Genomic DNA, 55,603 nt, shown 5'->3' on the forward strand with positions numbered 1-55,603 from the left:
CTCATGCGTTACTACTGTCGCGCTAACCGTGTGGGCATGCGCTACGAGGAAGTAATCAGCGGCACCTAAGAATTCAAAAACAGCCGCCCTTGTGTACTGGGAGGAGGTGTTCGCCCAAGTGCTGAGCCGCGTAAGTGACGGTGCGCCGATCTCGCTTGCCGGAAGTGTGAAGGATTTGGGCATTTGCTTGATCCATTCGCACAACTCGTCTGCGGTGCCCACCAACTCGTCGTAGACGGCTTCCACCGTGTAAAGCTTGGCGCTTAGGTGGGCCGACTTGAGCCACTCCCAGAATCCAGGCACGATGTCGAAGGGATAATAGCGGTTCTTGGCGTCTATAAAAACGTTTGCGTCAATTAGATACATTAAGCAACCCCGAGGCTCTCGCTGAGCTGCTCGAAGGTTGATGTTTTCTTAAAGCCAAGAAGGCGAAACGCATCCCGGTAGAGAGTTCCACCTTCAAGAGTGTCAGCCACGACTGATCGGGCGAAGCGTCTGCTTACTCGAACAGGGAGAGTGGTGTAGAAGTTCCCGCCACCGGATTGCCTGTTCATCAAGGCGAGCACTCGCTCCAACTCCTCTTCGAAGGCGCGATTGAACTGACGTTCTTGCAAGAATCCAGCGTCGAAGATGCGCCTTAGTGCGACCAGCGTGCTTACCTTGTAGAGGCGTGCTAGTCGCTGTAGCTCCATAGTCAAATTACGGCTTGGGACGAACTCCAGCCGTAGCGAGGCCATTGGAATCAAAAGCTCGGCAGCAACCTCGTTGCACCAACGCTCCGTCCGGTTGTCGTTGGCCATATGGGCAAGATCCTGGTTTGAAATTGCAGAGCCGCCAAGACTAATGTGAGCGAGTTCGTGAGCTAGTGTAAAGATTTGGGCAGCTTTGGTGTCTGCGCCGTTAATGAAGATCAAAGGCGCGATGGGGTCTGCAAGCGAAAATCCGCGGAACTCTCTGGGGTCGAGCTTCCGGTGGGTATTTGAGCCAACGATTCCGCTGGTCATTACCAATATCCCCTGGCGCTCAGCGTGATCCGTCAGCCCGCGAAGTGCCTCCGCCCACGTGGCGAACTCTGAACGGATCTCAAGGCCAAACCCTAGAGAGTCGCGCAGGCTATTTGCTGCCGCCTCTGCAGTTGTTGCAAGCTGCATGCTTCCGACTACTGACACAGGTCGGTAGCCGTGTGACTCGGCGAACTCCCGGTACCACTCCTGTCGTTGCTCGCATGCATAAATCGTGTCTAGCAGATTGGGGGTGGGGTTTCGGTTCCGCTCGTCGCGAAAGGTTCGAAAATCGGGTACAGGTAGCGTCTCTTCCGGCGGACTTGGCAAGAAGAATAGCCCGATGGGAGTGTATGTTGCCTGCGCATAGCTTTCGAGCTGCCGCATTGTTGGCTTTACGGAGCCTGACTCCCACTGAATAAGCATCGGGAAGCCTTTGGCTAAGTCCCCGATAGAAAGACGCGCCCTTTCGCGCGCCCAGCGGAGCATCTCAGGCGCAACATTGACCCGCGTGGGCATGCCTGTTCCTCTCCCGACCGTATTCGAAACGAACCAACAACTTCTTACTCTAGCCGATCTAACCTTCTACGTTAAGTACCCAGGAGGTCACGTTGTGGAACCTAAAGCTCGTAAAACCTGACAGCTCGGTCACTTCGTATCCGCTGGCCAGGTCAAAGGCATGGCAGGGGAACACGTGTGCTGCCGGAGTTGGCCGTGGTCCCAGTTGCGGTCTCATTCAGGGTCGTGCAGCTACGTTCGCCGGAGCCACACGACGACGCTGACCGCAGCTCACGCACCGTGTCGACCTTCCCCGTACAAGCGATCGCAGACCTCGAAAGCATGAGAGTGCCTTACGCCCTCCCGCCCGCCTCAACGTCTTGTGGCCGGTCCTCTCGGGAGAGGTCTGGGAGAAAATCTTGAGAGAAGTGGCGTCGGAGCGGCATGTAGACCAACGACCGCCGACACGCTGGCCTGCGCGTATGTCGAAAGCGCAAGGCCACTCAAGTAGCCGGACGTAATTCGGGACGAAGAGGTCGTCGGTTCAAATCCGGCCACCCCGACCAGAGGTAAAAGCAGGTCAAGGCCCCTCAGACGAGGGGCCTTGATTCGTTTCGGGCGATCACCGCCCGCCCCCCGGTGCGATGACGGCTTCCGGATCCGGAATGCCCCCTTGGGCGGTTCTTCGGTTCGCGACGGAGATCAGGCCGTCTGTGCCCGGCTCGAAAGGACTGCCGGGATCAGGTCACGGACGGTGCCGCCGCAGGTGAAGCCGCAACGGGCACTGGGCGCCGAGGATCGGGTGATCCTCAGCGCCCAGTCCGAGAGCTGCTCGGCGATCCGGGACGGCTACACGCAGCCCAGGGCCTCTTCGTACCCGGTCGGGGGCTTTCCGGCGGCCATCTTGTCGGCGGTCTCCCAGAACACCTCCGACCAGCCACCCTGGTCCTTCATCTGGTGTAGCACCTTCCAGTTGTGGCTACCGCGCAACGCGTCCGTGGCCCGCCGGAGGGCGGCGTCGTCGCCGGCCTCCTTCGCCCGGAGCCATTCGGCGATCCATCCGCAGCCGATCCGGCTGGTCACCTTGGCGCCGAACTGGTAGGGGTCGTTGGTGCCGAGGCCGCTCAGCGCGGCGGTGTCGAAGCCTGGAGGGAGCGGCACGTCGGCGAGTACCTTCGCCGCCTGCTCGTTCACCCGCTCCGGTGTGATGATCTCGGCCGGAAGCGCGGCCAGCCAGGTGCGGGCGTCGACGCGGACCACGTCGGCGATGACCCGGTCGAACTCGCTACGCGTCCAGGCGCTCCCGGTACGCAGTTCGACGAAGGAACCGTCGCGGGGCCGGAGCATGACGGCGAAGTCGCTCGCGCTGTAGCGGAACAGGTCGGCCGGCCAGCCGTCGACCTTCACCGGTTCCGGCTTGCTGACGTGGAGCCGATCCCTGTGGTAGCCGTCGTACTGGGCCGCCGGATACCAGTTCATCTCCAGTTGCCGTCCGCCGTTGCTGAACGCGATGGTGCCCTCCTTCTCGGCGAACCCGTAGACGGTGGTCGCCTTCCAGCCAGGCTGGTCGATCAGCAGCCGCGGGTTCTCCTCGGCCGCCTTGAGCACCATCGCCGAATACGCGGCCGGGTCCGTCGCTTCGGACGTGATCGGCGGGGTCGCGGGGCGCCCTTCCGGCTGGTCACCTTTGATGGTCGAGACGGCCAGGACACCGGCGAGAAGGGTGGCCGCGACGCCTGCGCCGGCGAGGCCGCTCATGATGCCGCGCCGGGCCCGGGGGCGCTTGTCGGGCGGCTCGGCGACGGATTCGAGGGTCGGCACGGACATGATCTCCTCCAGGAGGTTCTGTGCGGCCTCGTCGAGGTGCCCGATGACGTCTGGTCGGTACGGGTCGGCGTCTCGGACCATCCGGTCGAGGTGCTCGTCGGTCATCTGCCCCCCTCTGAGGTGCGTGCGGCCATGACGTCGAGTACATGTCCGGGCGGCCCAAGGTCGTCACCGACGAGTTCTCGCAATCGGGCCCGGGCGCGTGACAGCCGGGTACGGACCGCAGCCGGGTTCACGTGGAGAACCGCAGCGGCCTCGCGCGGCTCCAGGCCCTCCCAGAAGGTCAGCATCAACACCTCCCGATCCAACTCACCCAGCCGGGCCAGCGCGGCCTGGACCGTGAGTCGTTCGGGCACCTCGCTGCCCGGGTCGACGGCGACGGCGACCCTCAGTCGTTGCCGCAACCGATCGCCCAGCCGTTCCCGGCGCACTCCGCCGCGGTGGTGGTTGGCCAGCACCCGTCGGGCCACCCCATACAGCCACAGCCGGACCTCGGCGTCCGGCGGCATGTCACGGCTGCGCCGCCACGCGACGAGGAAGGTCTCGGCGACCACGTCGGCCGCGTCTTCGGGCTGCTCGACGCGCCGCATCGCGTACGCCAGCAGCGGCTCGAAGTTCAGCGCGTAGACGCGTCGGAAGCGGTCCTCGTGCTCAGCCCCGGAACTCACGTCTGTTCCATGTCCGGTGGAGCACCGATCGTGACAGGACTCGTCGGGCCGATCACCGAAATCTCAAGGCACCGCCGGCGCTTCGATGATCGAGTCGTCCGTGTCGCGGTGTTGCCGCCCGTCGGCGAAGCGGTCGCGGTGGGCGGGCCACTCCTCGGCGAGCATGGCGAAGTCGAGTTCGGTGCTCCATTCACCCTTGAAGAGTTCGTTCTGGACCAGACGGGCCTCCTGTCGCATCCCGAGGCGGCGCGCCACCTTCACCGAGGCATCGTTACGCTCGTCGATCCGGGCGACGATGCGGTGCAGGCCCAACTCGTCGAAGCCGAGTCGAAGTAGCGCGTGTGCCGCTTCGGTGGCGTAGCCATGACCGGCGACGTCGGGGTTAAGGACGTACCCGATCTCCCCGCCGCGATGCTCCCGGCTGTGCCAGAACAGGACCACGTCGCCGACGAGTTCGCCGGTTCGGGCGAGCTCGATGCCGAGCGTCAAGCCCTGACCCTCGTCGGTGAGCGCGACGGTCGCCCAGTGTCCCGCGAGTCGTTCGCTGATCAACTGACGGTCCATCGGGTCGAACGGTACGTAGCGGCAGACGTCGGGCCGGCTTCGGTAGGCCAGCAGAGCGTCGACGTCGCCGACGGTCAACGGACGCAGCAACAGGCGCTCGGTCCGGATCGGATAGGCGGGACGCAACTCGGGCTGTTGGTTGGGTGACACGTCGAGCATCGTGTCACCGACTCGTTCACCGGGCGAGGGCCCGGCCACCGAACAGGGCCAGCGTCTCACCGGTGACGTAGCTGCTGTCCGCGTTGCCGGCGAAGAAGAGGAAGGCGGGGGCGATCTCCTCGGGCTGCGCCGGTGCGTGGTCGAGCGTTCATGGCAGTGGGCCGTCGGTGTCCGCGGTCGCCCTGATGCGATCCCGGATCAGCGCGATCACGGTGTCGGCGGTCCGGTCGAGGTGACAGTGATCTTGGCGAGGTGGCGCAGGTGATCTCGCTCGGCGGCGTTTCAAGGGTGGCGAATCGCGCCCGGCCGGCCCTGCGCGCTGCGACACTCGGTCGGTGGGCGGCAAGCGGTGGGCGGAGCGGCTCGGCCCGGCCGTCGCGGTGGCCCCCGGCACCCGCGTGGACCGGTTCGAGATCTTCTTCGACCTGGTCTTCGTCTTCTCGTTCTTCATCATCACCCGCGCCACCGCGATGAACATCACCGGCGACAGCCTGCTGCACGGCCTGCTGGTTCTCGCCGTCCTCTGGTGGTGCTGGGTGGTGCACACCGTCGTCGCGACCCGGGTCCGGCTCGGCGTGGGCTTCGTCCCGGCGCTGATGGTCGTCGGCATGGCCGCGCTGTTCTGCTTCTCCCTGTCCCTGCCACAGGCGTTCGGCGACCCGGCGCACTGGGCGGTCGGACCGATCGTGGTCGCGGTGAGCTACCTGGTGCTGCGCTGCGTACACCTGCTGCTGTACTGGCACGTCGCTCAGGAGAGGCCCGGCGAACGTCGCCTGCTGCTCAAGTACTCCCCCGAACTGGCGACGAGCACCCTCCTGCTGCTGTCCGCCGCGCTGATCCCACCGCAGATCGACGACCTGCGGCTGGCCGACCTGGTGCGCGACGGGCTCTGGATCGCCGTCGTGCTGTTGCAGTACAGCGCCGGCCTCGTCTCCACCGCCTGGGGCTGGGTGCTGACCTCCGCCGAGCACTGGACCGAACGGTACGACCTCATCCTCATCATCGCCCTCGGTGAGTCGATCATCTCCGTCGGCGTGGGCGGCGGCCTGCTCGGCGAACCGGTCAGCTGGCGGGGGGTCACCGCCGCGGTGCTCGGCATCTTCTTCACCGCCGCCCTGTGGTGGACGCATTTCGACGTCATCGCCCCGGCCGCCCGGATCGCGCAGCACGCGGCACAGGGCCGCGCCCGCGTCGCCATGGCGCGGGACGCCTACGCCTACTGCCAGCTCGTCATGATCGCCGGGATCATCCTCTTCGCCCTCGGAGCGGAGGAGATCGTGCGGCAGGTCGCGGACGACGAGGTCAGCCTCGCCGAGCCGACCCACGGCCCGGGCGCACCGCTGCTGTTCGGCGGGGTGATCTGCTACCTCTTCGGCGGGATGCTGTTCCAGCTGCGCACTCTCCACACGCTGTCCTGGACCCGGGTCGGCACGGTGCTCGTACTCGCGGTCGCCATACCCGTCGCCACACACCTCCCCGCGCTGGCGGCACTCGGCCTGCTGACGGCCATCTGCATCGGGTTGGTGGTGACCGAGGTGGTCGTCATGGCGGACGCCCGCCGAGCGCTGCACGAGGCAGTCTTCGAGGAGAAGACCACCTACGAGAAGCACGAGGCCGGGTGGCGGGCCCGCTGGCACGACGGAGCGCCGGACGAGGAACCCCGCTGAGTCGGGTCGACGAGGGAATCGCGGGAACCGTCCGGGCGGCCCAGCCGTCCCACGTTCAGGACGTATCGGACGGAGGACGGATGCACCAGGACAGGTACGTGATCGGGTCGGTCGCTCTCGCCGTGCTGCTGCTCGCCGGCTGCGCGGGCACCGACTCCCCGGGCACGCCCGCGCCGCCGTCACCGGCCGCCACCACGCCGGCCGTTCCGCAGGAGCCGACCGGGCTGGTCGGGGCGTGGGCGGTGAGCGGGCGAGAGGTGCCGGCGGACACCGTGCTGCGGCTCGCGGACGACGGCCTCCTGGTGTTCCGCGGATGCGAGATGCTGCTCGGGGAGTGGCGGGCCGATCAGAGCGGGCTCTTCCTCGCCGGCGTCCACACTTCCTCGACGACCGACGACCGACGGTGCGACCCGGCTCCCCGGCCAGAGGCACCGGACTGGCTGGCGCGGGCCGCCGGTTTCCGGGCCGAGGGCGAAAGCCGCGTACTCCTCGACGCCGACGGCGGCGAACTGGCCCGGCTGCGGCCGGGGGCCCGGCCGCGGGGCGGCCCCAACGTGTACCGGCCCTGGCTGGAGCCTCCGACCGTGACCGACGAGATGCGACGCCGGCTCGCGCCGGTGCCGGCGCTCCCCGGCAATCTGGCCGCGCCCACGCGGGACGACCTCGTCGGCCGGTGGCTGCCGGTTGCCGGACCCGACGGCCGGACGCCGACCCCCGGGTCCGGTAACTGGCCGACGCCGCCGTTCGCCGAGCTGGCGGCCGACGGCACGTGGCGCGCGTCCGACGGCTGCAACAGCTCGAACGGGCAGTGGGCGGCGGGGCCGGGCGGCGCCTTCGGCGCGACCGGTGGTGGGAGCACGCTGATCGGCTGCAACAACGTGCCGGTCAACGGGTGGCTCAGCGCCGCCCGGCAGGCCGGTCTCGACGGCGACGTGCTCGTGCTGCGGGACGCGCAGGGCAAGGAGACCGGCCGGCTGCGGCGCGGCTGACGGCGGCCTCGCGACCGGTACGCCGGAGCCGGCCACCGCCCACACCACCGGCCGGTCCCCTACCCGGCCCGGAGGATCAGCGCTTCGGGTGCGCCGCGAAGAAGTCCCAGATCAGGTCGGTGGCGTTGACGGCCGTGTCGGGTGCTCCGAGCCCCACCTTGGCGCCACCCGGCCACCGGTGCCCCATCCCGTTGACCGTGTACCCGACGACCTCCATGCCGTCCGGGCAGGCGGACGTGGTGCGGTTCACCGTCTTCCCCCGGTCGACCCAGGTCGGCGCGGCGTCCCGGCATCCGTACTCGCGACGCCACTGGCCCAGGCGGATCTCCAGGGCGTCGGCGGCGCGGTCGTCCGCGCCGATGATCGACAGGACCGAGACGGCCCGGGCCGGCCGCCCCGCGGTGGTCTCCGGCTTCTGGCCGCTGGTGAGGCCGCCGCTGACCGGGGCGACCGCCGCGAACAGGTCGGGTGCCTCGGCCGCGAGCCGGTACGTCATCGTGGCGCCCGCCGACATGCCGGTGGCGTAGACCCGGGCGGGATCGGCGCCCCAGGTCTCGACCAGGTGCTCCACCATCGCGCGGATGAAGCCGACGTCCTCGTTGCCGCCGCAGCACGGGTACGCGACCAGGAAGTCTCCGCGTCGGCCTTGGCGTTGAGCCGGGTCATCCGCCGCATCATCGCCGGGTCGGCGCCCCGGTAGTGGACGGCCACCACCAGCGGGAGCTTCCGCCCCGGCTGGTAGCCGGGTGGCGCGTGCAGCTCGTAGCCGCCCGGCCGGCCGTCGACGGTCAGCGTGTGGTCGCCCGGCGCGGGCTGCACCGGTGCCGCCGGACTGCTGCTGCTCGCCGAGGCCGTAACCTGGCCGGCGTCGGGCTCGGTGTCACCGCCGCAGCCGGCGACGCCGAGCAGGACGACGGCCACGAGTGCAGCCGCGAGCGATCTGTTTCCCATCTCTACTCCCCCGTGGTCGATTTCCGGGAACGTAACCCCGGGAGGAGGAAGGGCGCTGTCCCGATCGGCAACGATCCGGGCACAGCTTCCACAGTGCTCAGTCGTGCAGCTCGGAGCGCCGGATGTCGGTGAAGGCGGCGGCCAGGTGCGCGTCGAGCGTCGCCCCCGTGGCGGCCAGCAGGTCCGCGACGAGCAGCGGGGCGTGCCGCGCGTACGCCTCCGGGACCGGCGGGGCCTCGTCGGCCTCCGGGTCGTACAGGCCGAGCGCGCCGGCCAGCAGCACCAGCACCACGTGCGGGTCGACCTCCGACCGCCAGGTGGCGGCGCCACGGACGCAGCGCTCCAGCACATTCCGGACGTCGTCGCCGGCCAGCCCGTCCGGATGACCCAGCTCCAGCAGGGACCGGACCACCGCCCCGAGGACCAGCCCGGACCGGTCGGCCGCCGCGAGGCGCGCGGTCGCCAGGTCGTACGCCTCGACGTCGCGGCCCTGCGCCGCGGTGACCGCGTCGGTCGCCGCCACCGCGATCTCACGTGCAAGTGCGGGCAGGTGGCGCCAGGTGGTGGTCATCGGGCCAGGGCCCGCGTCGACGTGCCGGCCCGGGCCGCGGCGGGGCCCGGGCGGCGATCCGGCGGAGCGGAGACGGGTCCGGTGCGGTGGGGGTGTGACCTCGACACAGGCCCGAGCATGACAGACCCCTCCGACGGCGGGGTTCCGGTCACCGTCGGGCGCTCGGCGGCGGGTAATCCGTTCGCGTCGTGTCACAGCCGGCCCCCAGAATCACGGCATGCTGCACCGCGCCCTTCCCCGCCGCCCGGAGGCCCGACGGATCCTCCTCGGCACCCTGCTCTCCGCCGTCGGGCGCGGACTGACCCTGCCGTTCCTGTTCATCTACTTCACCGACGTGCGAGGGCTGACCGACGCCCGCGCCGGCCTGGTGATCGGGTGGTACGGCGCGGTGACCCTCGCGCTGTCGCCGCTGGGCGGCACGCTGATCGACCGGTTCGGCGCCCGACGGGTGGTGCTGCCCTGCCTGGTGATCGAGGCGATCGGCACCGGCTCGCTGGCGCTGGTCGACTCGACGGCGTCCGCCTTCGCGGTGATGACGCTGGTCGCCGTCGGCAGCTCCGCCATCTGGTCGGGGCAGACCACGATCCTCGCCTCGCTCACCGACGACGGCGAGCGGCAGCGGGTGTTCGGGCTGAACTTCGCCCTGCTAAACCTGGGCATCGGCATCGGCGGCCTGACCTCGGGTGCGATCGTCGACACCGCTCGGCCGGCCACCTTCCAGCTCATCTACGTGCTCGACGCGATCAGCTACCTGATGCCGGCGCTGATCCTGCTGAGCCTGCCGGCGGTCGGTCACCGGCTCGCCGGGGCGGGGCGGGCGACCGGTCGGGGTTCGGCGGGCGGCTACCTGGCCGTCCTGCGGGACCGCCCGTTCCGCCGCCTGGTGATCTTCGGTCTGGTGCTCACCACCTGCGGGTACGCGCAGATCGAGGTGGGCTTCACCGCGTACGCGGTGCGGGTGGCCGAGGTGACCCCGCGGATCGTGGCGTGGGCGCTGGCGGGCAACACGGTCATGATCGTGCTCGCCCAGCTGGTGGTCCTCCGCCGCCTCGAGGGCCGCAGCCGCACCGGCTCCCTGGCCGTGGTGGGCGCCGTCTTCGCGTCCGCCTGGCTGGTCCTCGGCGCGGCCGGGCTGGTCGGCCCGGGCCACGCGCTCCTCGGTGCGCTCGGTGTGGTGGCGTGCGCGGCCATCTTCGGTTTCGGCGAGACCATGCTCTCGCCGGTGCTGCCCGCGCTCACGAACGCGCTGGCCACCGACGAGCTGCGCGGCCGCTACAACGCGATCAGCTCGATGATCTTCGGGGTCAGCGGGGTGATCGGTCCGGTGACGGCAGGCCCGCTGATCGGCATGGCCGACGGCCGGGTCTGGGTGGTCTGCGTCGTCGGCGGCTGCCTGACCGCGTCGGTGGTCGCCCTGTCCCTGCGCCGCCTGCTCACCCCGCTCCAGGACGGCCGGCCGGCGGCTGCGTCCCGCGTCGCCGAGCCGGTCCCCGCCGCCGCCTGAGCGACCGGCCGGGCGCCGTCCGCGCAAGGTCGTGCTCGATCCAAGAAGTAGTGGTGTCGCCGTCAATGGGACACCACCACTTCCGAGATCGAGCAAGCACCGGACGGAAACGGGCCCCGGAGCCGATGCTCCGGGGCCCGTCCGGGTGCGGGTCGACCGCCATCAGGCGGCGGGCGCCTCGGTGGTGAGGCGGATCCGGTCCAGCGCCGGGCCGGACACCGGCGAGTTCGCGGTCAGGTACGCCACGAACGCGTCCAGGTCGATCTGGCCGGTGACCAGGTTCCTCCCGCCGGTCAGGACGCTGAAGCCGTCACCGCCGCCGGCCAGGAAGTTGTTCACCGTGATCCGGTAGGTGGCGCCGGTCTCGACCGGCACGCCGCCGAAGGCGAGGCTGCCCCGGACCACGCGGGTGCCGGCGCACGGGTCGGTGGCCGGCGCGGTGGTGCCGGCCGGGTCGACCACGTAGCGGACGGTCGACGACGGATACAGCACCCGGCCGGTGACGAACTGCTGCTCCAGCATGCAGAACAGCTGCGCGCCGGTGAGGTCGAGCGTCACCAGGTTGTTGGCGAACGGCTGCACCGTGAACGCCTCCTCGTAGGTGACCGGGCCGGCGTCGAGGTCGGCGCGGACACCGCCGGGGTTCATGAAGGCGGCGACGGCGCCCTGCTCGTCGTCGGTGGCCCAGAGCTGGGCGTCCCCGATCAGGTTGCCCAGCGGGGACTCGCCCCGGGTCGTACCGAAGAGGGTCTCCTGCGTCCGGGTGATCGCCTCGGTGGTCGTGCCCACCTGCCGGCCGGCCACCGGGCCGAGGACGCCCTTGTAGCGGTTGATCAGCTCGGTCTGGGCCGGGTCCTTGGCGACCGTCCGGGTCACCACGACGTTCTCGGCGGTCGCGGTGAGCACGTCACCGGTACGCGGGTCGATCTTCAGGTCGATGTCGGTGACCAGGCGGCCGAACGAGCTGGCGCTGGTGACCAGCTTGTTGTTGATCTCGCAGTTGTACGCCTGGTGGGTGTGCCCGCTGACGATGACGTCGATCGACGGGTCCATCCGGTTGGCGATGTCGACGACCGGGCCGGTGAAGCCGACGCAGTCGTTGATGCCGCCGGCACCGGCCTGGGTACCGCCCTCGTGCAGCAGCACGACGATGGTCTCCACGCCCTTGCGGCGCAGCTCGCGGGCGTACCGGTTGGCGGTCTCCGCCTCGTCGGTGAACTGGAGGCCGGCGACACCCTGCGGGCTGACGATCTCCGGCGTGCCCTCCAGGGTCATGCCGATGAAGCCGATCTTGACGTCGTCGTCGGCCTTGTGGATGGCGTACGGCGGCAGCAGCGGCGCGCCCGTCTGCGTGACGAAGGCGTTGGCGGAGAGGTACTGGAAGCCGGCGCCCTCGTACGGGGTTCCGTCGGCGCAGCCGTCGACCGGGTGGCAGCCGCCGTTCTGGATGCGCAGCAGCTCGTCGGAGCCCTCGTCGAACTCGTGGTTGCCGACGCTCGCGTAGTCCAGGCCGGCCATGCTGAGCGCCTCGATGGTCGGCTCGTCGTGGAACGCGGCGGACAGCAGCGGGGAGGCGCCGATCAGGTCACCCGCGGCGACCGTGATGACGTTCTTCTTCTGAACGGTCCGGCGCAGCTCGGCGAGGTGGGTCGCGAGGTACTCGGCACCACCCGCCGGCTGACCGGCGATGGAGCCGCTGGAGCCGGTCGGCGGCTCGAGGTTGCCGTGGAAGTCGTTCAGGGCGAGCAGGGTGACGTCGACCGGCTTCGGTCCGGCGTCCGCCTGGTCGGGGGTGGTCGCGACCGCGCCGAACGCGGTCACGGCGAGCGCGGTCAGGCCGATGGCGGCCCGACGCATCCCGGGGATGGACATGGAACTCCTTGTGGGAATCCGGCGCGACCGCCCGGGCGATGGGTCGCACCGGGCAGTGTCGCGCCGTCGGCAGGGGTCGGTCGCGGTGGCGGCGGGTGCGGGACCACCACCGGCGTCGGTGACACCCTCTCACCGAAGACCGCAGTTAGTCGACCTGGGGCAAGCATCCAGAGCTGCAGGTAGGGGCGAATTCAACGGACGTACGAGTCGGGCATGACCGATCCGCCACGGCGGGTCCACTTCAGAAGCTGCACGTTATCCCTGCGGCGTGGCTGACCTGCACGAGATGCGTGACGCAGGCGGCACCGTCGAGCCGGTGCAGCAGCAGGGCGGTGGGCTCGGTGACCCAGCCGATCTGCTCGTCCGGGCTGAGGGTGAGCGAGCTCTGCCGCCAGGTGCTCGGCGCGGTGGTGAGCACCGTGCCGGCGAAGCCGGCCGTCACCGGCCGGTGCAGGTGGCCGGTGGCGACGCGGACCACGTGGGGGTGCCGGCCGATCACCTCGGCGAGCGCGTCCGCGTCGGCCAGCCCGACCGCGTCGGCGGCTGGGATGCCGACGGCCACCGGCGGGTGGTGGAGGCAGACCACGGCCGGCACCTCGGGCCGCCCGGCGAGCACGCCGTCCAGCCAGCCGAGCTGTTCCGGGCCGATCCGGCCGCCGCCCGACCCGGGGACGAGCGAGTCCAGCACCACGACGGTCACCTCCGGGTGGTCGACGTGGTAGTACGCGGAGAAGCCGCCGCCCAGCCACGGCGTGCCGCCGAACGCGTCGAGCAGGGACTCCCGGTCGTCGTGGTTGCCAGCGACGAGATGCACCGGGAGCGGGAACCGCCCGATGATCTCGCGCAGGGCCGCGTACTCGTCGGGGCGGCCCCGGTCCACCAGGTCTCCGGTGATGACCACGCAGTCCGGCCGGGGATTCAGCGCGAGCACCCGGCCGAGGGCCCGGTGCAGCCCGGCGGCCGGCTCGGAGGCGAGCACGCCGGTGGTCAGGTGCGGGTCACTGAGCTGGGCGATGAGCATCGGGCCTCCACTCGACCGGGATCCCCACGCTATCGCCACCGCGCACCGCGCGGGGCCGGCCCGCGGGGACCCACAGGCTCCGTCCACATCCTGTGGATAGCACGTGTGTACGAAGAATCTCGCGCGCCATCACGCCGTGGTTACGCTTGATCGCGTGACCCGGCGCCGGCCGGGCCCGCTGCCGACCTGGGACGACGTACGAGTGGATCACCAGCGAGTCATCCGTGACGTCACGGTCCGCCTGCCGATGGCGTCGACCGCGGCCGAGGCGTGCCAGTGGACCGTCACCGCACTGGCCCGGTACGCGCCGGCCACCATCTCGGTGCTCCTCCAGGTCCACGACCGGCTCCGCTGCGTCGCGGCGACCGGTTCCTGGCAGGTCTACTCGACGGTCCCGCCGGACACCGGCATCGTCGGGCGGGTCTACGCGTCCGGCCGTACCTCCGTCGTGCCGGACGTCGCGGCGGACCCGGACTACATCCCGGTACGCCCCGACGTCTCCAGCGAGGTCTGCGTACCGGTCCTGGATCCGGCGGGTCGCCCGATCGGCGTCCTCGACCTGCAGTGGAGCGGGCCGGCGGACCTGGCGGCCTGGCGGGACACCGCCGAACGCCTGGCGGCCCGGCTCGGCGCGCGGATCGTCGCGCTCGGCGGCCCACCGGCGGAGAGCCGCAGCGAGAAGCTGCTCCGGCACGCCGCCGCGCTGACCTCGGCGCCCACTGAGTGGGACCTGATGCACGCCGCGATCACCGCCGCCCGGGACGTGTCCACCCTCTCCGCCGCCGTCCTGGTGCTGGTCGGCCGGGAGGGACCCCGGCTCGGCGCGCCGACCGCCGCACCGGGCGACCTGGAGTCCCGCATCCGGGCGGAGCTGGCGGAGGCCGGCCCGGAGGCGCTCGGCCGCATGATCAGTCTCGCCCACCGGTACGGCGCCGGCTACACCCTCGGCGAGGCCGGGCACCCGCCGACCGACGACCATGCCCCGCTGACCCGCGCCGGAGCGCGCACCCTGGTGGCGGTGCCGGTCGGCCCGCCCGCCGGCGGCGGGCTGCTGCTGATCGCCGACGAACGGCTGCTGCGCCCCGACCCGACGACCGTGAACCTGATGGAGCTGCTCGCCGGCCAGGCCTGGAACGCCCTGGACCGGCTGCGCACCCTGGCCCGGCTGCGCGAGCAGGCGAGCTCCGACCCGCTGACCGGTTTGCGGCACACCGGGCCGTTCGGCCAGCGCATCGCCGCGGCGACCCCCGGGCGTACGGCCCTGCTGGCGATCGACGTGGACGGCTTCAAGAACGTCAACGACACGTACGGCCACCAGGCCGGCGACCGCGTGCTGGTCGGACTGGCGCGGGCCCTGGAGGGGGCGCTGCGGCACGGCGACGAGCTGTACCGGATCGGCGGCGACGAGTTCGTGGCGGTGATCGAGGTGAACCGCCCGGAGGAGGCCGTCCGGATCGCCGAGCGGCTCACCGAGGCGGCCCGGCGCATCGGCCGGACGATCAGCGTCGGCGTCGCCCTGCCCCGCCCCGGCGAATCCCCCGACCTGACGCTCCGCCGGGCCGACCAGGCCCTCTACCGCGTCAAGCGCGAGGGCCGCGACGGCGTCCACCTAGCCGCCGCCTGACCACCCCCCCCCCCCCACCCCCCACCCCCACGCCCTCACCTCTGCTCCGCGATCTTGCACTTTCGGCCCCTCTTATGCGCCTTATGACCGTTTTTCCCGGGCAGAAAGTGCAAGATCGCCGGGGTGGTGGGGCGCGTGGAGCCCGGGAGGGGTCGTCGGCGTGACGTTGGGGCGAGTTAGGGGCGAGTTAGTTCCTGGGCCAGGAGTTCGGCGATCTGGGCCGTGTTCAGGGCCGCACCCTTGCGGAGGTTGTCGCCCGTGACGAAGAAGTCGAGGGCGCGGGGGTCGTCGAGGGCGCGGCGGATGCGGCCGACCCAGGACGGGTCGGTGCCGACCGCGTCGATCGGCATCGGGAACTCACCGGCGGCGGGATCGTCGACCAGGATCACGCCCGGCGCGTTGCGCAGCACCTCCCGGGCGCCCTCCGCGTCCACCTCGGTGGCGAAGACCGCGTGCACGGCCACCGAGTGCCCGGTCACCACGGGTACGCGGACCGAGGTGGCGGACACCTTGAGGTCGGGCAGGCCGAGGATCTTGCGCGACTCGTTGCGCAGCTTCATCTCCTCCGACGACCAGCCGCCGTCGGCCACCGAGCCGGCCCAGGGCACCACGTTCAGCGCGAGCGGCGCCGGGAACGGGCCCAGCTCGTCGCCGACCGCCTGCCGGACGTCGCCGGGGCGGGAGCCGAGCACCCGGTCGCCGGCGATCTTGGTGAGCTGGGTGTGCAGGGCGTCCACGCCGGCCTGGCCGGCTCCGGACACCGCCTGGTACGACGACAGCACCAGCTCGCGCAGGCCGTACTCGCGGTGCAGCGGCGCGACCGCGACGATCATGGCGAGCGTCGTGCAGTTCGCGTTGGCGATGATCCCCTTCGGCCGGTTGCGGACCTGCTCGGGGTTGATCTCGGGTACGACCAGCGGCACGTCGCGGTCCATCCGGAACGCGCCCGAGTTGTCGACCGCGACCGCGCCCCGGCTCACGGCGACCGGGGCCCACTCGGCCGACACCTCGTCCGGTACGTCGAACATCGCGACGTCGACGCCGTCGAACGCCTCCGGGGTCAGGGCCTGGACGGTCAGGTCCTCGCCCCGGCACCGGATCACCCGCCCGACGGAGCGGGCGGAGGCGATGAGCCGGATCTCCCCCCAGACGTTCCTACGCCCGGTGAGCAGCTCGCACATCACCGTGCCGACGGCACCCGTCGCCCCGACCACGGCCAGGGTGGGCAGCGACGTCACGGGGCTACCGCCCGGTCCCCGCGTACACGACCGCCTCGGTGTCGCCGCCGAGGTCGAAGGCTTCGTGGATGGCACGCACCGCGGCGTCCAGGTCGGTGTCGCGGCAGACCACGGACACCCGGATCTCCGACGTGGAGATCATCTCGATGTTCACGCCGGCCTGGCCGAGGGCCGCGAAGAACCCGGCGGCCACACCGGGGTGCGAGCGCATGCCGGCACCGATCAGCGAGACCTTGCCGACGTGGTCGTCGTAGAGCAGGCCCTTGAACTTCACCACGTCCTGGATCTTGCTGAGGGCGGCCATGGCGGTGGGACCGTCGGTCTTGGGCAACGTGAACGAGATGTCCGTGCGGCCGGTGCCCTCGGTGGAGACGTTCTGCACGATCATGTCGATGTTGATCTCCGCCGCAGCGACGGTGTCGAAGATCCGCGCGGCCGCACCCGGCTCGTCGGGCACGCCGACGATCGTGATCTTGGCTTCGCTGCGGTCGTGGGCGACCCCGGTGATCAGCGCCTGTTCCACGGGAAGGTCCTCCATCGATCCGGTGACCATCGTGCCGGTGTTGGTCGAGTATGACGAACGGACGTGGATCGGCAACCCCGCCCGGCGGGCGTACTCCACGCTCCGCAGGTGCAGCACCTTGGCGCCGCAGGCGGCCAGCTCCAGCATCTCCTCGTACGTGATCTGCTTGATGTGCCGCGCGTTCGACACGATCCGCGGGTCGGCGGTGAAGACGCCGTCGACGTCGGTGTAGATCTCGCAGACGTCCGCGTGGAGCGCGGCGGCCAGCGCGACGGCCGTGGTGTCCGAACCGCCGCGGCCCAGCGTGGTGACATCCTTGGTGTCCTGCGAGACGCCCTGGAAGCCGGCGACGATGACCACGGCGCCCTCGTCGAGCGCTCCCTTGAGGCGCCCCGGCGTGACGTCGATAATCCGTGCCCGGCCGTGGACCGACGTGGTGATCACACCGGCCTGCGAGCCGGTGAACGAGCGGGCCTCGTACCCCAGGTTGTGGATCGCCATGGCGAGCAGCGCCATGGAGATGCGCTCCCCGGCGGTGAGCAGCATGTCCAGCTCGCGGCCCGGCGGTAGCGGGCTGACCTGGTTGGCCAGGTCGAGCAGCTCGTCGGTGGTGTCACCCATCGCGGAGACCACCACCACGACGTCGTCGCCGGCCTTGCGGGCCGCGACGATCCGCTCGGCCACCCGCTTGATCCGCTCGGCGTTGGCGACGGAGGATCCGCCGTACTTCTGCACCACGAGTGCCACGACGGTGCACTCCCTCCCAGTGACCCTGAGCGTGCCGACGCCGCCGGATGAGGGCCGGCGGCGCATGTCAGACGCCCTCAGCCTATCGGGCGGTCGGATCGGCCGGGTCCGGTGATCCCACCATCCGGCCCGGGCGACGGGGCCCGGTGGCGTACGACACGCCGGTCCGCGCCCGGGCGGCGGGGCACCGGACACGGGCGGCGCACCCGAGAATGGGCGGGTGCCCGCCCACCTTCGTCCGGCCGTACCCGCCCGGCGCCCGGCGGTGCCGCCGGCCCGGCGGCTCACCGGCCCGCTCGCGCTGGCCCTGCCGGCGCTCCTGGTCTCCTGCACCGCCGACCAGCCGGCCGCCGGCCCGCCGACACCGACGGCCCCGCCGTCGGCGGCGGCCGGCGCGGACGCGGCCCGGGACGAGCTGGCCGCCCTCGCGGCGGCGGCGCAGGACCGGCACCTGGTGGCCAGCTACACGCTGCGCGGCACGGACGGCCCGGACCGCACGGTCCTGGTCACCACCGCCGGCGACGGCAGTTGGCGGGTCGACGTGCCGGGCGGCGCGCTGGGCGGCGGAGTGGACGTCTCGCTCGCCGCGACCGCCGACGGGCTGTTCCAGTGCGCCCTGCCGCCCGCCACGAGGCCCGAGGCGGCGAGCTGCGTACGCGTCGGCGACACCGACGACGCCCTGCCGCGCCGCCTGGACCCGCGGGTCCAGCACCCCTTCACCGACTGGCTGGACGTGCTGACCGACCGCCGGTCGCCGCTGTCCGTGTCCCCGGCGCAGCCGCCGCCCGGCGTCGCCGGGGCGTGCTACTCGGTCGAGACGACGTCCGCGTCGATCAACGCCCCGCTGGACGCCGGGATCTACTGCTACGACGCCGACGGGACGCCCACCGCCGTCCACACCGCCGCCGGCACGCTGACGCTGGCCGGCCCGCCCGCGCCCGGCCCGGCCACCGTGCAACTCGCGGGGCCGGTGACCGAGGGGGAGCCACTGGGCACGGCCGCGCCCGAGCCGACCACCGGAACGGCGTAACTGGCAATCCGTTACGGGTGCGTTTGCCCACATTCAGACCCCACCGGCCTCGCCCCTGAAACGGCCATACGGGACTCTTACTCCCATGCCCGACCTCACACCGCTGCTCGCGTTCCGCTGGAGCCCCCGGTCGTTCGACCCCTCCGCCGACCTCGGCCCGGCCGAGGTCGGCGTCCTCCTGGAGGCCGCCCGGTGGGCGCCGTCGGCGGCCAACCGGCAGCCCTGGCGCTTCGCCGTCGGCCAGCGCGACGACGAGACCTGGAAACGGATCATGGTCAACCTGCCGGCGCGTGACCAGCGGTGGGCCGGCCGGGCGTCGGCCCTGCTGCTGGCGGCGCACCTCACGCCGGCGGCCGACCCGCACGGGTGCGCGCCCTACGACCTCGGTCACGCGGTCGCGCACCTGACCGTGCAGGCGACCGCGCTCGGGCTGCACGTCTGCCAACTACGCGACCTGGACCGGGCCGGCCTCGCCGCCGACCTAGACCTGCCCGACGACGTGCACCCCGCCGTGGTGGTCGCCGTCGGCCGGCTCGGCGACCCGCTCAGCCTCCCCGCCGACCTGCTGGACTCGGAGACCGGCCTGCGCCGCCGCCACCCGGTCGCCGACCTGCTGCTGACCGACGCGACTGCGAACTCCGTCTCATAGAGCGGACCAGCCTTCCCACTGACCGTCCCACCACGTAGGGTGGCCCTGTCATGTGGCAGGCGCACCTCCTCCTTGGTCGCCGCGACGAGGCCTGACGGCCGGCACCTCGTCGCGGAGTCGAACCGCGCCGCCCAGCACTCTCCGAACTTTCTTCTCGGCATCGTCGCCGACCTCTGACTGCTGACGTCACATGACCACGGGAGCACTCCGCCATGGCTCACCCAGCCGGCACCACCGACGCTGAAACCGATCCGATCGCCCGGCAGCGGCCCAGCCGCATGCCGTACCGGCGCTACCAGCCGTACCAGCAGCAGTTCCGCATCGACCTGCCGGACCGCACCTGGCCGACCCGGCACGTCGAGACCGCGCCGCGCTGGTGCGCCGTCGACCTGCGGGACGGCAACCAGGCACTGATCGACCCGATGTCGCCGGAGCGCAAGCGGCGGATGTTCCAGCTCCTGGTGCAGATGGGCTACAAGGAGATCGAGGTCGGCTTCCCCTCGGCGAGCCAGACCGACTACGACTTCGTGCGGCAGCTCATCGAGCAGGACCTGATCCCCGAGGACGTCACCATCCAGGTGCTGACGCAGTGCCGGGAGCACCTGATCGACCGCACCTTCGAGTCGCTGCGCGGCGCGAAGCGGGCGATCGTGCACTTCTACAACTCGACCTCCACGCTCCAGCGTCGGGTGGTGTTCGGGCTGGACCGCGACGGCATCACCGACATCGCCACCACCGGCGCCCGGCTCTGCCAGAAGTACGCGGAGATCCACACGCCCGACACGGAGATCCACTACGAGTACTCGCCGGAGTCGTACACCGGCACCGAGCTGGACTACGCGCTGGAGGTCTGCGCGAAGGTCATCGAGGTCGTCGACCCGACGCCGGACCGCAAGCTGATCGTCAACCTGCCGGCGACGGTCGAGATGGCCATGCCCAACGTGTACGCCGACTCGATCGAGTGGATGCACCGGCACCTGCCCCGCCGGGACAGCGTGGTGCTGAGCCTGCACCCGCACAACGACCGCGGCACCGGCGTGGCCGCCGCCGAGCTGGGCCTGCTGGCCGGCGCCGACCGGATCGAGGGCTGCCTGTTCGGCAACGGCGAGCGCACCGGCAACGTGGACCTGGTCACGCTGGGGTTGAACCTGTTCTCCCAGGGCATCGACCCGATGATCGACTTCTCGAACATCGACGAGATCAAGCGCGCCGTCGAGTACTGCAACCAGCTGCCGGTGCACGAGCGCCACCCGTACGCGGGCGACCTGGTCTACACCGCCTTCTCCGGCTCCCACCAGGACGCGATCAAGAAGGGCTTCGACGCCCTGGCGGTGGACGCGGCGGCGGCCGGCGTGCCGGTCGACGAGCACCCGTGGGCGGTGCCGTACCTGCCGATCGACCCGAAGGACCTGGGCCGCACCTACGAGGCGGTCATCCGGGTCAACTCGCAGTCCGGCAAGGGCGGCGTCGCGTACATCATGAAGAGCGAGCACCAGCTCGACCTGCCGCGCCGGCTCCAGATCGAGTTCTCCGGGGTGGTCCAGCAGGTCACCGACAACGACGGTGGCGAGGTCGACCCGCAGGCCATGTGGGAGATCTTCGCCGGGCAGTACCTGGTCGACCACCAGACCGACCCGGCCGTCGCGCTGGTCGACTACGCGATCGGCACCGTCGAGGGCAAGGTCGAGATCGAGGCCCGCGTCGGCCACGGCGGCGAGCAGCGCGCCATCACCGCCGTGGGCAACGGCCCGGTCGACGCGTACGTCAACGCGCTCCAGGCGCTCGGTGTCGGCGTCCGCGTGCTCGACTACCACGAGCACGCCCTCTCCTCCGGCGGCGACGCCCAGGCGGCGGCGTACGTGGAGTGCGAGGTCGACGGCCGTACGGTCTGGGGCGTCGGCGTGGACGCCAACATCGTCACCGCGACCATCAAGGCGGTGACCAGCGCCGTCAACCGCGCCCGCTGACGGGGTGACGACGAACGGGCCGGCTGCCTCCGGCCCGTTCGTCGTCTACCGCTTCGGTGGGGTGGACGCCGGGAGGGATTGGCACGGCTGGGACGGAGGTGCCTCGCGCGGCGGCCGGTGGACGAGCAGGGCGGCCAGCGCGGCGCCGGCGAGCAGCAGCCCCGCGCACCAGAGCATCGCGCCCCGGTAGGCGCCGGTCAGCTCGGCCGATTGCTCGTACCCGGTGCCGGAGAGGCCGACCAGCAGCGGCAGCGCGGCGACCGCGAGCAGCCCGCCGGCCCGGGAGGCGGCGTTGTTGAAGCCGCTCGCCACCCCCGCGAAGCGGTCCTCGACGGCGGCCAGCACCGAGGCGGTCAGGGGTGCCACCACCAGGGTCAGCCCCAGCCCGAAGAGCGCCACGCCAGGCAGGACGTCCCGCCAGTACGACGCGCCCGGCCCGACCCCCCGCAGCAGCAGCAACCCGGCGGCGGCGACCGCCGGCCCGACGGACAGCGGCAGCCGCGGCCCGATCCGCGCCGACAGGGCACCGGCGCGTGGTGACCCGACCAGCAGCAGGACCGTCATCGGCAGCAGCGCGACCCCGGTGAGGAGCGCCGACCAGCCGACCACGTTCTGGAGGTAGACGGCGAGGAAGAAGGTGAACCCGCTGAGTGCCGCGTAGACCACCACGGTGAAGACGTTCAACGCCGAGAAGAGCCGGCTGGTGAACAGCCCGGTCGGCAGCATCGCGGTGTCGCCCCTACGCCGTTCCACCAGGACGAAGGCGATCGCGCCGAGCACTCCGACGGCAGCCGCCACCAGCACCGGGGCGGAGTCGAAGCCCCGGGCGGGCGCGTCGATCAGGGCGTACGTGACGCCGGCCAGGGCGACGGCACCGAGCAGCGCACCGAGCACGTCGAAGTGGCGACGTCGCCGGCCCGCCTCCTCCGTACGCGAGGCGTCCTCGTCCCGGCTCTCCGGCACCCAGCGCATCGCGGCCAGCACCACCAACACCGCCAGCGGCACGTTCAGGAAGAAGATCCACCGCCAGGAGAGCGTGTCGATCAGCCAGCCGCCGACGAACGGGCCGAGCGCGGTGGAGACGCCGGAGAGCCCCGACCACGCACCGATCGCCTTCCCCCGGTCGTCCGGGTGGAAGCTGGCCTGGAGCACCGACAGCGAGCCCGGGGTGAGCAGCGCCCCGCCGGCGCCCTGGAGGAACCGGGCCGCGACCAGTTGCCCGGTGTCCTGGGCCAGCCCGCACAGGAGGGAGGCGACGGTGAACCACACCACCCCGAGCAGGAAGATCCGCCGCCGGCCGAAGCGGTCGCCGAGCGCGCCGCCGAGCAGGACGAAGGCGGCGAGCATCAGAGCGTAGCCGTTGATCGTCCACTGGAGACCGGACACGGCGGCGTCGAGTTCCGCGCCGAGCCGGGGCAGCGCCACGTTGACCACGGTGCTGTCCAGGAAGACCATGCCGGAGGCGAGGACCGCCGCGAGCAGCGCGCCACGCCCGGAGGCGGTGCCGATCCGGAGGGCGGGTGCAGTCATGGGTCCCAATCTGCCTGCCGCCATGTGCGAGACGCCACGAAACGCCGAAACCTTCCCCGGGTACTGTGCGGGATCGCCGGGAGCCCCCAAGCTGGAGAGGTGTCGTCTGTGCGTACCAGATCAGGACCGCGCGCCGCCGCGGCGCTCGCGGCGGCGCTGGCGCTCGGCGTGACCGGCTGCGTCCCGGTCGCGGAGCCCGACACGCCGCCGACCAGCGACGGCGGGACCGCGGTGCAGAAGCTGGCCGAACTGACGGTGGCCGGCGCCGGCTCGATGCGGGGCTACAGCCGCGACCACTTCCCGCACTGGCGGGAGACCGGCAAGAACTGTGACGTCCGGGACACCGTGCTCAAGCGCGACGGTGAGGACATCAAGCTCTCCGGCTGCAACGTCGTCGCCGGGCGCTGGGAGAGCGCGTACGACGGCCGCGTCCTCACCGATCCGTCCGACGTGGACGTCGACCACATGGTGCCGCTCGCCAACGCCTGGCGCTCCGGCGCCGACGAGTGGACCGACGCGAAGCGGGGCGACTTCGCCAACGACACGGAACTGCCGCAGCTCATCGCGGTTTCGCGCACCTCCAACCGGGCAAAGGGTGATCAGGACCCGTCCCAGTGGAAGCCGGCGAACCGGTCGTACTGGTGCCGCTACGCGGAGAGCTGGGTCGTGGTCAAGCACCACTGGCGGCTCACGGTGACCAGCGCCGAGAAGGCCGCCCTGGCCGAGATGTTGGAGGGCTGCACATGGGCGAGCAAGCCGTGACCGGGGCCGGAGCGACCCCGGCCACCGCCGGCATGACGGCGGACGGCAGCGCCGGCACCGCGGTGCCCGGGGCCGGCATGAGCGCGGACACCACCGGCGCTCCGGGCGAAGGCACGCCGGGCGCCGGGATGAGCGCCGACGCCGGCAGTCCGGCCGCCGGGCCGCAGTCCCGGACGGCCGACATCGTCCCCGGCCCGGGCGGGGTGATGACGGACGAGGTCGGCGTGGTCACCGGCGACCTGACGCTCCGCACGGAGTACGCCGACGGCCAGGTCACCGTCCGGGTGCAGTATCGGGAGGCCGACGAGTGGTATGCGGTGACCGGCGGGCGGGCCGCCCTGGCCGACCCGGCCGGGCTGGACGCCGTGCACACGATCGCGGTCGCCCTGCTGCACCGTCCCGAAGGCTGACACAGGTGTTAAGAAGGGCCCCTTCCTATACGCCAGGCGTTAAGAAGGGGCCCTTCCTTTCACTCAGACGTACGAGCCGGGTTCGCTCGGCGCGGAAACGGCGTGCGGGTCCTCGCCCTCGTCGAGCGGGCGGGTGATCTGCACCTCGACCTTGTGCGGGCGGAGTTCCCCGCTGGCGATCTGCTCGGCCCAGTGGCAGGCCACCCGGCTGCCACCGATCTCGCGCAGCGCCGGCCGCTCGTCGGCGCAGCGGGTCGGCTGCGCCCACGGGCAGCGGGTGTGGAACCGGCAGCCCGCCGGCGGGTTGGCCGGCGAGGGCAGGTCACCGGCGAGCAGGATCCGCTCCCGGCGGTCCTCGACGTCCGGGTCCGGCACCGGCACCGCCGACATGAGCGCCCGCGTGTACGGGTGCAGCGGCTCGCTGTAGAGCCGGTCGCTCGGCGCCTCCTCGACCAGCGCCCCCAGGTACATCACGCCGACGGTGTCGGAGATGTGCCGGACGACGGCCAGGTCGTGGGCGATCACCAGGTAGGTCAGGCCGAGGCTCTCCTGGAGTTCGTCGAGGAGGTTGACCACCTGGGCCTGGATCGACACGTCGAGCGCGGAGACCGGCTCGTCGGCGACGATCAGGTCGGGGCCGAGCACCAGCGCCCGGGCGATGCCGATGCGCTGCCGCTGGCCGCCGGAGAACTCGTGCGGGTAGCGGGAGAGCGCCCAGCGGGGCAGGCCCACCTTGTCGAGCGTCTCGCCGATGATCTTCCGCCGCTCGTCCCGGTTGCCGCCGATCCCGTGGGTCTGGAGGCCCTCGGTGAGGATCGACTCGACGTTCTGCCGGGGGTCCAGGCTGGACATCGGATCCTGGAAGATCATCTGCATGCGCCGGCGCATCGACCGCAGCCGGCCCGCCGGCAGCGTCGTCAGCTCGACGCCGTCGAAGACCACCTCGCCGTCGGTGGGCGGGGTCAGTTGGAGCAGCGCCCGGCCGAGCGTGGACTTGCCGCATCCGGACTCGCCCACCAGGCCGTACGTCTTCCCGCGCGGGATCCGAAGGTCGACCCCGTCGACCGCCTTGACGTGGCCGACCGTCCGGTCGAAGAGCACGCCCCGCTTGATCGGGAAGTGCACCTTCAGGTCGCGTACCTCGACGAGGATCTCGTTCTCAGTCACGTGCGTCCTCCTCGCGCGGGGCGGGACCGAGGCCGGGCACCGCGGGCGGGTCGTTCGGGACGGCCTGCGCCGGCACCGAGCCGGGCGTGGCATCGGTGGGCACCGCGCCGCGGATCTCCTCGGCCGGCGTCATCCCGGGCAGCGGCGCCGGGTTCACGCACCGGTAGCTGCGGCCGTCGTGGGCGAGCACCAGCGCCGGCGGCTCGCCGACGCAGGCGTCGACGCGCCGGGAGCAGCGCGGGGCGAACGCGCAGCCGTCCGGCCAGGGCAGCACGTCGCGCACCGAGCCGGGGATCGGGGTCAGGCGCTCGCCGCGCCCCGCATCCAGGCGGGGCACCGAGCCGAGCAGACCCACGGTGTACGGGTGCCGTGGCTCCCGGAACAGCGGACGCCGACGCGCCGTCTCCACCACCCGGCCCGCGTAGAGCACGTTGATGGTGTCGCACATGCCGGCCACCACGCCCAGGTCATGCGTGATCATCACGAGAGCGGTGCCCGAGTCCCGCACCAACTCCTTGAGCAGCTCCAGGATCTGCGCCTGGATGGTGACGTCCAGGGCGGTGGTCGGCTCGTCCGCGATCAGCAGCCGGGGCCGGCACGCCACCGCCATGGCGATCAGGGCGCGCTGCCGCATACCGCCGGAGAGCTGGTGCGGGTACTCCTTCAGGCGGCGCGTCGGGTCCGGGATGCCGACCCGGTCCAGCAGCGCGGCCGCCTCCTTCTCCGCCGCCGCGCCCTTCATCCCGCGGTGCCGGGCCAGCACCTCGGTCACCTGCAGCCCGATCGGGATGACCGGGTTCAGCGACGAGAGCGGGTCCTGGAAGATCATCGCGACGTCGCGACCGCGGATATCCCGGCGGGAGCGGTCGTCGAGCTGGAGCAGGTCGGTGCCGTCGAAGACGGCCTTGCCGCCGACGCGGGTGCCGGGCTGCTTGGGGAGCAGGCCCATGATCGCCAGCGAGGTGACGCTCTTGCCGCAGCCGGACTCGCCGACCAGGCCGACGACCTCACCGGCGTCGACGGAGAACGAGACCCCGTCGACCGCGTGCACGGTCCGCTGACCGCGCCGGGCGAAGGTGACGGAGAGGTCGTCCACATCGAGCAGTGCCATGGCAGACCTACTTCCGCAGCTTCGGGTCGAGGGCCTCGCGCATCGCCTCACCGAGCAGGGTGAAGCCGAGCGCGGTGATGATGATGGCGACCGCCGGGTAGATGGCCAGGCCGGGGCGGATGCCGAGGTACTGCTGCGCGTCGGCGAGCATCACGCCCCACTCGGGCACGGCCGTGTCGGGGTTGCCGAGGCCGAGGAACGAGAGCGCGGCGGCCTCGATGATCGCGGTGGCCAGGGTGAGCGTGGCCTGCACGATCACCGGGGCGAGCGAGTTCGGCACCACGTGACTCAGCGCGATCTTCGGCTTCTTGACGCCGAGCGAGGTGGCGGCGAGGACGTAGTCGCTGTTGGCCTGGGAGATCATCGAGCCGCGCAGCAGCCGGGCGAAGACCGGCACCGACACCACGCCGACCGCGATCATCACCGTGGTCAGGCTGGCCCCGAGCAGGGCGGCGATGCTCACCGCGAGCAGCAGGCTGGGCAGGGCGAGCATCATGTCGATGACGCGCATGAGGGCGTTGTCGATCGCCCGGCCCCACCGGCCGCCGAGGCCGGCGGCGGCACCGGCGACGCCGCCGATCACCGCGCCGACGGCCAGACCGATCAACGTGGAGACCACGCCGACCAGCAGCGTCTGCCGGGCACCGACGATCAACCGGCTGAACTCGTCCCGGCCCTGGTGGTCGTAGCCGAGCCAGTGGTCGCCGTCGGCACCGGGAATGGTGCCGGGCCGGATCAGACCCTCCCGGATGCCGATCGTGTCGGTCGGGCTGTACGGGACCAGGAACGGCCCGATCAGCGCGACCAGGACGAAGATCGCCAGGATGACGGCGCCGATGATGGCGGCGGGGTTGCGACGCAGCCGCCGGAACGCCTCCTTCCAGAGGCTGACACCGCGCTCGTCGTCCCGGCCGGCCAGTTCGGCGAGCCGGTCCAGCTTTTCCTTCTTCTTGCCGGCGGTGATCGTCATCGGACCCTCACCCTCGGGTCGATCAGGCTGTAGGAGAGGTCGACCAGGAGGTTCACCAGCACGTACACCACCGCGATGATCAGGATGAAGCCCATCAGCACCGGGTAGTCGCGCTGGTTGATCGCGTCGTAGATGAACGCCCCGATGCCGGTGAACGCGAAGACGGTCTCGGTCAGCACCGCGCCGGAGAGCAGGCCACCGGTGAGCAGGCCGATCGAGGTGACCACCGGGAGCAGCGAGTTGCGCAGCACGTGGCGGCGCCGGACGGTGCGCTCGGTCAGGCCCTTGGCCTCGGCGGTGCGGACGAAGTCCTCGTTGAGCACCTCCAGCACGCTGGCCCGGGTGATCCGGACGATGATCGCGAGCGGGATGCTGGCCAGCGCGAGGCCCGGCAACACGAGGTGCCAGATGGCGTCGGCGGCCGCGTCCCACTCCCGGGTCATGATCCCGTCGAGGACGAAGAAGTTGGTGATCCGGGTGGCGTCGATGGTCGGGTCCTGCCGGCCGCTGGACGGGAACCAGCCGAGGTTCTCCGAGAAGATCGCCTTCAACACGTACGCGAGGAAGAAGACCGGGATGCAGATCCCGATCAGCGACCCGCCGACCGACAGGTGGTCCAGCAGCCGGCCACGGCGACGGGCGGCCAGGTAGCCCAGCGGGATGCCGACCCCGATCGCGATCACCAGCGCCGTGACGGTCAGCTCGACGGTGCCGGGGAAGCGCTCCAGGAACTCGCTGACCACCGAGCGCTTGGTCGAGGTCGAGGTGCCGAGGTCGAGCCGGATCAACCGCCGGACGAACCGGCCGTACTGCACCAGGATCGGCTCGTCGAGACCCATGCTGCGACGGATCGCGGCGCGCATCTCGGGCGTGCCGCGCTCGCCGAGGATGGCGGTCTCGGGACCGCCGGGTAGGCGGCGGAGCCAGATGAAGAGCAGGAGGGAGAGCCCGAAGAGCGTCGGTATCAGCTGCAGCAGGCGCCTGACGATGAACCGGAACACGGTGGCCTCGAAATGGGTGGGGAGGGGCGCGGGCGGACGCTGTCGAAACAGCGCCCGCCCGCGGTCCTTGCGTCAGATCAGGACTTGAACTCGGCGGTGGCGTACCGCTCGTCGGTGAGCGGGCTGGCCTTGATGCCGGTCACGTCCTTGCCGAACACGATCGCCGGCGGGGAGTGCGACACCGGGACACCCGGCAGGAAGTCCATGATGGCCTTGTTCAGGGCCTTGTACTTCTCCACCCGGGCCGCCTGGTCGGCGGTGCTGTCGGCGTCCTTGAACTGCTCGAAGAGGGCGGGGTTGTTGTAGCCCCACTCGTCCTTCTGCCGGTCGAAGAAGGTGCCGATGAAGTTGTAGCCGTCGCCGTAGTCGCCGGTCCACCCGAGGAAGTGCAGGTCGTGCTTGTTGCCGGAGGTGGTGGCGTTCAGGTAGTCCGGGCTCCACTTCAGCGGGATCGGCTGAATCTTGATGCCGGCCGCCTGGAGGTCCGCCGAGAGCAGCTCGAACAGGTCCTTCGGGTTCGGCATGTACGGCCGGGTGACCTCGGTCGGGTAGTGGAACCGCAGGGTCAGACCCTCGGCGCCAGCCTCCTTGAGGAGCTGCTTGGCCTTGTTGACGTCGTACTCGTACTTGGTGACGTCGCCGTTCCAGCCCTCGACGGTGTCCGGCATGAAGTTGACCGCGACCTTGGCGCCCGGGGGCAGCTTCGAGTCGACCAGGGCCTGGCGGTTGAGCGCGTGCGCGATCGCCTGCCGGACCTTCAGGTCCTTCAGCTTCGGGTTCCCGTTCTGGTTGATCGCCAGGTAGAGGATGTTGAACGCCGGACGGGTCAGGACGTTGAAGCCCTCGCCCTTCAGCGGCTCGACGTCGGCCGGGCCGACCAGGTCGTAGCCCTGGATGTCACCCGAGCGCAGCGCCTGCTTGCGGGCGTTCTCGTCCGAGATGGTCTTGAAGATGAGGGTCTTCAGCTTGGCCTTCTGGCCCCAGTAGTCGTCGTTGCGCTCGATGGTGAGCGTCTTGTTGGCGACGTCCCAGGACTTGAACTTGAACGGGCCGGTGCCGGTCGGGTGCTCCGTCGCGTACGCCGGGTACTTGATGTCCTCGGCGGTGCCACCGACGTTGCTGGCGTCGTACTGCTCCAGCGCCTTCGGGCTGTGGATGGAGAACGACGGCAGCATCAGGGCGGCCGGGATCTTGCTGGAGACCCGGGTGAAGCTCAGGTCGACCGTGGTGGCGTCCTTGGCGGTGCAGGACTTGAAGAGGCTCGGCGGGAGCGTCTCGTCCTCGTTCTTGGCGAAGCCGCCCATGATGTCCTGCCAGTACGCGGTCACGTCCGGGCTCTGCATGAGGCCCTTGGCGTTGTACCAGCGGTTGAAGTTGACGCAGACGGCCTCGGCGTTGAAGTCGGTGCCGTCGTGGAACTTCACGCCCGAGCGGAGCTTGAAGGTCCACGTGGTGCCGGTGGCGTCCGGGGTCCAGGACTCGGCCAGGCCGGGGGTGACCTTGGTGCCACCCTCCTCCGGACGGACCAGCGTCTCGAAGACCTGACGTGCCACACGGAGCGACTCACCGTCGCTGGCGAAGCTCGGGTCGAGCACCTTCGGGTCTCCGGCTACGCCGAAGACGAGGGTGTCCTTCTTGCTACCGCCGGAAGAATCGTCGCGGTCGCTCTCGGCGCAGCCGGCTACCGCGAGGGCCGCGACCGCGACAGCCGCGATAGCGGCCTTCGGCCTGGATGCACGCATCGTGCTTCACCTCGTCCTTGGGGGTACGGACAACGCGGTGACCGGGGCCACCGATGGGCGGAACCTTAGCTCCCGGGCCGACGCTGCGGAAACCGCCCGATGGACGGTTGGTATCGGATCGTGTCTTTGCCGCGACATGGCCGACGAATCGTAGGCGCAGAGGCGCTTTCACCTAACGATCCGTCCACACGATGCCAAACTGTTACGTCGATCTGACCCTTCCGACCTCTCAGTGTCAGACCCGTCGGGCCTGCTCAGAGACGCCTCAGACCGCCCGGCGCCCCTCGAAGGCACGGCCCAGCGTGATCTCGTCGGCGTACTCCAGGTCGCCACCGACCGGCAGACCGCTGGCCAGCCGGGTCACGGAGATCCCCATCGGCTTGACCATCAGCGCCAGGTACGTGGCGGTCGCCTCGCCCTCGGTGTTCGGGTCGGTGGCCAGGATCAGCTCCTTCACCACGCCGCTGCCCAGCCGGGTCATCAGCTCCCGGATGCGCAGGTTGTCGGGACCGATCCCCTCCAGCGGATTGATCGCGCCGCCGAGCACGTGGTAGCGGCCACGGAACTCGCCGGTCCGCTCGATGGCCACCACGTCCTTCGGCTCCTCGACCACGCAGAGCACCTCGTCGGTGCGGCGCGGGTCGCGGCAGATCCGGCACTGCTCGGACTCGGCCACGTTGTAACAACTGGTGCAGAAGCGCACCAGCTCCTTGACCTTGCGCAGCGCACCGGCCAGCCGGTTCACGTCGGCCGGGTCCGCGGACAGGACGTGGAAGGCGATCCGCTGGGCGCTCTTCGGGCCCACACCCGGCAGCCGGCCCAGCTCGTCGATCAGGTCCTGGATGGCGCCCTCGTACATCGGCGGCTCAGAAACCGGGCAGGCCGAGGCCGCCCATCCCGCCCGCGACCGGGCCCATCTTCTTCTCGGTCAGCTCCCGGGCCGCCTCCGCCGCGTTGTGCACGGCCGCGACCACCAGGTCCTCCAGGGTCTCCACGTCCTCCGGGTCGACCACCTTCGGGTCGATCTTGATGGACTTGAGCTCCCCGGTGCCGGCGACGGTCGCGGTGACCAGGCCGCCGCCCGCGGTGCCGGTCAGCTCCGCCTCGGCGAGCTCGGCCTGCGCCTTGGCGATCTGCTGCTGCATCTTCTGCGCCTGCTTCAGCATCTGCTGCATGTTCGGCTGTCCACCTGGGCGCACGGATGGCTCCTTCTCGCACTCGTCTGCTCGGCCGCCGCCCAGCCTAGTCGCTGTGACCGACTCCTCCCGCGCCCCGCGTCCCGGCACGCGTCGCCCGGGGTGCGGCGGACTTCCTCCGCGCGGTCGAGCCGCGGCCGGGGACTGTCACCGTCGTCCGGCACTCGGTGATGCAAGGGCGGTTTGAGATCCACTCGGCTTCATTGAAGTCGGGTGTGCGCGTCCACCAGACAGCCCGACCTCAGGCAAGTCGAGTCGATCATCCCCGGGCTAGCGGGCGTCGACCTCGTTGATCTTCTCGGCGCCGAACGCTTCGCGGAGCAGCCGTACCGCCTGCTCCTCGCTGGACTGGCGGGCGGTCCGCTCGTCGATCACCTCGTCCAACGGCTCGTCACCGGGGTCGAACCCCTCGTACACCGGCGCGGCCGGCGGGGTGCCGCCACCGCGCACCGGACCGTCGAAGTCCGGGTCGTACGGCGGCTCCCCGGCCCAGTCCGGGTCGGCTGTCTTCCGCGCCACCGGGGTGGGACGCGGCCCCTTGCCGGCCCCGGCCGCCGCCGCGCGGGCGGCCGCGATCGCGCTGCTCACCGGCGCGCCGCCGGCCGGGGGCGTCGCCGGCCCGGCCGGCTTGGGTACGGCGGCCGACGGGGCCGGAACCGGCGGCCCGGAGTGCGGACCCGTGTCCTGTGGGGCGGAGCCGACGTCCGACGGCGCGGCCGGCTCGGGGTCAGCCGAGGCTCCGGCGCCGCCCGGGCGCGCCGCCTGCGGCCAGTCCTCCACCGCGTCGGCGGGCGCGGCGACCGACGAGGGAGAGGCACCACCGGGTCGGGCCGGTTCGGGCCAGTCCTCGTCCTCGCCGTCGGAGATTCCGGCCCCACTCCCGCCGGCCGCCGGCCGGCTGTCCGGGCGGGTCGGCGCGGGCGTCGGTGACGGGCTCGGGGCGGCCGGGGTGGCGGCAGCCGGTCGGGCCGGGGCGGCCGGTCGGGAGGGGCCGCCGAGGGACACCCCGCCGCGCTCACCGGCCACCTCGCAGCGGATCTGCCAGCGCCCGCCCAGCTCCTCGTAGAGCGCGTCGGTGAGTACCGCGGCGTGGTCGGACATCATCCGGGCCAGCACCGACGACTTCACCGTCAGCACGAGGGTGTCGCCGTCGAGGTCGCGAACGACCGCGTCCCGCATCAGGGCCGCGATCCGCTTGTTGGCGCGGTTGACCTTGCCGACGACCTCGGGCCACACCCGGCGCACCGCGACCGCGTCCAGGGCACCCGGGGTGGGTGCGCCGGGGCGGGGCGGGGCGGGGGTCGCCGGGTCGGGCATCACGGCGGACGGCGGAACACGGCGGGTCGGGCTCGCCGGGTCACCGGCACCGGCACGACTCCGGGCAGCGGCGCCGGCGTCAGCCGTTCTCGACCCGGCGGTGCCGGCCTGCGCGGCCTCGGCATCCGGACCGGAGTGCCCGCGGGCCGGGGCGTCGTGGGCGGGGGACGACTCCACAGGGGCACCCGCCCCGGGTGCGGCGGTCGCCCCGGAGGCACCGAGCTGAACGGTCCCGCCGGCACCGACACCGGCACTGGCATTGGCGCCGGCACCCGGCTGGGCGGTCACCCCGGCACGGGCACCGGCATTCGCGGCGGCGGCACGGGCGGCGGCCACCCCGGACGGGGCGCCGGGAGCCGCCGGCGGGCCGGCGGGGTCGGTCGTGATCGCGGCGGCAGCCGCGGGCGAGGCGGGAGCCGCCGGGCGTACCCCTTCGGGGTCGGGGACGGGCGCGGAGCCGGCGGCGGCCGGCGGCGCGTCGGTGCCGCTGAGGGTGAGCCGGCGCTCCATGCGCTCCAGGCGCTGGAGGAGCCCGCCGGTCGTGTCGTCGGCGCCGGGCAGCAGCATGCGGGCGCAGATCAGCTCCAGCAGCAGGCGGGGAGCGGTGGTGCCACGCATCTCGACCAGGCCGTTGTGCACGATGTCGGCGCACCGGGACAGGGTGCCCGGGCCGAGCCGCTGGGCCTGGGCGGTCATCCGGTCGATCTGGTCGTCCGGGCCGTCGATGAGGCCCTTGGCCACGGCGTCCGGGACCTGCTGGAGGACGATCAGGTCACGCAGCCGCTCCAGCAGGTCGGAGGCGAACCGGCGCGGGTCGTGGCCGGCCTCGGCCACCCGGTCGACGGTGGCGTACGCGGCCGCACCGTCCCCGGCGGCGAGCGCGTCACACATCTCGTCGATCAACGCGGAGTCGGTGACGCCGAGCAGCGCGGCGGCCCGGGCGTAGGTGACGCCCCCGGGGCCGGCACCGGCGATGAGCTGGTCGAGCACGGAGAGGCTGTCCCGGGCGCTGCCCCCGCCGGCCCGCACCACCAGAGGGAAGACCGCCGGCTCCACCTGGACGCCCTCGGCCTGGGTGAGCTGCTCCAGGTACGGCCGGAGGACCTTCGGCGGGATCAGCCGGAACGGGTAGTGGTGGGTCCGCGACTTGATCGTGCCGAGGACCTTCTCCGGCTCGGTGGTGGCGAAGATGAACTTGACGTACTCCGGCGGCTCCTCGACCAGCTTGAGCAGGGCGTTGAAGCCGGCTGACGAGACCATGTGCGCCTCGTCGATGACGTAGATCTTGAAGCGGCTCTGGGCCGGCGCGAAGAACGCCTTCTCGCGCAGCTCGCGGGCGTCGTCGACGCCGCCGTGGCTGGCCGCGTCGATCTCGATGACATCGATCGAGCCGGCGCCGTCGGTGGCGAGCGCCCGGCACGAGTCGCAGGTGCCGCACGGCTCGGGGGTGGGACCGTGCTCACAGTTGAGCGAGCGGGCCAGGATGCGGGCGCTGGAGGTCTTGCCACAGCCGCGCGGGCCGGAGAAGAGGTACGCGTGGTTGAGCCGCCCACTGCGCAGCGCCTGCGACAGCGGCTCGGTGACGTGCTCCTGCCCGATGACCTCGGCGAAGGTACGCGGCCGGTACTTGCGGTAGAGCGCCAGCGCCACGGCGTCCCGCCTCCTCTCGACCGAGCCATTCTGCGCCGGTCCGGCGTGGGTGACCACCCACCACCCCGGTGGGACCGTACCGGGACCCGGAGACAGAAAGGCCCCCCGTGCACCCGTCAGAGCCCGCTTATCCTTGCTGCCTTCCGGCCCTGGGGAGGTTCACGAGATGCACGCCGCACGGGGGGTACGGCAAGCTTACCCGACCCGTGGCCGATCGTCCGGGGGTGGTGGGGTGGGCGATCCCGGGGAGACCTGTATCCTGTTCGGCGGAGGATTCGCCTAGAGGCCTAGGGCGCACGCTTGGAAAGCGTGTTGGGTTAACACCCTCACGAGTTCGAATCTCGTATCCTCCGCACCCTGATCGACGGGCCGGCTCCGGTGGAGCCGGCCCGTCGTCGTACGCGGGCAAGATCGTGCCGGGGACCGGCCGAGGCAGGGTCACGGGTCAGCGAGCCGGGGGACGTCACGGCGATACTGACCGGGTGGGAAACGTCCGTGGCGAGGCTCCGGCAGCCGGTCCGCCCGATCCGGACTCCGTCGTACACATGTTCCATCCACAGGCTGTGGACGCCGGATGAGTTACGAGCTCAGCGCGGTCCTCGCGGACGTCGAGCTGCTCCGCGAGGTGACCCGAGAGCTGGATCACGCCGTCCTCGGCGGGCTGCGCCAGGACTTCGCGCTGCTGCCGGTGACCCCACAACTGGTGGCGGAGCTGACCGGCGCACCGCCGGACTACGCGGCCGGCGAACCCGACCCGGAGCACCCGTTCACGCTGGTGCTCTCCCCCGCGCTGATCGAGGTGCTGGCCCGCTGGTCCCGGGGCGGGCCGGTGGCGTACGTCGAGGCGGAGTTCGCCGGCGGCCTCGGGCACCAGGCGGCGGTGGTGTGGCTCGGCGGCGAGCGGTCCTGGGGACCGCGCTTCGACGCGGTGTTCGACGGGCCGCGCGGTCAGTGGCCGATCAACGCCGCCCTCGTCGAGCTGGGCGTGGAGCCCGGCGTGTGGATCGACCCGTTCGCCGAGGTGGGGTTGCACGTCGAACGGGACACCGCCGGCTGGCTGGCGCACGGGCGACGCGGGCTGACCGTCGACTACTGGGACGAGCTGGCCGAGGAGTGGGAAGAGGAGCAATCCGGCATCGACCAGCAACCAGACGGCCCCCGTTCCGTTGGGGACTGGGGGATTCCATGAAATTGCGACAATTCGGCTTCATTGCCGCACTGATGACCGCTGCCTCGATCGCGGGCAGCGGTCCTGCTTCACCGGACCGGATCGGCGTGGGCGAACCGGCCGGCGCGGTCACCGTGGTCGATCTCGACGGACTGGCCGACGCCGACGTCGACTTCGGCGACACCGAGGACGAACTCACCCGGCGAGGCATACTCCGGACGGACGTCGACGCCTGCGGCCCGACCCTGGCCGGGCATGAGGCGGTCAGCCCGATCTTCGTGGAGGACCGGCTGGTGCTGCTCTGGGTCGGCGACCCGGTACGCACGCCCGAGGGGGTCGCCGCCGGCACGCCGCTCACCGAGGTCCGGGAGCGCTACCCGGAGGCGCGACACCTCGACGCTCCACAGGGGACGTACCGGTTCGACGGCCTGCTCGCCCGCGACGGCGACCGGGCGTACCTCTTCCTGCACGACGGGCAGACGGTCCGCAAGGTCATCGCCGGGTACGCCGACTGGGCCCAGCGCGCCTTCGACGAGGGCCACAGCCCCTGTTGACCGACCGTCATCGGCCGAACCGGTCATCCGACGACGAAGCGCCCGACACCTCGCCGACCGGCGGGCTCCCGTTCATGCGGGCCGGCCTCGCTCAGCGGGCGGGATGGCGTCGTCGTAGGCCCCCGGAGGACCGGTGTAGCGCTCGCCGTCGACGTACGGCATCGCGTTGGCCGTGCAGCCGTGCAGGCCCAGCGTCTGCTGTTGCATGACGGGGCCGGCCGGCCGCGCCCGGGGCACAGCTCGTGTCCGTGGCCGAGGCGGTGCCCGACCTCGTGGTTGACCATGTAGCGGCGGTAGGCGGCGAGGCCGGCCCCGTAGCCGGGCACCCCCTTCACCCAGCGGGCCACGTTGAGCACCACCCGGTTGCCCTTTCGGCAGGAGGGGTAGCCGTCTGCCAGGTCCTGGCACAGCTCGTCACGGGTGCCGGGGTCGCCAGGTAGATGGTGAAGTCGGCGGGTGGTGGACAGCCGGATCCGGTACGGCAGCGAGGAGCGGATCTTCTACTTCGTCCAGGTCGACCTGCCCGGACAGCCCCGGGTGACGATCGGGTTGGTCGCCGGCCGTCGCGCCGGCGACGGGACGCTGACCTCGGACTACCTGGCCAACGACGTGGAGGGCAGCGACCGCCGGCCCGGATTTCCACGCGATCGGCTACGACCAGGGTGTCCCGACGAGCCCGCCGGTGCCCACCTTCGGGTACTTCGTCGGGCCGGCGAAGCGGATCGTCGGCACCGTCGACGGCCGCCAGGCCACCGCCCGGCTGGCGCAGTGGAGCAGAGACCCACAGGTGGTGATCTTCTGGTTCGACCCGCAGCAGCTGGCGCCGGGAACCCCACTGGACGGCATCGTCGCCCACGACGCGCGCGGCCGGAGGCTCTGACCGGCGGAACGGTCGTCCGGACGGCACGGATTCGGAAACGAGACGCCCGGCCGATCCCTGAGGATCATGCCGGGCATCCCGCCGTTCCCGGTCAGACGTGAAGATCCTCTTCGATGCGCCGGAGCTGGTGACGGGCCATGGCGAGGTTCGCCCGCCCCTTGTCGAGTGCCAGGTAGAGGAACAGGCCCTGACTGTTGCGCCCGCTCAGCGGGCGGATCAGGTGGTACTGCTTGTGGAGGGTGATCAGGATGTCCTCGATGGTGTCGTTCAGCTTGAGCATCTCCAGCGTGCGCATCTTGGCGCGCACCACCTCGGTGTTGCCCGCGGCGGCAACGGTCAGGTCGAGGGACTTGCTCGAGCCCAACGTGCCCAGGGCCATGCCGCTGGTGTAGTCGACGACCGCGGCGCCGACGGCACCGTCGATCTGCATCGCTTCCTTCAATGCGGTGTCCATGTCTGCCATGGAGATCCTCCGGTTGTTCTGATGGGTGGGGGCGGGCCTGTCGGAGACTCCGCCAGGGGACGCGGTACGGCCGCGTGAGGTTTCGCATCACCTCCCGTTGTCGGCGGGCCCGCCGGCCTACGACCGCGCGGCGGAGGCGAGCAGGGCCGTCACCCGCTCCGCCACCGGCCGAGCCTCGTAGTGCAGACGCCCCAGGTTGAGGTCCGACCCCGCCACGACGGTCAGCAGCGCGTTCTGGCCGACGGCGAACACGGCCACGTACCCGTGCGTGGTGCGGGTGACGTTCTCCAGGAAGTCGCCGTTGCTCACGGCTCGGGCGATCTGCCGGCCGAGCCCCAACTGCGCTGCGGACATCGCGGCAACCGTGTCCACCTCCAGCCCGGTCGAATCGTGTGCCACCAGCAGCCCGTCAACGGTTGCCACCACCAGGCCCTTCACGTCCGGCAGCCGATCTCTCAACGCGCGGATCTCGCTGAGTACGTCGTCAGTGGCATCCGGCCGGACGTCCACGTCGGGTAATGCGGCTACCGGCCGCTCGTCCGTGCTGTGTCTCGCGGCCACCGGCCGCCTCCTTCCCGGGCGGATTCTTCGAAGTAGCCGCACCACGTACGCCTCCGTGGCCACGCGCGGCTGGTCGGTGCTCACTACAACGCCGCCAGACCGTCGCGAATGCGCAGCAACACGCTCACCGGGCAGACGTCAGGCGACGGTCCCGCCCCGTCCGACCAGCGCACCGGTGACGCCGTGCGGCGCGCCAAGGGGCGGTCGTCGGCCGAGAGCGGTACAGGTCCGGCGTCGACCCCGGCAACGACGGCGAGTGGTGCCGGCTCGGCCCCGGCCGGAGCGGGGTGGGCGGGCGGCTCAAGCGCCTGCTCGTCCGCGTCCTCTCCGGTACCGATCCCGTCATCGGGCGCCGTCGCGTCGGCCGACGAGTGGTCTCCCGCGCCGATCCACCGTCCGGCGGCGCCCCTGCCGCCGGGCCGACCCGGCCCCACCAGGCCTGCCCGGGCCATCCTGCGGACCTCGAGCAGGGTGGCGAACGTGTCGCGCCCCAGGGAACGGGCCAGATCAATCGGGGTACGACGGCGATCAGCGTGCGCCACGATCTCCCATTGCAGCGCGTTGAGACCGACGTGGTGCCCCGACAGCGACCGCACCGGCACCACGGCGTGCGTGTCCATCCGTGAATCCGGCCAGGCGTCGTCGAGCGCACGGCGTCGGCGATCCACCTCCGCGCACGCGTCCCTCAGATCCACCCGCACCACCGGGCCGATCGCCGGCGTCTCGCCCATGTCGAGGCGTATCGCGCTGTCCAGACAGAGCAGGAACAGGGCCGCGCCGTGGAGGGCCGAGAGGACCGTCGCTTCCAGCTCGACCGGGGTCAGCAGGCCACCCTGCACCAGCCTCTCGCCGACGCGATGGCTCGCCCGGCCGGCCGCGACGGCCTCGCGCCAGGAGGCGACGGGCAACCGCCCGGACGCTGTCAGCAGCCGGTCCACGCCGCACGCCGACGGGCACTCCGCGTACGTGATCCACCCGTCTGCCACGTAGAGGGTTCCACCCGGCGGGGCAAGCACACGGATGGCCCCGGTCACCCCCATGGCGCACCAGGTCTCCAAGGTGTCGCGCAGGTGGCGGGACGGCTGCGACACAACGGGAGTGCTCAACTCGGCGAACCTCTCGGGTGAGCAACACAGCAAAGACGTGGCGATCAGCCAGCGACGAGTTCCGCGGCGGTCGAACGCAGATGGCGCTGGGCCATCGCGAGGTTGCCGAGCGCCCGGTCCAGCCAGACGTAGAGCGCCATTCGGGCATGCGGGCGGCCGCCGACGAAGTGGATCAGGTGGTAACCGTTCTCCGCGGAGACCACGATGTCGTCGACGTGGTTCACCTGACCGGTGCTCACGAAGGCGGCGGTACTCAAGGCCGAGTGCGCCACGTTCGAGACGCCCGCGGCGGTCACATGATGGTCCTCGCTCGGCGTCCGCCCGGCGGCGCCGACGCTGAGCCCGCTGGTGAAGTCCACCAGGTTGGCACCGAGGGCGCCGCGGATTGCCATAATCTGCCGGAGGCAACCCTCAGTGTCGAACACCATCGTTCTCCCGCAGATGCATTCGTCTATCCGGTGCCGTTCTCGGCACCAGCCTGCCGTGCGATGACCTGAGCCCTTTTGCCACAGCGGATGGTACATCATTCGGTGTATCCGGGTCACCACCCGGCGTGATCCTCTGCTGCGGACGCAGTGTTTGGCGAACATTTTCGGCGGCGCTCGGTACCGCTCCCCCGCACCGGCCATCGGGCTCATTAAGTGTTACGTGCGCGATCAGTCCTGCCGGCCATACATAATCGAGTAGTCAGCCCGCCAGATCGAGTAGCGGGCCAGCCTATTTGAGTAATCGCCCCCGCCTGATCGAGTAGGTCGAGCTATTCCCCGTCAGCCAGACCTGGCGATCCGGTCGACCGGCCGCCAAACGCCGCCACGAAACATTTCGGCTCAACATTTCAAAATCGCACGCCCGGAACCGGTACGACGAGGAAAAGCGGCTGCTCACCCTGGCATAACCGGCTGTGCGGGGCGCCAGGGGCGGGTCGAACTCCGCCAGGCTGCTGCGGGACAGCCGCGGACAGGCCGATCCGGTCTTCGAGCAGCGGCGGGACCAGAAGCGGAACGCCCGGTCGATCCCTACGGATCGACCGGGCGTCCTCGCATTTCACGAGCGGTGGCGGCGGGATTTGAACCCGCGGAGGGCTTGCACCCTCACACGCTTTCGAGGCGTGCTCCTTAGGCCACTCGGACACACCACCGCCGAGTAGGGTACAGGACCGCGGGATCGGACGCCGAACCGGTATGCCGCTGGGCGGCCTGGCAGGATCCTTGCCATGAGTACGCACATCGGCGCGAAGCCGGGAGAGATCGCCGAGCGGGTCCTGATGCCGGGTGACCCGCTGCGGGCCAAGTGGATCGCGGAGACCTACCTCGAGGGCGCCCAGTGCTACTCGACCGTCCGCGGGATGCTCGGCTTCACCGGCCGCTGGAACGGCGTCGACGTCTCCGTCCAGGGCTCGGGCATGGGCATGCCGTCCGCCTCGATCTACGCTCACGAGCTGGTCAACGAGTACGGCGTGAAGTCGCTGATCCGGGTCGGCTCGTGCGGCGCCCTCACCGAGGACCTCCGGCTGCGCGACGTGGTGGCCGCGATCGGGTCGTCCACCGACTCGAACATGAACCGGATGCGCTTCGACGGGCTGATCGACTACGCGCCGGTCGCCGACTTCGGGCTGCTGCGCACTTCGGTCGAGGTGGCCGAGCGGCGCGGCATCACCATGCGGGTCGGGCCGATCCTGGCGGCGGACGCCTTCTACACCGACCGGCCGGACCTCTACGACACCCTCGCCGACTACGGCGTCCTGGCGGTGGAGATGGAGTCCGCGGCGCTCTACACGATCGCGGCCCGGTTCAAGGCCCGCGCGCTCACGATCCTGACCGTGAGCGACCACATCCGCACCGGCGAGAAGACCACGTCGCAGGAGCGGGAGCAGACGTTCAGCCAGATGGTGGAGATCGCGCTCGACACGATCATCGCCTGATCGAGGCCCGGTACCACCGCCCCGCCGCCCGTCCGGGTGGCGGGGCGGTGTGCGTCAGGAGGGTGAGCGCGATCACGACCGAAAACAATACGACCGGTCGTGCTAATTGAGTACGCTGCCCCCATGACCGTCGACGGACGCCTCGCCCGGGGTGAACGAACCCGCACGGCCGCGCTGGACGCGGCCGTGGTGCTGGCCACCGAGGCCGGCCTGCACGGGCTCAGCCTGGCGCAGCTCGCCGACACGCTGAGCGTGAGCAAGTCCGGGCTCTTCGCGCACTGGCGATCCAAGGAGGCGCTCCAGCTGGCCGCGATCGACCGGGCGGTGGAGCAGTGGCGGGAGCGGATCGTCGAGCCGGCGCTGCGCGCCCCGCGCGGCGTACGCCGGCTCCGGGCGCTGCACGAGGCCAGGATCGACTTCTACGCGGCGCGGGTACTCCCCGGCGGTTGCTTCTTCGCCAACACCCAGTTCGAGTTCAACGCCCGCCCCGGCCCGGTGCGGGACCGCCTGGCCGAGGCGTACGCCCGGTGGACGGCCTTCCTCGAACAGCTCGTCCAGCAGGCGGTCGACGCCGGCGAGCTCGCCGCCGATCTGGACGTCGCCCAGCTGGCGTACGAGATCGACGCGCTCGGGATGAGTGCCGCGATGCAGTCCCGGCTGCTGGATCCGGACGCCGCCTACCGGCACGCCCGCCAGGGCCTGCTGGACCGCCTCCGGGCGCTCTGCCCGGACCCGACCCTGCTATCGGAAGGCCTCACATGAGCCACGCCCTCGCCGACCCGCCCGCGGTCGACTTCGGTCACGTCGAGCACGTCACCGTGCACTTCGACGACCTCGACGCCCTCGGGATCCTGCACAACGCCCGGTACGCGGTGCTCCTGGAGCGTGCGCTGACCCCGTACTGGGCCGACCGGGGCGTCGCCTTCCAGGGCGCGAGCAGCGCGCCGGACGTCTTCCACGCGGTCCGCGAGTTCGCGATCACGTTCCGGGCGCCGATCACCGGCACCGGCCCGGTCGCCGTGCACTTCTGGCTCGACCGCTTCGGCACCAGCAGCGCCGAGTACGCGTTCCAGTTCCGCTCGGTCGACGGCACGACCGTGTACGCCGAGGGCCGGCGGGCGATCGTCCGCCTCGACCCGGCCACCATGCGGCCGGCGCCCTGGACCGACGCCGCGCGGGCGGTGGCCGCCACCCTGCTCCGCCCGGAGCGTTAGGAAGGGGCCCTTCCACTACCGCGGGGCGTCGACGAGGGCCGCTTCCTTACCCCCTCAGCGGAAGAAGGCGCGCAGCACTGCGGCGGTCTCGGTCTCGAGAACGCCGCCGTAGACCTCCGGGCGGTGGTTGAGCCGGCGGTCGCGCAGCACGTCCCAGAGTGAGCCGGCCGCGCCGGTCTTCGGCTCCCAGGCCCCGAAGACAACGGTCGAGACCCGGGCCAGCACCAGCGCGCCGGCGCACATCGTGCACGGCTCCAGCGTGACCACCAGGGTGCAGCCGTCGAGCCGCCAGCGGCCCAGCCGCTCGGCCGCCCGGCGCAGCGCCAGCACCTCGGCGTGCGCGGTCGGGTCGCCGGTCAGCTCCCGCTCATTGCGGCCGGTCGCCAGCTCCGCGCCGTCCGGGCCGTAGAGCACGGCCCCCACCGGGATGTCGTCGGCGGTGGCCGCCGTGTCCGGCCCGGTCACGGCGATCTCCAGCGCCCGGCGCATCCAGAGTTCGTACCGCTGCCGGCGGCCGGCGTCGTCCGGGTCGGCCAGTCCCTCGTCCGCCCCGGGGCCGACGCGCGCGGCCCGGCCGGGCGTCGGCTGCCCGGGCCGCACCGTCTCCAGGGCGGGGTCGGTGGCGTCGGCAGGCTCGCCGCCGTGCGGAAGGGGGGCGCCCCCCGCCGCGGGACCGGACCCGCCCGGCTCAGACCTCACGCAGTTCCTCGACCTCGTCGGCGCAGCCGAGCACCGTGCAGATCTCGGCGGTGACGTCGGCCGGCAACATGCCCTCGTGGATGCAGAGCGCGAGCAGCTTCGCCGACGGAATACCCAGGTCGGCGAGGATGTCCGCGTCGCCGACCGGGTCCGCCTCGGGGTCCACGGCCGGCTGCTCGCTCTCCTCGTCGCCGCCGGCCGGGCGGGCCTCCTCGGCCTCGTCCAGACCGGTGACCGAGGCCTTCAGATCGCCGACCAGCAGGGCACCCAGGCGGGACTCCTCCGCGTAGGCCGAGTCGGACCCGAAGACCCGCAGGTCCTCGCCCTCGTCGAGACGCAGGATCACCAGGTACGCGTCCTCGGCCTCGACGAAGAGCAGCGACAGGTCGGCGTCCGGGTCGACGTCGCGCAAGCGTTCGGCGACCTCGTCGATGTCGGTGACCCCGCGCAGGCTCACCTCGGCGGCGGTCCAGCCGCTCTCGTCGCGCACCACCGCCGCAGCGAAATACGACACGGTCCCCCCAAACTGCCTCGGCGCCCCTACAGCCGACCCGTTACGCGTGCACGTTAGCCGGTCGGGTCGGCAGGCGACCGGTCAACGCCCCGAAGGGCCGGCCAATCCTGGGGAAAGTCGGGTCAACCGGCGAGGCGTCGCCGGGTGGCGATGAGCTGCTTCAGTCGCTCGCTGCGGAGACGCTGCGGCCGCTCCCGCTGGCGTACCGCCCGGGCACCCGCCAACTCGGCGAGGAGTTGCAGGCGGCGGCGGCTGCGCTCAGGGTCGAGCCGCGGAGTGGTCCAGGCCATACCGCCGAGAGTGCGGCAGCCTACACGGTCACGTCAAGACGGGCTTCGCTGCGCAGCCGCGCCACGACGGACGGCGACGTCACCAGAGTGGCCAGTCGCCGTTCGTCGCCCACCGGGCCACCACGATCACCGCCGCGATGCTCCACCCGCCGCCGGTGACGATGGCGATCCCGGCGCCCACTCCCCGGTCGCCGTGGCGCACCAGCAGGAGGGCGACCAGCCAGGCGAGGCCACCGGCGACGATCGTCCACCACGCGTACGTCCGGACGCTCGTGCCGAGCAGCCCGAACAGCAGCAGCCAGGCCGCCGCGCCGGCGCCACCGAGGGCGACACCGGCGCCGGAGACCGGGTGCGGCTCCCGGTAGGTGGGCCGCGCCGGGGGCCCGGACGGGAACAGCCCCGACGGGCTACGCGGGCGGAACCCGCCGTAGGGATCGCTCGTCACGGTCGCTCCTCCCCCCACGCACGCCTCTCGTCCTCACCGTACTGGTCTGTCAGGATGGCCGGATGCCCCCGCCGTCGACCGGACACCGCCCGGCGTACCCGGTCCTGCTGCTGCTCGTGTCGGTGCTGGCCGCCGGTTGCGCGACGACCCGGCCGGGGGCGGACGTCGGCAGGCCCACCGCACCGGCCACCGCGGACCAGCCGGCCGCGTCGTCGCCCGCCGGCCCCGCGCCGGCCGCCGCGACCTCCGGGGGCACGTCGGCGGCACCGACCCGCGCCGGGCTCACGCACGTCTTCCCGGTACGCGCCCGCAAGGTCGCCTACCACCCGACCCACTCGGCCTACCCCGGCACGGACATCTTCGCCGACTGCGGGGAGCCGGTCGTGGCGGTCACCGACGGGACGGTCCTGGAGGTCAGCCGGGTGGACCGGTTCGACCCGCGCGGCCCGCTCGGCCCGTGGAACGGCGGGCTGTCGGTCTCCGTGCTCGGTGACGACGGGGTCCGCTACTACGGCTCGCACCTGACCGAGGTCGCCGCCGGGATCGACCGAGGGGTCCGCGTGCGGGCCGGCCAGCAGCTCGGCACGGTGGGCCGCACCGGCAACGCGAACAACGTCTGCCACCTGCACTTCGGCATCTCACCGCCGTGCACGGGGCAGGACGGCTGGTGGATCCGGCGCGGCGTGGTCTGGCCGGCGCCCTATCTGGACGCGTGGCGGCGCGGCGTCGACCGCAGCCCGGCGACCGAGGTGACGGCCTGGCACCGCCGGCACGGCTGCCCGAAGGCGCCGGCGGGCCGCTGACCCGACGGGCGGCGCCCCACACGCCGCCGCTCGTCCCCCGAGGCGCGGCGTGGGCGCGTAGGTTGCAGGGCATGACCGCCCGGGATCCCATCGCCGACCTGCGCCGGATCGCGTTCCTGCTGGAGCGGGCCAACGAGGCCACCTACCGGGTGCGCGCGTTCCGGTCCGCCGCGAACGCCCTGGCCGCCCTGCCGGCGAAGGAGGTGGCGGAGCGGGCACGCAGCGGCAAGCTCACCGAGCTGTCCGGGGTCGGCGACGTCACCGCCCGCTGCGTCGTCGAGTCGCTGGCCGGGGACGAGCCGGTCTACCTGCGCCGGCTGGTCGCGACCGAGGGGACGGACCTGGACGCGGAGGCGGCCGCCCTGCGTACCGCCCTGCGCGGCGACTGCCACACCCACTCCGACTGGTCCGACGGCGGCTCACCCATCGAGGAGATGGCGCTCGCCGCGGCCGAGCTGGGGCACGAGTACGTCGTGCTGACCGACCACTCGCCCCGGCTGAAGGTGGCCCGGGGCCTCACCGCCGACCGGCTGCGCCGCCAGCTCGACCACGTGGCGAAGCTCAACGACGCCCTGCCCGAGGGGTTCCGGATCCTCACCGGAATCGAGGTGGACATCCTCGCCGACGGCTCGCTCGACCAGGACGACGGCCTGCTGGCCCGGCTCGACGTGGTGGTGGGCTCGGTGCACAGCGGCCTCAACGACGAGCGCGGCAAGATGACGCGGAGGATGCTGGCCGCCATCGCGAACCCGCACCTGGACATCCTCGGTCACTGCACGGGACGGATGGTGTCGTCCCGGCCGGCCGGCGTGACCGGGCCGGGTGACCGGGCGCACCGCCCGCGTACCCGGAGCGAGAGCGACTTCGACGCGGACGCGGTCTTCGCGGCCTGCGCCGAACGCGACGTGGCCGTGGAGATCAACTCACGGCCGGAGCGGCAGGACCCCCCGAAGCGGCTGATCCGGCGGGCGCTGGAGGCCGGCTGCCTCTTCGCGATCAACACCGACGCGCACGCCCCGGGGCAGCTCGACTGGCAGCGCTTCGGCTGTGAGCGCGCCGCCCGCTGCGGCGTCCCCGCCGACCGGGTGGTCAACACCTGGTCGGCGGATCAGCTCGTGGCGTGGGCCGCGAAGCGTTAGGAACCGCACCTGTCGTCAGGGGGCCCGGCCGTGTAGCACCGGCTCGGCGGCGGGCACCGCCGGCGCGCCCGTCGGGGTCGGCGTCGGGCGGCGGCCGATCAGGCCCTGCGTGACGGCGACGCCGAGGAGCACCACCAGCGCACCGACCGGCTGGTGCCAGGTCAGGCGCTCGTCGAGCACGAGCGCGCCGATCAGCACCGCGAAGACCGGGATCAGGTAGGTGACCGTGGAGGCGGTGCTCGCCCCGGCCACCCGGATGTTGCGCAGGTTGATGACGAAGGCCAGCCCGGTGCCGAGCGCGCCGAGCGCGAGCACGCTGGCGACGACCTCGCCGGACAGGGCGGTGGGCACCGGCGGGGCACCGGCCACCAGCGGCGCGACGATCGCGAGCTGCGCCATCGCCATGAGCAGCTGCGCGGCGGAGAGCGAGAGCCCCGAGTACGCGCTGCCGGCCACGAACTTCTTCTGGTAGGGGATGCCCACGCCGTAGCAGGCCGCCGCGCCGAAGCACATCAGCTGGCCGGCGAAGTGGGAGCCGCCGACGCCCTCCCACACGCCGAGCACCACGAGCACACCGGCGAAGCCCAGCCCGAGCCCGACCGCCCGGCGGGCCGTCAGCCGCTCGGTGCGGAACACCAGCACCGCCATCGGCAGCACGATCAGCGGCGTGGTGGCGTTCCAGATGCCGGCGAGCATGGACTCGACGCGCTGCTCGCCGTAGCCGAAGAGGGTGAACGGAACCGCCACGCCGAGCGCCCCGATCATGAACAGGTGGGCCCAGACCCGCGGCTCGCGGGGCAGCCGGTCGCGCAGCACGGCGAGCACGACGAGCAGCGTCACCGCGCCGGCGGCGACCCGGTAGAAGGTGAGGTGCAGTGGGTGCAGCTCCCGAATCCCGACCTTGATGAACAGGAAGCTGGAACCCCAGATCGCGGCCAGGGCGATGAACCCGGGCAGCCAGCTCCGCAGGGCCGCCCGGTCAGGAGTGAAGTCCGCCGTCACCCCTGACACTCTGCCGTAGGGGTACGACGAAGTCCCGCGCTTTTCGGACGCCGTGTCGACCGCCACAGCGGCGGCGGTCCCGATCGACGCCGGCCCGGGGAAACCGCGGCCGGCGCACCGCAAACACGGTCGACAACCAGGCCGTCGGGTCACGTAGGGTCGCAGCGTGGGACGAATCGATGACATCGCCAACCGCTACGTGGCGGACTGGGCCGCGCTGAGCCCGACCGGCGCCACCTACGTCGGCATCGCCGGCTACGACGACCAGCTCGACGACCTCACGCCCGACGGGTACGCGGCCCGCGCCGACCTGACCCGGCGGACCCTCGCCGACCTCGACGTCACCGAGCCCGAGTCGGAGGTGGAGCGGACCGCCCAGGAGGCCATGCAGGAGCGGCTCGGCCTGGACCTCGCCCGCTACGAGGCGGGGGAGGTCGGCAACGGGGTCAGCGTCATCACCAGCGGCCTGCACGACCTTCGCTCGGTCTTCGACCTGATGCCCACCGACGGCGAGGACGCGCGGGCGAACATCGCCGCCCGCCTCAACCGCTTCGCCGGCGCGCTGGAGGACTACAAGACCACGCTGCGCGCGGAGGCCGCGGCCGGGCACGTCAGCGCCCGGGCGCAGCTGCTGGAGGTCGCGAAGCAGTGCGACATCTGGGTCGACCCGAACGGCGACAACTTCTTCCACGGGCTCGTCGAGCGGCTGGGCGAGGACGGCACCCTCGGCGCCGAGCTGCGGCGCGGCGCGGCGGCCGCCACCGCGGCGACCGCCGAGTTCGGCCAGTTCCTCCGCACCGAGCTGGCACCCCTCGGCCGGGAGCGGCAGGCCGCCGGCCGCGAGCGCTACGAGCTGGCGTCGCAGTACTTCCTGGGCGCGAAGGTCGACCTCGACGAGACGTACGCCTGGGGGTTCGAGGAGCTGGCGCGGCTCGAGGCCGACATGCGGGCGGTGGCCGCGCGGATCGTCGGGCCCGGCGCGACCATCGACGAGGCGGTCGCGGCGCTCGACGCCGATCCCGCCCGCACCATCCAGGGCAAGGAGGCGTTCCGCGACTGGATGCAGGCGCTCGCCGACAAGGCGATCAGCGAACTGCACGGCACCCACTTCGACATCCCCGAGCAGGTACGCCGGATCGAGTGCTGCCTGGCCCCGACGAGCGACGGTTCCATCTACTACACGGGCCCCAGCGAGGACTTCTCCCGCCCGGGGCGGATGTGGTGGGCGGTGCCGCAGGGCATCACCGACTTCTCCACCTGGCGCGAGGTCACCACCGTTTACCACGAGGGCGTGCCGGGCCACCACCTCCAGATCGCGCAGACGGCGGTCCGCGCCGAGAAGCTCAACCGCTGGCAGCGGCTGCTCTGCTGGGTCTCCGGGCACGGTGAGGGCTGGGCGCTCTACGCCGAGCGGCTGATGGACGAGCTGGGCTACCTGGAGGACGCGGGCGACAAGCTCGGCATGCTCGACGGCCAGGCGTTCCGCGCCGCCCGGGTGATCGTCGACATCGGCATGCACCTGGAGCTGGAGATCCCCGCCGACAACCCGTTCGGCTTCCACCCCGGGCAGCGGTGGACGCCGGAGCTGGGCTGGGAGTTCATGCGGGCCCACTGCCGGGTGCCGGACGAGAACCTGCGCTTCGAGCTGAACCGGTACCTGGGCTGGCCGGGGCAGGCGCCGTCGTACAAGGTCGGTGAGCGGATCTGGCTCCAGGCCCGGGACGACGCGAAGGCCCGCAAGGGCGTCGACTTCGACCTGAAGGAGTTCCACCGGCAGGCGCTCGACCTGGGCGCCCTCGGGCTGGACCCCCTCCGCCGGGCCGTCGCCCGGCTCTGACGGGAAGGAGGGTGCGGGGCCGGCGGACACCGGCCCCGCACCCGGGTGGTGGTGGAGCGAGGTCAGTCCAGGGTCAGCCGCAGCCGCGGCTTGGCGGTCAGCGTGTCGCTGGTGACGAACGCCAGGTCCATCACCGGCTCGGTGAAGGTGATCGGGATCGGTGAGGTGATCGGAAGGCCGTCGGGGAACGGCAGGTCCGGCGTCAACGTGATCTTGATGCCGAGCAGCCGCCCCACGAAGCGGGTCGCGTAGAAGTCCACGTTCCCCTGGACGGTCAGTTGGCCGGTGGCGAAGCCCATGGTGCGCCCGGCCGGGGCGGGTACGCGGAGCAGGAAGTCGTCGGTGACCGCCCGCGCCATGCTGAACTTCAGCGCCTTGAGGGTGCCCTGAGCGGTGGGCAGGTCGACGATCCCGTCGAACCGCAGCCCGGTCATGGTGACCTTCGAGCCGGTCAGTTTCGACGGGACCGCGTTCACCGCCGGTTGTCCCGGGTCGACCGCGACGCGCGGCAGCGGTTCGCCCACCTCGACGTCGCCGCTCGGCCTCGGGGTCGGCGGGGCCGTGGGGCAGCCGGACGCGGTGGGCCGGGGACGGGGCGTGCCGGTCGTGGAGGGACCGCCGGTGGTGGTCGGGGTCGGGGTCGGGGTCGGGGTCGGCGTCGGCGAGGCCGACGGCTGGTCCTCGTCGTCGCCGCCACCGCCGAACAGGTCGCCGATGCCCTCCAGGATGTCGGTGATGAAGTTGCCGTCGTCCTCGTCGGTGTCCGGGTTCGGGCTGGTCGAGGGGGAGCCGCTCGGGCGGGGGGTGGCCGACCGGCTCGGCGCCGCCGGGCCGGTGGCCGCCGGTCGGGTCGGGCAGGTGGCGGGCGCCGTCACGACCGCCCACCCCGCGGGGACGGCCGCCCGCGCCGGGGCGGGCGCGGCGAGCGCCGCCGTGGCGGAGAGCCCGACCAGCCCGAGCAGCACCGCGAGGAACCGCGGACCGCGCGGCCCGGGCACGGGCGGAGCGGCCGGCGGCGGGTAGGGCCCCGGCTCGTACGCCGACGGCGCCGGCCGGGCCGCGCGGAGCCGGTCGCCGCCCAGGCCGGCCTCGTCGACGAGCGTGGACGCGTCGCGGTCGGGGCCTGCGGGCACCGCCCGCAGGTGGCGTGAGGTCGGCTCGGCCGGCTCGGTCCCGGCTCCGGGGTGGTCGCCGCCCGCCCCCGGATCGGCGTCGGGCGTCGTGGCGGGAAGCCGGTCCGGGGTCCAGGCGAAGGCCAGTGCGCTGCCCACCGTGCCGAGCAGGAGCCCGACGAAGAAGCCGCCGAGGTTCACCCCCATCAGCGAGAAGAGCGCGGTGACCGTGGCCACCACGGCGTAGAAGATCCGCTGCTGCGGGCTGAACCAGATCAGCAGGCCGCAGGTCACCAGGATCGTGGGGATCAGCCAGGAGAGGAACCCGGTGGGTCCCATCTGGAAGGAGAGACCGCCGAGCGACATCTGGGTGGTCCCGAAGATCTCCAGGCCGGCCAGCACGGTGAGCAGGCCGCCCCAGAACGGGCGGACCCGGCGCCACCGGCGGAAGCCGCGCCAGGTCTCGCGGAGACGACCGGGCCGGACGTGCTGCGGTTCGGCGGTTGTCACGTACGCCTCCTGCCGGGTGAGGGGTCGTGGGCAGGGATGGGCCCGCGGAGCGTGCCCTCCGCGGGCCCCGGTGATCAGCTCAGAAACATTCCTTGGCGTCCGCGCCGACGTTGACCTTGAGCTTGAGCCCGGTCAGGTTGAACGTGCCGGCGTGGGTGGAGCGGGCCACCTGGCGGAGGTTCTTGATGACGACCGTGTCGGACTGCTGGCCGAAGGACTTCTTCTCGCCGGTGGCGCCCTTCGGACCGCCGGTCAGGGTCGAGGCGTCCTGGCCGATGTTGATGTTCTTGAACTCGGCGTCGCCCTCGAGCAGGTCCATGTCGATCAGCAGTTCGCTCGCGGTGGCCGGCTTGCCGCCCCCGCCGGCGTTGATCGTGAGGACGACCGGCGCACCGGGCACCTTCACCGACTGGCACAGGTTGTAGAGCTTGGCGTCGCGGATGCCGGAGACCGCCACCGGGTGCTTCGTGCCGTTCTCCTCCTCGGCGATCCCGCCGTACTGGACGAAGCCGTCACCGCGCAGCTCCGTCGCGGAGACCTTGAACGTCTGACCGGAGACGGCGAACGACGCCGCGATCGCGCCGTTGGACATGCCGAAGACGATCGCACCAGCGACAGCCGTCGCCGGCACCATGAGCGCGGCGAAACGCCGCCACCGGGTACGACCCGGGTTGTCGAACCGATCCTGCACGGGGCCCTCCTCGGGGTGATGTCGCGCGGGGTGGCCGGTCGGCGGGGGTGACGGCCCCGCACCGGGCCACGTCACCTGTTACCGGCGGGTAACGAACGTGCGATGATGGTGCACCCCTGAGGCCCGCGTCACAAGACCCGGATTACCTGTCAGTAACAGAGGGCTGACGCAGCGACGCGACGTCGTCACAGCATGTTGACAGAGCGGCGTTGTTTGTAAAGTCCAAGCGGCAGGAAAACCGGCATTGCCGGACACGGAGATAACGCCGCGTAGCCAAACCATCGACGGATTACGATTCCGTAACGACCACGCGACGTGAGGCGGGAAACACTGAGGGGTGGACCGCTCGGTCCACCCCTCGTCCGTGCCGGGCCGTCAGCCCGATCGCGTCACCGCTGCTCGACCTCGCCCGCGGCGGGCCGCTGAGCCGGCACCGCCCCGTCGTCGGCCTTCCAGTTGGTGGTCGCGGGCGGGATCTCGTCGCTCAACGGACCGCCCTGGCGGTCCACCGCCGGCTGCTCGGCGGTCCGCGCGTCGTCCCGGACCGGCTCCTGGTCCACCCGGGTGTCGTCGGTGATCGGGGCGACGCCGGCCCGGTGCCGGGCACCGTCACCCCCGCCGTTGCCCCGCAGCACCAGCAAGATGCCCGCCACCAGCGCGATCAGGCCGAGAACGCCGGCCACGATCGGCAGCCACAGGCTGACCAGAGAGATCTTGAAACGGTTGTCCTTCGCCGTCTCGACGCTCTTGGTGACCGTCTCGTCGGTGTAGTTGAAGTCCGCGTCCAGCAGCACCGTGGGCGTGCCGACGTCGGGGCGGAGCTCCTTGTGCTGCTGCTCCCGGACCTTGACGTACGAGCCGGTCACCGGGTCCACCCACACCGTCCGGGTGTTGCTGTAGACGACCTGGCCGGTGGTCGCGCCAGGCGAGAACTTGCCGAGCAGCGTCTTGATGCTGCTCTCCGGGGTGTTGAGCACCTCGTTCTCGATGCGCTGCTCGAACCGGTACGCCTCGAGGCCCTTGACGGTCTCGGTGCCGGTGAACTTCGCCGGCAGGGCCTTCTTGAGGTCACGGTCGAAGATCTGGTAGTCACGCTTCCCGGTGCCGAACGGGAACTTGTAGACCTGGCCGGAGTAGCTGACGTTGCCCACCGGCGTCTGCTCGGCGCCGGTCTCGTTGAGCCACTGCTCCTTCCACGGGGCGGCCGCGCCGGAGATCCGGTAGAGGGCGAGCTGCGTGCTGTACTGGCTCACCACCTCCTGGTTGTCGGCACGCCTGACCGTCTGGTAGACGTCCCAGATCACCGCGTCGCCCTTGAGGTTCGCCGGCAGCCGGTCCTTGGTGTCGTCGGGCTGCGGAATGACCTCGACGTTGGACAGCAGCGTGGCCTGTGGGACATCGATGTTCACCGACTCCCCCACCACGGTGATCTTCAGGAACCGAGCGTCTTTCGCCTCTGCGATCGACGTCGTCGGCTCCAGGTCATAGGGCAGCTTGGTCACGGCAGGGGCCACGTAGAACGGCAGCCCAGCCGCGAAGACCAGCAACAAGACGCCCAGCCCGAAGAGCGCGGCGCCCACGCGAAGCTTCACTCATCCTCCTGTAACCTGCCGCCCTACGACCTGTCGTCCGGGGCACCCGATCCTTAACATGGCGGGAGGTTACTCTCCGGTCACCCTCAAAGCGACCCCCTGGATGTCCAGATGTCCACAGCCGCCGCGCCAAGCGCGTCCGAGTCTTCGGTCACCGGCCGCCTACCCGCCCTGGATGCACTGCGTGCGATCGGCGCCGTAGCGGTCGTCGGCCATCACGTCGGATTCAACACCGGCGTCAGCATGAACACGCAGTGGGGCGGTTGGCTGGCGCGGATGGACGTGGGCGTCGCGATCTTCTTCGTGCTCTCCGGGTTCCTGCTGTTCCGACCGTGGGCCCTGAACGCCGCAACCGGCCGGCCCCGGCCGCGCACCGGGCGGTACCTCTGGCGGCGGGCCCTGCGGATCCTGCCGGCCTACTGGCTGGCGGTGCTGGTCTGCCTGATCGTCCTGCCGCAGAACCGGCCGGCGTCGGCCGGTGACTGGGTCCGGCACCTCACCTTCACCCAGATCTACGAGCCCGGCCAGCTGCGCCACGGGCTCAGCCAGACCTGGAGTCTCGCCACCGAGGTCGCGTTCTACCTGATCCTGCCGCTGGTCGCCGTGCTCGCCGTCGGCCGGACGTGGCGGCCCGTCCGTACCGTCGTGATCGCCGCCGGGGGAGTCCTGGTGACCGCCGGGTGGCTCGCCCTGATGGGGCTCGGCTGGCTCGACACGTCCATGCACACCATGTGGCTCCCCGCGTACGCCGGCTGGTTCAGCGCGGGCATGGTCCTGGCGGCGGCACACGTCGCGCTGCAGACCGGGACCGCGCCCCCCGCCTTCCGCGTGCTCGGCGACCTTGCCGCAGCACCGGTCGCCTGCTGGGTCGCGGCGGCCGGCCTGCTCGCGATCGCGACGACGCCCGTCGCCGGCCCGCGGGACCTCGCCGAGCCGACCGCCGTCGAGTTCGCCGTCAAGCTCACCCTCTACCTCGCGGTCGGCGTGCTGATCCTGATCCCGGTGGCCTTCGGTGGGCCGACCCGGGTCAAGGAGACCTTCGGCAGCGCTCCCGCCCGGTGGCTCGGCGCGGTCTCGTACGGCTTGTTCCTCTGGCACCCGCTGATGATCGAAATGATCTACCTCGTGGACGACCGTCCCATTTTCACCGGCGGACTGGTCAGCACCTTCGCCCTGACGATGGCGGGCGGCCTGGCCTACGCCACGGTCAGCTACTACGGCATCGAGCGCCCCCTCCAGGTGCTCGGCACCCAGCGCCGCCGCCGGCCGGTCGCGCCCGTGCCGGAGCCCCGGCTACCCGCGGTCAGCCCGTCACGCTGAGCAGCGTCGCCGCAACCGTTTATTGCCGGCTGGTTGCCGGGGCCGACTCGCAAGGCCTAGTGTGACGCGCGTCGCTAAATTACTTGAGAGTAGGAATCGCGTGGAGCGCTGCGCCGACACCCCCGGTCACGTGCTGTTCCTCAACTGGCGGGACACCCGCAACCCCGAGGGCGGCGGTTCCGAGGTGTACGTCGAGCGGATCGCCGCGGAGCTGGTGGCCCGCGGCTTCCGCGTCACGCTGTTCTGCGCCGCCCACGACCGGGCGCCCGCGGACGAGGTCAACGAGACGGGCGTTCGTCTGGTGCGGCGCGGCGGCCGCCACACGGTGTACCTGTGGGCCGCGCTCTGCTACGTCGCCGGCGCCCTCGGCTTCGGCCCGCTCTCCCGTCGGCGCGGCGGCCGGCCGGACATCCTCGTGGACGTCTGCAACGGCCTGCCGTTCCTGGCCCCGCTGTGGGCGCGGCGGCCGGTGGTCAAGCTGATCCACCACGTCCACCGCGAGCAGTGGCCGGTGGTGCTCCCGCCCTGGGCGGCCCGCTTCGGCTGGTGGGTCGAGTCGTCGTTCGCCGTACGCGTCTACCGGCGTTGCCGGTACGTCACGGTCTCCGAGGCGACCCGGCGTGAGCTGGCCACCCTGGGCGTACCTCCGGAGCAGGTCTCGGTGGTGCACAACGGCACGCCCACCCTTCCCCGCACCGACGCGGAACGCGCGCCGTTCCCCCTGCTCGTGACGCTCAACCGGCTGGTGCCGCACAAGCGGGTCGAGGTGGCGTTGCGGGCCGTCGCCGCCCTCGCCGACGAGTTGCCGCAGCTGCGGCTGGTCGTCGCCGGGCAGGGCTGGTGGGAGCCGCACCTGCACGAGGTCGCCGGCGACCTGGGTATCACCGACCGGGTGGAGTTCCGGGGCTTCGTGACGGAGGAGGAGAAGGCGGGCCTGCTCGCCTCGGCGTGGGTGGCCCTGACCCCGTCGCTCAAGGAGGGCTGGGGTCTGACGATCGTGGAGGCGGGATCGGCCGGTACGCCCACCGTCGCCTTCCGCGACGCGGGCGGCGTCGCCGAGGCCGTCGTGGACGGGCGCACCGGGCTGCTCGCCGACGACATCGACGACTACGTGGCCAAGGTGCGCACGCTGCTCCACGAGGACGAGGTCCGGCGGAGGATGGGCGAGGAGGCGCGGGAGCACGCGGCGAGCTTCACCTGGGAGGTCGCGGGTGGTCGCTTCGCGGCCCTGCTGGAGGGTGCGGAGTCGCCCCGCCCGGTGCAGCAGCGGGGCGCGCCGTCCTACCTGTTGCCGTAGACCTCGGGGGCGTACGGGTCCTGCTTGCCGGCCCGCTTGGCCGCCTCCGAGGCGTTCCGGGCCTCGGTGACCGCCTCGGCCTCGGTGGCGGTCGCGGCAGCCGCGAGCCCGCCGAGGGCCAGGATCCCGAGCACCGCCGCCACCAGGCCGGTGACGACCAGGGTCAGGGCTTTACGCATGCCAATCCTCCAATGCCGAGACGTGCGAGCGGACGTTACCACGCGGTAGCCCTTCGGCGTAGTGCCGAAAAGACGGCAACCAGGACCACCAGAAGGGCGGTACCCAAGGCTGCCACCACCGCCCACCGGGCGGGAGGCGGGGCGACCGGTCCGGACGGTGCGGCCGGATTGCGGTAGAGGGTGAGAAACGACCCGCGGTGGACGACCTCGAGACCGGCGAGGGTCGCCGGGTCCACCCCGCCGGCCAGGTGGTGCTGCACCACCACCCACCGCGCCCCGGTCGCCGCGACGGGCCGCCCCTCCGCGAGCACGCGGCGCAGCTCGCGCAGGCGCGGGTTCTCGCCGGCCACCGCGACGTCACCGACCCGCAACGTGTCGTC

At 71.7% G+C, this 55,603-nt stretch carries 56 protein-coding genes, 2 tRNA genes and 1 other RNA gene (1 of these 59 cut by a window edge); 21 read left to right on the forward strand and 38 right to left on the reverse strand.

What is annotated here, in order from left to right:
- The 5 genes from HCJ94_RS23750 to HCJ94_RS23770 all read right to left on the reverse strand — a co-directional run.
- On the reverse strand, window positions 1-366 hold a 366-nt coding region (locus HCJ94_RS23750; RefSeq protein ID WP_168003263.1), incomplete at its 3' end, for a DUF4411 family protein.
- On the reverse strand, window positions 366-1,520 hold the full coding sequence (locus HCJ94_RS23755; protein ID WP_168003264.1) for an XRE family transcriptional regulator: 1,155 nt from the start codon (window positions 1,518-1,520) through the stop codon (window positions 366-368). The genes HCJ94_RS23755 and HCJ94_RS23750, both read right to left, overlap by 1 nt.
- Window positions 1,521-2,348: 828 nt before the next feature.
- The gene (locus tag HCJ94_RS23760; RefSeq protein WP_168003265.1) at window positions 2,349-3,431 is read right to left on the reverse strand and encodes a hypothetical protein; all 1,083 of its coding nucleotides are present in this window, start codon (window positions 3,429-3,431) and stop codon (window positions 2,349-2,351) included.
- Window positions 3,428-3,994, reverse strand: coding sequence for an RNA polymerase sigma factor (locus HCJ94_RS23765; protein ID WP_168003266.1), 567 nt, complete (start codon window positions 3,992-3,994; stop codon window positions 3,428-3,430). Before HCJ94_RS23765 ends, HCJ94_RS23760 begins: the two co-directional genes overlap by 4 nt.
- A gap of 63 nt (window positions 3,995-4,057) precedes the next feature.
- Window positions 4,058-4,717, reverse strand: coding sequence for a GNAT family N-acetyltransferase (locus HCJ94_RS23770; RefSeq protein WP_168003267.1), 660 nt, complete (start codon window positions 4,715-4,717; stop codon window positions 4,058-4,060).
- A gap of 335 nt (window positions 4,718-5,052) precedes the next feature.
- On the opposite strand from HCJ94_RS23770, the gene HCJ94_RS23780 reads away from it, so the two are divergent.
- Entirely contained in the window at window positions 5,053-6,384 is a 1,332-nt protein-coding gene (locus tag HCJ94_RS23780; protein WP_168003268.1) for a low temperature requirement protein A, read from the forward strand.
- 80 nt (window positions 6,385-6,464) lie between these two features.
- Window positions 6,465-7,373 carry an META domain-containing protein gene (locus HCJ94_RS23785; protein WP_168003269.1) on the forward strand — a complete coding sequence of 303 codons (909 nt, stop codon included), beginning with the start codon at window positions 6,465-6,467 and terminating at the stop codon, window positions 7,371-7,373.
- A gap of 76 nt (window positions 7,374-7,449) precedes the next feature.
- Here HCJ94_RS23785 and HCJ94_RS23790 read toward each other — a convergent pair whose 3' ends face one another.
- The 3 genes from HCJ94_RS23790 to HCJ94_RS23800 all read right to left on the reverse strand — a co-directional run bounded on the left by HCJ94_RS23790 (window position 7,450) and on the right by HCJ94_RS23800 (window position 8,895).
- Window positions 7,450-7,947: a CE1 family esterase gene (locus HCJ94_RS23790; protein WP_168003270.1), complete on the reverse strand. Its 498-nt coding sequence runs from the start codon at window positions 7,945-7,947 to the stop codon at window positions 7,450-7,452.
- Complete coding sequence (locus HCJ94_RS23795; protein ID WP_168003271.1) at window positions 7,866-8,324, reverse strand: alpha/beta hydrolase family protein; 459 nt, start codon at window positions 8,322-8,324, stop codon at window positions 7,866-7,868. Before HCJ94_RS23795 ends, HCJ94_RS23790 begins: the two co-directional genes overlap by 82 nt.
- A 97-nt stretch (window positions 8,325-8,421) precedes the next feature.
- A complete protein-coding gene (locus HCJ94_RS23800; protein ID WP_168003272.1) occupies window positions 8,422-8,895 on the reverse strand; it encodes a hypothetical protein in 474 nt (157 codons plus the stop codon).
- 217 nt (window positions 8,896-9,112) lie between these two features.
- Between HCJ94_RS23800 and HCJ94_RS23805 the strand changes: the two genes are divergently transcribed.
- The gene (locus HCJ94_RS23805) at window positions 9,113-10,399 is read left to right on the forward strand and encodes an MFS transporter (RefSeq protein WP_168003273.1); all 1,287 of its coding nucleotides are present in this window, start codon (window positions 9,113-9,115) and stop codon (window positions 10,397-10,399) included.
- 162 nt (window positions 10,400-10,561) lie between these two features.
- On the opposite strand, the gene HCJ94_RS23810 is transcribed toward HCJ94_RS23805, so the two are convergent.
- On the reverse strand, window positions 10,562-12,271 hold the full coding sequence (locus HCJ94_RS23810) for a bifunctional metallophosphatase/5'-nucleotidase (RefSeq protein ID WP_168003274.1): 1,710 nt from the start codon (window positions 12,269-12,271) through the stop codon (window positions 10,562-10,564).
- 241 nt (window positions 12,272-12,512) lie between these two features.
- On the reverse strand, window positions 12,513-13,292 hold the full coding sequence (locus HCJ94_RS23815; RefSeq protein ID WP_168003275.1) for a phosphodiesterase: 780 nt from the start codon (window positions 13,290-13,292) through the stop codon (window positions 12,513-12,515).
- Window positions 13,293-13,539: 247 nt separating this feature from the next.
- On the opposite strand from HCJ94_RS23815, the gene HCJ94_RS23820 reads away from it, so the two are divergent.
- Complete coding sequence (locus HCJ94_RS23820; protein ID WP_205801809.1) at window positions 13,540-14,916, forward strand: sensor domain-containing diguanylate cyclase; 1,377 nt, start codon at window positions 13,540-13,542, stop codon at window positions 14,914-14,916.
- Window positions 14,917-15,092: 176 nt separating this feature from the next.
- Here the strand turns inward: HCJ94_RS23820 and HCJ94_RS23825 are convergent, their stop codons facing one another.
- The gene (locus HCJ94_RS23825; protein WP_168003276.1) at window positions 15,093-16,154 is read right to left on the reverse strand and encodes an aspartate-semialdehyde dehydrogenase; all 1,062 of its coding nucleotides are present in this window, start codon (window positions 16,152-16,154) and stop codon (window positions 15,093-15,095) included.
- A gap of 4 nt (window positions 16,155-16,158) precedes the next feature.
- A complete protein-coding gene (locus HCJ94_RS23830) occupies window positions 16,159-17,424 on the reverse strand; it encodes an aspartate kinase (protein ID WP_168003277.1) in 1,266 nt (421 codons plus the stop codon).
- Between the two features lie 220 nt (window positions 17,425-17,644).
- Between HCJ94_RS23830 and HCJ94_RS23835 the strand changes: the two genes are divergently transcribed.
- The 3 genes from HCJ94_RS23835 (at window position 17,645) to leuA (ending at window position 21,070) form a co-directional block, all read left to right on the forward strand.
- Window positions 17,645-18,454: a hypothetical protein gene (locus HCJ94_RS23835; protein WP_309227403.1), complete on the forward strand. Its 810-nt coding sequence runs from the start codon at window positions 17,645-17,647 to the stop codon at window positions 18,452-18,454.
- Window positions 18,455-18,539: 85 nt separating this feature from the next.
- Window positions 18,540-19,103 (forward strand): nitroreductase family protein, encoded by a 564-nt coding sequence (locus HCJ94_RS23840; protein WP_168003278.1) that lies wholly within the window; start codon window positions 18,540-18,542, stop codon window positions 19,101-19,103.
- Between the two features lie 212 nt (window positions 19,104-19,315).
- Entirely contained in the window at window positions 19,316-21,070 is a 1,755-nt protein-coding gene (gene leuA / locus HCJ94_RS23845; protein ID WP_168003279.1) for a 2-isopropylmalate synthase, read from the forward strand.
- Window positions 21,071-21,115: 45 nt separating this feature from the next.
- Here leuA and HCJ94_RS23850 read toward each other — a convergent pair whose 3' ends face one another.
- Window positions 21,116-22,600: an MFS transporter gene (locus HCJ94_RS23850; protein ID WP_168003280.1), complete on the reverse strand. Its 1,485-nt coding sequence runs from the start codon at window positions 22,598-22,600 to the stop codon at window positions 21,116-21,118.
- A gap of 99 nt (window positions 22,601-22,699) precedes the next feature.
- Here HCJ94_RS23850 and HCJ94_RS23855 point away from each other — a divergent pair, with 99 nt between their 5' ends.
- Window positions 22,700-23,362, forward strand: coding sequence for an HNH endonuclease family protein (locus tag HCJ94_RS23855; RefSeq protein ID WP_309227404.1), 663 nt, complete (start codon window positions 22,700-22,702; stop codon window positions 23,360-23,362).
- A complete protein-coding gene (locus HCJ94_RS23860) occupies window positions 23,344-23,772 on the forward strand; it encodes a hypothetical protein (RefSeq protein WP_168003281.1) in 429 nt (142 codons plus the stop codon). The genes HCJ94_RS23855 and HCJ94_RS23860 overlap by 19 nt, the downstream gene beginning before the upstream one ends.
- 63 nt (window positions 23,773-23,835) lie before the next feature.
- Here the strand turns inward: HCJ94_RS23860 and HCJ94_RS23865 are convergent, their stop codons facing one another.
- The 9 genes from HCJ94_RS23865 to ffs form a co-directional block, all read right to left on the reverse strand.
- Window positions 23,836-24,939, reverse strand: a complete 1,104-nt coding sequence (locus HCJ94_RS23865) for an ABC transporter ATP-binding protein (protein ID WP_168003282.1) — start codon at window positions 24,937-24,939, stop codon at window positions 23,836-23,838.
- Window positions 24,932-26,050: an ABC transporter ATP-binding protein gene (locus tag HCJ94_RS23870; RefSeq protein WP_168003283.1), complete on the reverse strand. Its 1,119-nt coding sequence runs from the start codon at window positions 26,048-26,050 to the stop codon at window positions 24,932-24,934. Before HCJ94_RS23870 ends, HCJ94_RS23865 begins: the two co-directional genes overlap by 8 nt.
- Before the next feature lie 7 nt (window positions 26,051-26,057).
- Complete coding sequence (locus HCJ94_RS23875) at window positions 26,058-27,020, reverse strand: ABC transporter permease (RefSeq protein ID WP_168003284.1); 963 nt, start codon at window positions 27,018-27,020, stop codon at window positions 26,058-26,060.
- On the reverse strand, window positions 27,017-28,021 hold the full coding sequence (locus HCJ94_RS23880; protein WP_168003285.1) for an ABC transporter permease: 1,005 nt from the start codon (window positions 28,019-28,021) through the stop codon (window positions 27,017-27,019). The genes HCJ94_RS23875 and HCJ94_RS23880 overlap by 4 nt, the downstream gene beginning before the upstream one ends.
- A gap of 77 nt (window positions 28,022-28,098) precedes the next feature.
- Window positions 28,099-29,763 carry an ABC transporter substrate-binding protein gene (locus HCJ94_RS23885; protein ID WP_168003286.1) on the reverse strand — a complete coding sequence of 555 codons (1,665 nt, stop codon included), beginning with the start codon at window positions 29,761-29,763 and terminating at the stop codon, window positions 28,099-28,101.
- Between the two features lie 265 nt (window positions 29,764-30,028).
- Complete coding sequence (recR, locus tag HCJ94_RS23890; protein WP_168003287.1) at window positions 30,029-30,622, reverse strand: recombination mediator RecR; 594 nt, start codon at window positions 30,620-30,622, stop codon at window positions 30,029-30,031.
- 7 nt (window positions 30,623-30,629) lie between these two features.
- The gene (locus HCJ94_RS23895) at window positions 30,630-30,938 is read right to left on the reverse strand and encodes a YbaB/EbfC family nucleoid-associated protein (protein ID WP_240944469.1); all 309 of its coding nucleotides are present in this window, start codon (window positions 30,936-30,938) and stop codon (window positions 30,630-30,632) included.
- A gap of 291 nt (window positions 30,939-31,229) precedes the next feature.
- Entirely contained in the window at window positions 31,230-33,926 is a 2,697-nt protein-coding gene (locus tag HCJ94_RS23900; protein ID WP_168003289.1) for a DNA polymerase III subunit gamma and tau, read from the reverse strand.
- A gap of 96 nt (window positions 33,927-34,022) precedes the next feature.
- An RNA gene (gene ffs, locus HCJ94_RS23905) (signal recognition particle sRNA small type) lies at window positions 34,023-34,113 on the reverse strand.
- Between the two features lie 81 nt (window positions 34,114-34,194).
- Here ffs and HCJ94_RS23910 point away from each other — a divergent pair.
- From HCJ94_RS23910 to HCJ94_RS23920, 3 genes are all read left to right on the forward strand, one after another.
- A tRNA-Ser gene (locus tag HCJ94_RS23910) sits at window positions 34,195-34,279 on the forward strand.
- Window positions 34,280-34,500: 221 nt separating this feature from the next.
- Window positions 34,501-35,115: a hypothetical protein gene (locus HCJ94_RS23915; RefSeq protein WP_168003290.1), complete on the forward strand. Its 615-nt coding sequence runs from the start codon at window positions 34,501-34,503 to the stop codon at window positions 35,113-35,115.
- 32 nt (window positions 35,116-35,147) lie between these two features.
- On the forward strand, window positions 35,148-35,648 hold the full coding sequence (locus tag HCJ94_RS23920) for a thioredoxin domain-containing protein (RefSeq protein WP_168003291.1): 501 nt from the start codon (window positions 35,148-35,150) through the stop codon (window positions 35,646-35,648).
- A gap of 23 nt (window positions 35,649-35,671) precedes the next feature.
- Here HCJ94_RS23920 and HCJ94_RS23925 read toward each other — a convergent pair whose 3' ends face one another.
- On the reverse strand, window positions 35,672-36,145 hold the full coding sequence (locus HCJ94_RS23925; protein ID WP_373684441.1) for a DUF3152 domain-containing protein: 474 nt from the start codon (window positions 36,143-36,145) through the stop codon (window positions 35,672-35,674).
- Between the two features lie 185 nt (window positions 36,146-36,330).
- On the opposite strand from HCJ94_RS23925, the gene HCJ94_RS30485 reads away from it, so the two are divergent.
- Window positions 36,331-36,528, forward strand: coding sequence for a hypothetical protein (locus tag HCJ94_RS30485; protein ID WP_240944465.1), 198 nt, complete (start codon window positions 36,331-36,333; stop codon window positions 36,526-36,528).
- Between the two features lie 91 nt (window positions 36,529-36,619).
- On the opposite strand, the gene HCJ94_RS23935 is transcribed toward HCJ94_RS30485, so the two are convergent.
- From HCJ94_RS23935 to HCJ94_RS23955, 5 genes are all read right to left on the reverse strand, one after another.
- Window positions 36,620-36,991, reverse strand: coding sequence for a hypothetical protein (locus HCJ94_RS23935; RefSeq protein WP_168003292.1), 372 nt, complete (start codon window positions 36,989-36,991; stop codon window positions 36,620-36,622).
- A 117-nt stretch (window positions 36,992-37,108) separates the two neighbouring features.
- Window positions 37,109-37,552, reverse strand: a complete 444-nt coding sequence (locus HCJ94_RS23940) for a roadblock/LC7 domain-containing protein (protein WP_309227405.1) — start codon at window positions 37,550-37,552, stop codon at window positions 37,109-37,111.
- A gap of 83 nt (window positions 37,553-37,635) precedes the next feature.
- Window positions 37,636-38,490, reverse strand: a complete 855-nt coding sequence (locus HCJ94_RS23945) for a hypothetical protein (RefSeq protein WP_168003293.1) — start codon at window positions 38,488-38,490, stop codon at window positions 37,636-37,638.
- 212 nt (window positions 38,491-38,702) lie between these two features.
- Complete coding sequence (locus HCJ94_RS23950; protein ID WP_168003294.1) at window positions 38,703-39,182, reverse strand: hypothetical protein; 480 nt, start codon at window positions 39,180-39,182, stop codon at window positions 38,703-38,705.
- Window positions 39,183-39,709: 527 nt separating this feature from the next.
- Window positions 39,710-39,796, reverse strand: a tRNA-Ser gene (locus tag HCJ94_RS23955).
- A 75-nt stretch (window positions 39,797-39,871) separates the two neighbouring features.
- On the opposite strand from HCJ94_RS23955, the gene deoD reads away from it, so the two are divergent.
- The 3 genes from deoD to HCJ94_RS23970 all read left to right on the forward strand — a co-directional run bounded on the left by deoD (window position 39,872) and on the right by HCJ94_RS23970 (window position 41,793).
- Window positions 39,872-40,579, forward strand: a complete 708-nt coding sequence (gene deoD, locus HCJ94_RS23960; protein WP_168003295.1) for a purine-nucleoside phosphorylase — start codon at window positions 39,872-39,874, stop codon at window positions 40,577-40,579.
- Between the two features lie 123 nt (window positions 40,580-40,702).
- Complete coding sequence (locus tag HCJ94_RS23965) at window positions 40,703-41,341, forward strand: TetR family transcriptional regulator C-terminal domain-containing protein (protein ID WP_168003296.1); 639 nt, start codon at window positions 40,703-40,705, stop codon at window positions 41,339-41,341.
- On the forward strand, window positions 41,338-41,793 hold the full coding sequence (locus tag HCJ94_RS23970; protein ID WP_168003297.1) for an acyl-CoA thioesterase: 456 nt from the start codon (window positions 41,338-41,340) through the stop codon (window positions 41,791-41,793). The genes HCJ94_RS23965 and HCJ94_RS23970 overlap by 4 nt, the downstream gene beginning before the upstream one ends.
- A 54-nt stretch (window positions 41,794-41,847) precedes the next feature.
- On the opposite strand, the gene HCJ94_RS23975 is transcribed toward HCJ94_RS23970, so the two are convergent.
- From HCJ94_RS23975 to HCJ94_RS23990, 4 genes are all read right to left on the reverse strand, one after another.
- Window positions 41,848-42,282 (reverse strand): nucleoside deaminase, encoded by a 435-nt coding sequence (locus tag HCJ94_RS23975; RefSeq protein ID WP_168003320.1) that lies wholly within the window; start codon window positions 42,280-42,282, stop codon window positions 41,848-41,850.
- Between the two features lie 199 nt (window positions 42,283-42,481).
- On the reverse strand, window positions 42,482-43,006 hold the full coding sequence (locus tag HCJ94_RS23980; protein WP_168003298.1) for a tRNA adenosine deaminase-associated protein: 525 nt from the start codon (window positions 43,004-43,006) through the stop codon (window positions 42,482-42,484).
- 122 nt (window positions 43,007-43,128) lie between these two features.
- Window positions 43,129-43,296 carry a hypothetical protein gene (locus HCJ94_RS23985; RefSeq protein WP_168003299.1) on the reverse strand — a complete coding sequence of 56 codons (168 nt, stop codon included), beginning with the start codon at window positions 43,294-43,296 and terminating at the stop codon, window positions 43,129-43,131.
- Window positions 43,297-43,375: 79 nt separating this feature from the next.
- Entirely contained in the window at window positions 43,376-43,741 is a 366-nt protein-coding gene (locus HCJ94_RS23990) for a hypothetical protein (protein WP_168003300.1), read from the reverse strand.
- Window positions 43,742-43,803: 62 nt separating this feature from the next.
- Between HCJ94_RS23990 and HCJ94_RS23995 the strand changes: the two genes are divergently transcribed.
- Together HCJ94_RS23995 and HCJ94_RS24000 are read left to right on the forward strand one after the other, a co-directional pair.
- On the forward strand, window positions 43,804-44,544 hold the full coding sequence (locus HCJ94_RS23995; protein WP_168003301.1) for a M23 family metallopeptidase: 741 nt from the start codon (window positions 43,804-43,806) through the stop codon (window positions 44,542-44,544).
- 71 nt (window positions 44,545-44,615) lie between these two features.
- Window positions 44,616-45,683 (forward strand): PHP domain-containing protein, encoded by a 1,068-nt coding sequence (locus HCJ94_RS24000; RefSeq protein ID WP_168003302.1) that lies wholly within the window; start codon window positions 44,616-44,618, stop codon window positions 45,681-45,683.
- Window positions 45,684-45,698: 15 nt separating this feature from the next.
- Here the strand turns inward: HCJ94_RS24000 and HCJ94_RS24005 are convergent, their stop codons facing one another.
- Window positions 45,699-46,685, reverse strand: a complete 987-nt coding sequence (locus HCJ94_RS24005; protein WP_168003303.1) for a DMT family transporter — start codon at window positions 46,683-46,685, stop codon at window positions 45,699-45,701.
- 166 nt (window positions 46,686-46,851) lie between these two features.
- On the opposite strand from HCJ94_RS24005, the gene HCJ94_RS24010 reads away from it, so the two are divergent.
- Window positions 46,852-48,522, forward strand: a complete 1,671-nt coding sequence (locus HCJ94_RS24010) for a DUF885 domain-containing protein (protein WP_168003304.1) — start codon at window positions 46,852-46,854, stop codon at window positions 48,520-48,522.
- Window positions 48,523-48,584: 62 nt separating this feature from the next.
- On the opposite strand, the gene HCJ94_RS24015 is transcribed toward HCJ94_RS24010, so the two are convergent.
- From HCJ94_RS24015 to pgfA, 3 genes are all read right to left on the reverse strand, one after another.
- Complete coding sequence (locus tag HCJ94_RS24015; protein ID WP_168003305.1) at window positions 48,585-50,144, reverse strand: DUF6114 domain-containing protein; 1,560 nt, start codon at window positions 50,142-50,144, stop codon at window positions 48,585-48,587.
- 79 nt (window positions 50,145-50,223) lie between these two features.
- Entirely contained in the window at window positions 50,224-50,835 is a 612-nt protein-coding gene (locus HCJ94_RS24020; RefSeq protein WP_168003306.1) for a DUF6230 family protein, read from the reverse strand.
- Between the two features lie 389 nt (window positions 50,836-51,224).
- On the reverse strand, window positions 51,225-52,427 hold the full coding sequence (gene pgfA / locus HCJ94_RS24025; protein WP_168003307.1) for a cell envelope lipid trafficking protein PgfA: 1,203 nt from the start codon (window positions 52,425-52,427) through the stop codon (window positions 51,225-51,227).
- A 111-nt stretch (window positions 52,428-52,538) separates the two neighbouring features.
- Here pgfA and HCJ94_RS24030 point away from each other — a divergent pair, with 111 nt between their 5' ends.
- Together HCJ94_RS24030 and HCJ94_RS24035 are read left to right on the forward strand one after the other, a co-directional pair.
- Entirely contained in the window at window positions 52,539-53,747 is a 1,209-nt protein-coding gene (locus HCJ94_RS24030; protein WP_168003308.1) for an acyltransferase family protein, read from the forward strand.
- Window positions 53,748-53,847: 100 nt separating this feature from the next.
- Entirely contained in the window at window positions 53,848-55,044 is a 1,197-nt protein-coding gene (locus HCJ94_RS24035; RefSeq protein ID WP_168003309.1) for a glycosyltransferase family 4 protein, read from the forward strand.
- On the opposite strand, the gene HCJ94_RS24040 is transcribed toward HCJ94_RS24035, so the two are convergent.
- Both HCJ94_RS24040 and HCJ94_RS24045 read right to left on the reverse strand, forming a co-directional pair.
- The gene (locus HCJ94_RS24040) at window positions 55,029-55,223 is read right to left on the reverse strand and encodes a hypothetical protein (protein WP_168003310.1); all 195 of its coding nucleotides are present in this window, start codon (window positions 55,221-55,223) and stop codon (window positions 55,029-55,031) included. The genes HCJ94_RS24035 and HCJ94_RS24040 overlap by 16 nt on opposite strands.
- A 35-nt stretch (window positions 55,224-55,258) precedes the next feature.
- Window positions 55,259-55,603, reverse strand: partial view of an MmpA family trehalose lipid delivery protein gene (locus HCJ94_RS24045; protein WP_309227406.1) — the 3' end only. The gene runs 1,371 nt beyond the window's last position; only the last 345 of its 1,716 coding nucleotides appear in the window; its start codon lies beyond the right edge, outside the window — the gene reads right to left on this strand; its stop codon occupies window positions 55,259-55,261.

Origin of the sequence: Micromonospora thermarum (assembly GCF_012034245.1) — a bacterium.
GTDB lineage: Bacteria > Actinomycetota > Actinomycetes > Mycobacteriales > Micromonosporaceae > Micromonospora > Micromonospora thermarum.

Bases quoted from the DNA above. Each gene is read 5' to 3' on its own strand.
- HCJ94_RS24000 (WP_168003302.1), top strand. From the start codon at position 44,616: ATGACCGCCCGGGATCCCATCGCCGACCTGCGCCGGATCGCGTTCCTG.
- HCJ94_RS23975 (WP_168003320.1), bottom strand. From the start codon at position 42,282: ATGCGCCGGGCGCTGGAGATCGCCGTGACCGGGCCGGACACGGCGGCC.
- HCJ94_RS23935 (WP_168003292.1), bottom strand. From the start codon at position 36,991: ATGGCAGACATGGACACCGCATTGAAGGAAGCGATGCAGATCGACGGT.
- HCJ94_RS23760 (WP_168003265.1), bottom strand. From the start codon at position 3,431: ATGACCGACGAGCACCTCGACCGGATGGTCCGAGACGCCGACCCGTAC.
- HCJ94_RS23790 (WP_168003270.1), bottom strand. From the start codon at position 7,947: ATGGTGGAGCACCTGGTCGAGACCTGGGGCGCCGATCCCGCCCGGGTC.
- HCJ94_RS23965 (WP_168003296.1), top strand. From the start codon at position 40,703: ATGACCGTCGACGGACGCCTCGCCCGGGGTGAACGAACCCGCACGGCC.
- HCJ94_RS23800 (WP_168003272.1), bottom strand. From the start codon at position 8,895: ATGACCACCACCTGGCGCCACCTGCCCGCACTTGCACGTGAGATCGCG.
- HCJ94_RS23820 (WP_205801809.1), top strand. From the start codon at position 13,540: ATGGCGTCGACCGCGGCCGAGGCGTGCCAGTGGACCGTCACCGCACTG.
- HCJ94_RS23850 (WP_168003280.1), bottom strand. From the start codon at position 22,600: ATGACTGCACCCGCCCTCCGGATCGGCACCGCCTCCGGGCGTGGCGCG.
- HCJ94_RS23770 (WP_168003267.1), bottom strand. From the start codon at position 4,717: ATGCTCGACGTGTCACCCAACCAACAGCCCGAGTTGCGTCCCGCCTAT.
- HCJ94_RS23810 (WP_168003274.1), bottom strand. From the start codon at position 12,271: ATGTCCATCCCCGGGATGCGTCGGGCCGCCATCGGCCTGACCGCGCTC.
- deoD (WP_168003295.1), top strand. From the start codon at position 39,872: ATGAGTACGCACATCGGCGCGAAGCCGGGAGAGATCGCCGAGCGGGTC.
- HCJ94_RS24040 (WP_168003310.1), bottom strand. From the start codon at position 55,223: ATGCGTAAAGCCCTGACCCTGGTCGTCACCGGCCTGGTGGCGGCGGTG.
- HCJ94_RS23950 (WP_168003294.1), bottom strand. From the start codon at position 39,182: ATGTACCATCCGCTGTGGCAAAAGGGCTCAGGTCATCGCACGGCAGGC.
- HCJ94_RS23815 (WP_168003275.1), bottom strand. From the start codon at position 13,292: ATGCTCATCGCCCAGCTCAGTGACCCGCACCTGACCACCGGCGTGCTC.
- HCJ94_RS23840 (WP_168003278.1), top strand. From the start codon at position 18,540: ATGCCCGACCTCACACCGCTGCTCGCGTTCCGCTGGAGCCCCCGGTCG.
- HCJ94_RS23795 (WP_168003271.1), bottom strand. From the start codon at position 8,324: ATGGGAAACAGATCGCTCGCGGCTGCACTCGTGGCCGTCGTCCTGCTC.
- HCJ94_RS24030 (WP_168003308.1), top strand. From the start codon at position 52,539: ATGTCCACAGCCGCCGCGCCAAGCGCGTCCGAGTCTTCGGTCACCGGC.
- HCJ94_RS23885 (WP_168003286.1), bottom strand. From the start codon at position 29,763: ATGCGTGCATCCAGGCCGAAGGCCGCTATCGCGGCTGTCGCGGTCGCG.
- HCJ94_RS23875 (WP_168003284.1), bottom strand. From the start codon at position 27,020: ATGACGATCACCGCCGGCAAGAAGAAGGAAAAGCTGGACCGGCTCGCC.
- HCJ94_RS23985 (WP_168003299.1), bottom strand. From the start codon at position 43,296: ATGGCCTGGACCACTCCGCGGCTCGACCCTGAGCGCAGCCGCCGCCGC.
- HCJ94_RS23805 (WP_168003273.1), top strand. From the start codon at position 9,113: ATGCTGCACCGCGCCCTTCCCCGCCGCCCGGAGGCCCGACGGATCCTC.
- recR (WP_168003287.1), bottom strand. From the start codon at position 30,622: ATGTACGAGGGCGCCATCCAGGACCTGATCGACGAGCTGGGCCGGCTG.
- HCJ94_RS23920 (WP_168003291.1), top strand. From the start codon at position 35,148: ATGACCGCTGCCTCGATCGCGGGCAGCGGTCCTGCTTCACCGGACCGG.
- leuA (WP_168003279.1), top strand. From the start codon at position 19,316: ATGGCTCACCCAGCCGGCACCACCGACGCTGAAACCGATCCGATCGCC.
- HCJ94_RS23970 (WP_168003297.1), top strand. From the start codon at position 41,338: ATGAGCCACGCCCTCGCCGACCCGCCCGCGGTCGACTTCGGTCACGTC.
- HCJ94_RS23860 (WP_168003281.1), top strand. From the start codon at position 23,344: ATGGGCGAGCAAGCCGTGACCGGGGCCGGAGCGACCCCGGCCACCGCC.
- HCJ94_RS23785 (WP_168003269.1), top strand. From the start codon at position 6,465: ATGCACCAGGACAGGTACGTGATCGGGTCGGTCGCTCTCGCCGTGCTG.
- HCJ94_RS23870 (WP_168003283.1), bottom strand. From the start codon at position 26,050: ATGGCACTGCTCGATGTGGACGACCTCTCCGTCACCTTCGCCCGGCGC.
- HCJ94_RS23755 (WP_168003264.1), bottom strand. From the start codon at position 1,520: ATGCCCACGCGGGTCAATGTTGCGCCTGAGATGCTCCGCTGGGCGCGC.
- HCJ94_RS23995 (WP_168003301.1), top strand. From the start codon at position 43,804: ATGCCCCCGCCGTCGACCGGACACCGCCCGGCGTACCCGGTCCTGCTG.
- HCJ94_RS23895 (WP_240944469.1), bottom strand. From the start codon at position 30,938: ATGCAGCAGATGCTGAAGCAGGCGCAGAAGATGCAGCAGCAGATCGCC.
- HCJ94_RS23915 (WP_168003290.1), top strand. From the start codon at position 34,501: ATGAGTTACGAGCTCAGCGCGGTCCTCGCGGACGTCGAGCTGCTCCGC.